Source organism: Saccharothrix mutabilis subsp. mutabilis, assembly GCF_039521145.1.
Classification (GTDB): domain Bacteria; phylum Actinomycetota; class Actinomycetes; order Mycobacteriales; family Pseudonocardiaceae; genus Actinosynnema; species Actinosynnema mutabilis.
This window is the reverse complement of record NZ_BAAABU010000006.1, coordinates 57,202-114,281: the sequence shown is the minus strand read 5'-3', so window position 1 is coordinate 114,281 and position 57,080 is coordinate 57,202. Positions and strand designations below refer to the sequence as shown.

At 73.0% G+C, this 57,080-nt stretch carries 51 protein-coding genes, 2 pseudogenes and 1 riboswitch (1 of these 54 running past the window's edge); of the genes and pseudogenes, 24 read left to right on the top strand and 29 right to left on the bottom strand.

Translation table 11 applies throughout. The features are described 5' to 3' along the window. Positions 1-220: 220 nt before the first annotated feature. A pseudogene (locus ABD126_RS38810) lies at positions 221-343 on the bottom strand (NADP oxidoreductase); the annotation flags it as partial. 384 nt (positions 344-727) lie between these two features. Beyond that, a complete protein-coding gene (locus ABD126_RS16630; RefSeq protein WP_343934752.1) occupies positions 728-1,000 on the bottom strand; it encodes an early set domain-containing protein in 273 nt (90 codons plus the stop codon). 112 nt (positions 1,001-1,112) lie between these two features. Between ABD126_RS16630 and ABD126_RS16625 the strand changes: the two genes are divergently transcribed. The 4 genes from ABD126_RS16625 (at position 1,113) to ABD126_RS16610 (ending at position 4,974) form a co-directional block, all read left to right on the top strand. Continuing rightward, positions 1,113-1,940, top strand: coding sequence for an ankyrin repeat domain-containing protein (locus ABD126_RS16625; protein WP_343934751.1), 828 nt, complete (start codon positions 1,113-1,115; stop codon positions 1,938-1,940). A gap of 97 nt (positions 1,941-2,037) precedes the next feature. Next, on the top strand, positions 2,038-2,640 hold the full coding sequence (locus ABD126_RS16620; protein ID WP_343934750.1) for a TetR/AcrR family transcriptional regulator: 603 nt from the start codon (positions 2,038-2,040) through the stop codon (positions 2,638-2,640). 21 nt (positions 2,641-2,661) lie between these two features. Then, on the top strand, positions 2,662-4,218 hold the full coding sequence (locus ABD126_RS16615; protein ID WP_343934749.1) for an MDR family MFS transporter: 1,557 nt from the start codon (positions 2,662-2,664) through the stop codon (positions 4,216-4,218). Between the two features lie 165 nt (positions 4,219-4,383). Further along, the gene (locus tag ABD126_RS16610) at positions 4,384-4,974 is read left to right on the top strand and encodes a TetR/AcrR family transcriptional regulator (RefSeq protein ID WP_343934748.1); all 591 of its coding nucleotides are present in this window, start codon (positions 4,384-4,386) and stop codon (positions 4,972-4,974) included. 9 nt (positions 4,975-4,983) lie between these two features. Here ABD126_RS16610 and ABD126_RS16605 read toward each other — a convergent pair whose 3' ends face one another. Further along, positions 4,984-6,240 (bottom strand): cytochrome P450, encoded by a 1,257-nt coding sequence (locus tag ABD126_RS16605; protein WP_343934747.1) that lies wholly within the window; start codon positions 6,238-6,240, stop codon positions 4,984-4,986. A 96-nt stretch (positions 6,241-6,336) separates the two neighbouring features. Beyond that, entirely contained in the window at positions 6,337-6,897 is a 561-nt protein-coding gene (locus ABD126_RS16600; RefSeq protein ID WP_343934746.1) for a TetR/AcrR family transcriptional regulator, read from the bottom strand. An 89-nt stretch (positions 6,898-6,986) separates the two neighbouring features. Between ABD126_RS16600 and ABD126_RS16595 the strand changes: the two genes are divergently transcribed. The 6 genes from ABD126_RS16595 to ABD126_RS16570 all read left to right on the top strand — a co-directional run bounded on the left by ABD126_RS16595 (position 6,987) and on the right by ABD126_RS16570 (position 13,893). Beyond that, positions 6,987-7,430 (top strand): MarR family winged helix-turn-helix transcriptional regulator, encoded by a 444-nt coding sequence (locus ABD126_RS16595; RefSeq protein ID WP_343934745.1) that lies wholly within the window; start codon positions 6,987-6,989, stop codon positions 7,428-7,430. Continuing rightward, the gene (locus ABD126_RS16590; protein WP_425542833.1) at positions 7,427-8,980 is read left to right on the top strand and encodes an MDR family MFS transporter; all 1,554 of its coding nucleotides are present in this window, start codon (positions 7,427-7,429) and stop codon (positions 8,978-8,980) included. Before ABD126_RS16595 ends, ABD126_RS16590 begins: the two co-directional genes overlap by 4 nt. 520 nt (positions 8,981-9,500) lie before the next feature. Then, entirely contained in the window at positions 9,501-10,154 is a 654-nt protein-coding gene (locus ABD126_RS16585) for an arsenate reductase/protein-tyrosine-phosphatase family protein (protein WP_343934744.1), read from the top strand. After that, positions 10,151-11,269, top strand: coding sequence for a chromate efflux transporter (chrA, locus tag ABD126_RS16580; protein WP_343934743.1), 1,119 nt, complete (start codon positions 10,151-10,153; stop codon positions 11,267-11,269). The genes ABD126_RS16585 and chrA overlap by 4 nt, the downstream gene beginning before the upstream one ends. A gap of 129 nt (positions 11,270-11,398) precedes the next feature. Beyond that, positions 11,399-12,958, top strand: a complete 1,560-nt coding sequence (locus ABD126_RS16575) for a translocation/assembly module TamB domain-containing protein (protein ID WP_343934742.1) — start codon at positions 11,399-11,401, stop codon at positions 12,956-12,958. A 104-nt stretch (positions 12,959-13,062) separates the two neighbouring features. After that, positions 13,063-13,893, top strand: a complete 831-nt coding sequence (locus ABD126_RS16570) for a S1 family peptidase (protein WP_343934741.1) — start codon at positions 13,063-13,065, stop codon at positions 13,891-13,893. A gap of 479 nt (positions 13,894-14,372) precedes the next feature. Here the strand turns inward: ABD126_RS16570 and ABD126_RS16565 are convergent, their stop codons facing one another. From ABD126_RS16565 to ABD126_RS16550, 4 genes are all read right to left on the bottom strand, one after another. Further along, positions 14,373-15,050, bottom strand: coding sequence for a response regulator (locus ABD126_RS16565; RefSeq protein WP_343934740.1), 678 nt, complete (start codon positions 15,048-15,050; stop codon positions 14,373-14,375). Then, a complete protein-coding gene (locus ABD126_RS16560; RefSeq protein ID WP_343934739.1) occupies positions 15,047-17,674 on the bottom strand; it encodes a DUF4118 domain-containing protein in 2,628 nt (875 codons plus the stop codon). The genes ABD126_RS16565 and ABD126_RS16560 overlap by 4 nt, the downstream gene beginning before the upstream one ends. Positions 17,675-17,968: 294 nt before the next feature. After that, positions 17,969-18,139 (bottom strand): hypothetical protein, encoded by a 171-nt coding sequence (locus ABD126_RS16555; RefSeq protein ID WP_343934738.1) that lies wholly within the window; start codon positions 18,137-18,139, stop codon positions 17,969-17,971. A gap of 4 nt (positions 18,140-18,143) precedes the next feature. Beyond that, positions 18,144-19,316, bottom strand: coding sequence for an NAD(P)/FAD-dependent oxidoreductase (locus ABD126_RS16550; protein ID WP_343934737.1), 1,173 nt, complete (start codon positions 19,314-19,316; stop codon positions 18,144-18,146). Between the two features lie 130 nt (positions 19,317-19,446). Here ABD126_RS16550 and sigJ point away from each other — a divergent pair, with 130 nt between their 5' ends. After that, on the top strand, positions 19,447-20,388 hold the full coding sequence (sigJ, locus tag ABD126_RS16545) for an RNA polymerase sigma factor SigJ (RefSeq protein ID WP_343934736.1): 942 nt from the start codon (positions 19,447-19,449) through the stop codon (positions 20,386-20,388). Here the strand turns inward: sigJ and ABD126_RS16540 are convergent. Together ABD126_RS16540 and ABD126_RS16535 are read right to left on the bottom strand one after the other, a co-directional pair. Then, positions 20,369-21,472, bottom strand: a complete 1,104-nt coding sequence (locus ABD126_RS16540) for a DUF6114 domain-containing protein (RefSeq protein WP_343934735.1) — start codon at positions 21,470-21,472, stop codon at positions 20,369-20,371. The genes sigJ and ABD126_RS16540 overlap by 20 nt on opposite strands. Before the next feature lie 59 nt (positions 21,473-21,531). Next, entirely contained in the window at positions 21,532-22,128 is a 597-nt protein-coding gene (locus tag ABD126_RS16535; RefSeq protein ID WP_343934734.1) for a DUF6230 family protein, read from the bottom strand. Positions 22,129-22,468: 340 nt separating this feature from the next. Here ABD126_RS16535 and lepB point away from each other — a divergent pair, with 340 nt between their 5' ends. Then, positions 22,469-23,014, top strand: a complete 546-nt coding sequence (gene lepB / locus ABD126_RS16530) for a signal peptidase I (protein WP_343934733.1) — start codon at positions 22,469-22,471, stop codon at positions 23,012-23,014. A 267-nt stretch (positions 23,015-23,281) separates the two neighbouring features. Next, positions 23,282-23,521 (top strand): hypothetical protein, encoded by a 240-nt coding sequence (locus ABD126_RS16525; RefSeq protein ID WP_343934732.1) that lies wholly within the window; start codon positions 23,282-23,284, stop codon positions 23,519-23,521. 560 nt (positions 23,522-24,081) lie between these two features. Here the strand turns inward: ABD126_RS16525 and ABD126_RS16520 are convergent. Then, positions 24,082-24,432, bottom strand: a pseudogene (locus tag ABD126_RS16520) (transglycosylase SLT domain-containing protein); the annotation flags it as partial. Positions 24,433-25,308: 876 nt separating this feature from the next. On the opposite strand from ABD126_RS16520, the gene ABD126_RS16515 reads away from it, so the two are divergent. Next, positions 25,309-26,898 (top strand): TlrC/CarA/OleB/SrmB family ABC-F type ribosomal protection protein, encoded by a 1,590-nt coding sequence (locus tag ABD126_RS16515; RefSeq protein WP_343934731.1) that lies wholly within the window; start codon positions 25,309-25,311, stop codon positions 26,896-26,898. Between the two features lie 131 nt (positions 26,899-27,029). Here the strand turns inward: ABD126_RS16515 and ABD126_RS16510 are convergent, their stop codons facing one another. Further along, on the bottom strand, positions 27,030-27,887 hold the full coding sequence (locus tag ABD126_RS16510; protein ID WP_343934730.1) for a bifunctional 5,10-methylenetetrahydrofolate dehydrogenase/5,10-methenyltetrahydrofolate cyclohydrolase: 858 nt from the start codon (positions 27,885-27,887) through the stop codon (positions 27,030-27,032). Between the two features lie 25 nt (positions 27,888-27,912). Further along, positions 27,913-27,993: riboswitch (ZMP/ZTP riboswitch) on the bottom strand. A gap of 162 nt (positions 27,994-28,155) precedes the next feature. On the opposite strand from ABD126_RS16510, the gene ABD126_RS16505 reads away from it, so the two are divergent. Next, the gene (locus ABD126_RS16505; RefSeq protein WP_343934729.1) at positions 28,156-28,428 is read left to right on the top strand and encodes a hypothetical protein; all 273 of its coding nucleotides are present in this window, start codon (positions 28,156-28,158) and stop codon (positions 28,426-28,428) included. A gap of 705 nt (positions 28,429-29,133) precedes the next feature. On the opposite strand, the gene ABD126_RS16500 is transcribed toward ABD126_RS16505, so the two are convergent. From ABD126_RS16500 to ABD126_RS16490, 3 genes are read right to left on the bottom strand one after another with little or no spacing between them, the layout of a single operon-like run. Next, positions 29,134-29,727: a DUF4232 domain-containing protein gene (locus ABD126_RS16500; protein ID WP_343934728.1), complete on the bottom strand. Its 594-nt coding sequence runs from the start codon at positions 29,725-29,727 to the stop codon at positions 29,134-29,136. Beyond that, a complete protein-coding gene (locus ABD126_RS16495) occupies positions 29,724-30,605 on the bottom strand; it encodes an alpha/beta fold hydrolase (RefSeq protein ID WP_343934727.1) in 882 nt (293 codons plus the stop codon). Before ABD126_RS16495 ends, ABD126_RS16500 begins: the two co-directional genes overlap by 4 nt. After that, the gene (locus tag ABD126_RS16490; RefSeq protein ID WP_343934726.1) at positions 30,602-32,068 is read right to left on the bottom strand and encodes a flavin-containing monooxygenase; all 1,467 of its coding nucleotides are present in this window, start codon (positions 32,066-32,068) and stop codon (positions 30,602-30,604) included. The genes ABD126_RS16495 and ABD126_RS16490 overlap by 4 nt, the downstream gene beginning before the upstream one ends. 71 nt (positions 32,069-32,139) lie before the next feature. Here ABD126_RS16490 and ABD126_RS16485 point away from each other — a divergent pair, with 71 nt between their 5' ends. After that, positions 32,140-33,153, top strand: a complete 1,014-nt coding sequence (locus ABD126_RS16485; protein ID WP_343934725.1) for an AraC family transcriptional regulator — start codon at positions 32,140-32,142, stop codon at positions 33,151-33,153. 59 nt (positions 33,154-33,212) lie between these two features. After that, a complete protein-coding gene (locus ABD126_RS16480) occupies positions 33,213-34,061 on the top strand; it encodes an SDR family NAD(P)-dependent oxidoreductase (RefSeq protein ID WP_343934724.1) in 849 nt (282 codons plus the stop codon). On the opposite strand, the gene ABD126_RS16475 is transcribed toward ABD126_RS16480, so the two are convergent. Then, positions 34,001-34,774, bottom strand: a complete 774-nt coding sequence (locus ABD126_RS16475) for an alpha/beta fold hydrolase (RefSeq protein ID WP_343934723.1) — start codon at positions 34,772-34,774, stop codon at positions 34,001-34,003. The two genes, ABD126_RS16480 and ABD126_RS16475, sit on opposite strands and share 61 nt — an antisense overlap. 336 nt (positions 34,775-35,110) lie before the next feature. Between ABD126_RS16475 and ABD126_RS16470 the strand changes: the two genes are divergently transcribed. Further along, complete coding sequence (locus tag ABD126_RS16470) at positions 35,111-35,236, top strand: hypothetical protein (protein ID WP_343934722.1); 126 nt, start codon at positions 35,111-35,113, stop codon at positions 35,234-35,236. A gap of 349 nt (positions 35,237-35,585) precedes the next feature. Here the strand turns inward: ABD126_RS16470 and ABD126_RS16465 are convergent, their stop codons facing one another. Beyond that, on the bottom strand, positions 35,586-36,524 hold the full coding sequence (locus ABD126_RS16465) for a lysyl oxidase family protein (protein ID WP_343934721.1): 939 nt from the start codon (positions 36,522-36,524) through the stop codon (positions 35,586-35,588). 130 nt (positions 36,525-36,654) lie between these two features. On the opposite strand from ABD126_RS16465, the gene wecB reads away from it, so the two are divergent. Then, entirely contained in the window at positions 36,655-37,764 is a 1,110-nt protein-coding gene (wecB, locus tag ABD126_RS16460) for a non-hydrolyzing UDP-N-acetylglucosamine 2-epimerase (RefSeq protein WP_343934720.1), read from the top strand. On the opposite strand, the gene ABD126_RS16455 is transcribed toward wecB, so the two are convergent. Continuing rightward, positions 37,690-39,039: an FAD-dependent oxidoreductase gene (locus tag ABD126_RS16455; protein WP_343934719.1), complete on the bottom strand. Its 1,350-nt coding sequence runs from the start codon at positions 39,037-39,039 to the stop codon at positions 37,690-37,692. The genes wecB and ABD126_RS16455 overlap by 75 nt on opposite strands. Next, positions 39,039-39,839 carry a glycosyltransferase gene (locus ABD126_RS16450; RefSeq protein WP_343934718.1) on the bottom strand — a complete coding sequence of 267 codons (801 nt, stop codon included), beginning with the start codon at positions 39,837-39,839 and terminating at the stop codon, positions 39,039-39,041. The genes ABD126_RS16455 and ABD126_RS16450 overlap by 1 nt, the downstream gene beginning before the upstream one ends. Positions 39,840-40,170: 331 nt before the next feature. Here ABD126_RS16450 and ABD126_RS16445 point away from each other — a divergent pair, with 331 nt between their 5' ends. Together ABD126_RS16445 and ABD126_RS16440 are read left to right on the top strand one after the other, a co-directional pair. After that, complete coding sequence (locus tag ABD126_RS16445; RefSeq protein ID WP_343934717.1) at positions 40,171-41,568, top strand: sugar transferase; 1,398 nt, start codon at positions 40,171-40,173, stop codon at positions 41,566-41,568. Then, entirely contained in the window at positions 41,550-43,025 is a 1,476-nt protein-coding gene (locus tag ABD126_RS16440; protein ID WP_343934716.1) for a putative glycoside hydrolase family 15 protein, read from the top strand. Before ABD126_RS16445 ends, ABD126_RS16440 begins: the two co-directional genes overlap by 19 nt. A 153-nt stretch (positions 43,026-43,178) precedes the next feature. On the opposite strand, the gene ABD126_RS16435 is transcribed toward ABD126_RS16440, so the two are convergent. The 9 genes from ABD126_RS16435 to ABD126_RS16395 all read right to left on the bottom strand — a co-directional run bounded on the left by ABD126_RS16435 (position 43,179) and on the right by ABD126_RS16395 (position 53,059). Next, complete coding sequence (locus ABD126_RS16435; RefSeq protein WP_343934715.1) at positions 43,179-44,258, bottom strand: glycosyltransferase family 4 protein; 1,080 nt, start codon at positions 44,256-44,258, stop codon at positions 43,179-43,181. Beyond that, the gene (locus tag ABD126_RS16430) at positions 44,255-45,343 is read right to left on the bottom strand and encodes a glycosyltransferase (RefSeq protein ID WP_343934714.1); all 1,089 of its coding nucleotides are present in this window, start codon (positions 45,341-45,343) and stop codon (positions 44,255-44,257) included. Before ABD126_RS16430 ends, ABD126_RS16435 begins: the two co-directional genes overlap by 4 nt. Next, on the bottom strand, positions 45,340-46,746 hold the full coding sequence (locus ABD126_RS16425) for an oligosaccharide flippase family protein (protein WP_343934713.1): 1,407 nt from the start codon (positions 46,744-46,746) through the stop codon (positions 45,340-45,342). The genes ABD126_RS16430 and ABD126_RS16425 overlap by 4 nt, the downstream gene beginning before the upstream one ends. Further along, on the bottom strand, positions 46,743-47,870 hold the full coding sequence (locus tag ABD126_RS16420; RefSeq protein ID WP_343934712.1) for a glycosyltransferase family 87 protein: 1,128 nt from the start codon (positions 47,868-47,870) through the stop codon (positions 46,743-46,745). Before ABD126_RS16420 ends, ABD126_RS16425 begins: the two co-directional genes overlap by 4 nt. Before the next feature lie 418 nt (positions 47,871-48,288). Further along, positions 48,289-49,113, bottom strand: coding sequence for a hypothetical protein (locus ABD126_RS16415; RefSeq protein WP_343934711.1), 825 nt, complete (start codon positions 49,111-49,113; stop codon positions 48,289-48,291). Further along, positions 49,110-50,159 (bottom strand): glycosyltransferase, encoded by a 1,050-nt coding sequence (locus tag ABD126_RS16410; RefSeq protein WP_343934710.1) that lies wholly within the window; start codon positions 50,157-50,159, stop codon positions 49,110-49,112. Before ABD126_RS16410 ends, ABD126_RS16415 begins: the two co-directional genes overlap by 4 nt. After that, positions 50,134-51,294: an O-antigen ligase family protein gene (locus ABD126_RS16405; protein ID WP_343934709.1), complete on the bottom strand. Its 1,161-nt coding sequence runs from the start codon at positions 51,292-51,294 to the stop codon at positions 50,134-50,136. Before ABD126_RS16405 ends, ABD126_RS16410 begins: the two co-directional genes overlap by 26 nt. Next, positions 51,291-52,235 carry a polysaccharide deacetylase family protein gene (locus ABD126_RS16400; RefSeq protein WP_343934708.1) on the bottom strand — a complete coding sequence of 315 codons (945 nt, stop codon included), beginning with the start codon at positions 52,233-52,235 and terminating at the stop codon, positions 51,291-51,293. The genes ABD126_RS16405 and ABD126_RS16400 overlap by 4 nt, the downstream gene beginning before the upstream one ends. Further along, positions 52,232-53,059 carry a hypothetical protein gene (locus ABD126_RS16395; RefSeq protein WP_343934707.1) on the bottom strand — a complete coding sequence of 276 codons (828 nt, stop codon included), beginning with the start codon at positions 53,057-53,059 and terminating at the stop codon, positions 52,232-52,234. The genes ABD126_RS16400 and ABD126_RS16395 overlap by 4 nt, the downstream gene beginning before the upstream one ends. A 217-nt stretch (positions 53,060-53,276) precedes the next feature. Here ABD126_RS16395 and ABD126_RS16390 point away from each other — a divergent pair, with 217 nt between their 5' ends. The 3 genes from ABD126_RS16390 (at position 53,277) to ABD126_RS16380 (ending at position 56,303) form a co-directional block, all read left to right on the top strand. Beyond that, the gene (locus tag ABD126_RS16390) at positions 53,277-54,707 is read left to right on the top strand and encodes a GMC family oxidoreductase (protein ID WP_343934706.1); all 1,431 of its coding nucleotides are present in this window, start codon (positions 53,277-53,279) and stop codon (positions 54,705-54,707) included. Between the two features lie 73 nt (positions 54,708-54,780). Then, positions 54,781-55,344 carry a PadR family transcriptional regulator gene (locus ABD126_RS16385; protein WP_343934705.1) on the top strand — a complete coding sequence of 188 codons (564 nt, stop codon included), beginning with the start codon at positions 54,781-54,783 and terminating at the stop codon, positions 55,342-55,344. Further along, complete coding sequence (locus ABD126_RS16380; RefSeq protein WP_343934704.1) at positions 55,341-56,303, top strand: hypothetical protein; 963 nt, start codon at positions 55,341-55,343, stop codon at positions 56,301-56,303. Before ABD126_RS16385 ends, ABD126_RS16380 begins: the two co-directional genes overlap by 4 nt. Here the strand turns inward: ABD126_RS16380 and ABD126_RS16375 are convergent. Further along, positions 56,281-57,080: the 3' portion of a sugar ABC transporter ATP-binding protein gene (locus ABD126_RS16375; protein ID WP_343934703.1), read on the bottom strand. Its footprint extends 676 nt past the window's final position; 800 of the gene's 1,476 nt are visible here — the last part of the coding sequence; its start codon lies off the right edge, out of view — the gene reads right to left on this strand; it ends in the stop codon at positions 56,281-56,283. The two genes, ABD126_RS16380 and ABD126_RS16375, sit on opposite strands and share 23 nt — an antisense overlap.

Here is a 57,080-nt window from a genome sequence, read left to right as displayed (position 1 = left end):
CCCTCGCCAGATACAACAGTGCTGTTACATTAGCCCACGCTCGCCTCCGCCGTGGGGAACATCCCCCGCACGTCCTGCCCGGCGCCGACCCAGACGCCGATGGCGAACGCGGCCGTGGCCTCCAGCAGCGCGGCGCGGTCCAGCCCGCTTCGGCGATGGAGTTCGTGCGATCGACCACCACCTTGCCGCGCGCGTCCCCGACCGCCTCGGCCGCCGCTCGCGCCGGCACGGCGACCAGCACGACGTCCCCGAACGCGACGGCCTCGCGCAGTTCCCCGGCCCGCGCCCCGATCCCCTCGGCCAACGCCGCCGCCTTCTGCCGCGACCGCCCGCCGACCGGCACGTCGTGCCCGCGAACCGCCCTGGGGGAGAGCCTGTTGGGCCCGATCGACGCGATGGGCCGCTGGGGCCTGGACCACGGCCACGAGGTCGCCCTGCCCGACGACTGACGAACCGGCCGGCCGCCGAGCGGGATCGTGAGGCCGCTCGCCCGCCGGGCCGGGGTGCGCCCGAACGGGCGCTCGCCGCCGGGCCGAAGCGCTCGCCGAAGGGTTCGGGTTGTCCGCCCAGGCGCTCGCCCGCCGGGCCGGGGTGCTCACCGCCGGGTCCGGTTGCCCGCTCGCCCGCCGACCCGCTCGCGCTACCCGTTCCCGCTCTTCGATTCCCGCTCTTCGGTTTCCGCTCGGCGGCGGCCCGCTCGTGTCGTGTCGGTTGGTCGGTCGGTCGGTCAGATGGTGATCGCGCTGTCGCCGTCGAGGCGCTGGGCGTGGTCGTCGTCGAACCAGTGGCCGTCGGGGCCCAGGTAGCGGAAGCGGTGCGTGCCCGGCGGCAGGATCACCGTCACCGTGCGCGTGCCGTCGCGGCGGGGGACCAGTTCGTGGATGCCGGGTGTCCAATTGTTGAACGATCCCACGACGCTGACCGGGCCGTCGGGGTCGTCCACCGGGAGCGAGAAGGTCACCCGGCGTTTCGGTCCGAACAAGCGCGTGCTGCGGAGCATCGTCCTCCCTCGCGGGTCGATCTTGCCGAGCCTGGCGGCACTCTAGCGTTCCGGCGTGACGCCGGTGTTTCAAGTGGACGGTCACACGGACGAGTGGCCTACGATCGGGCGAATGGGGACGACGGACGAAGACGCCTTCTACCACGCCTGCGAGACTGCGGGCACCGCGCTGCTGGAGGCGCACTACCGGCCCGGCTTCGAGCGCGTGGTCAACCACAAGCTCGACTTCGAGGACGCCGTGGGCCTGCGGTGGTTCCTCGACCGGGGCGTGGACGTCGACGAGTGCCGCTGCCTGCACCACGCGATCGTGCGCGGCCGGGGCACGCGCGTCCTGACCATGCTGCTCGACGCCGGCGCGGATGTGAACCTGGCGTGGGACCGCTGGGACGTCGGCCGTCGCCCGCTGGCCCTGGCCGCCCGCGCGGGTCACCTGGAGGCGTACGAACTCCTGCTCTCCCTGGGTGCCACCGCCGACCTGGACGACGTGGACCGGGCGGTGCTGGCCGTGGCGCGCGGCGAGTCGGTGTCGCTGCCGCGCGCCCAGCCCCCGGCCCTGGGTCTGCCGGAGGGCGACGACTACGGCTGGATCCTCGGCCAGTTCGCGGGCCTGGGTCGCACGGCGGTCGTGGAAGCGTTGCTGGACAACGGAATGGACGTGGACACCCGCGGCTGGAGCAACTTCACCCCGCTCGACCAGGCAGCCATGAACGGCCGCGTCGACACGGTCCGACTCCTCGTCGCGCGGGGCGCGGACCTGACGGACAAGGCGTTCGACGAGGACGGCCCGACGCCGTTGGATTGTGCGATCTGGGGATCGTTGAACAATCGAACGGACGACGGCGACTACCCGGCCACGGTGGCGCTGCTCCGGCAAGCCGGCGCGCCGACCCGACACGCCATCCCGACCGGTGACCCGGAGGTCGACGCCCTGTTGGCCTGACCCGAGCCGCGCGCGACGAGGTCCGCGAGAGCGGCATCACAAAGCTGCACGTGCTGCAAACTTGCAGTGCGTGCAGCTTCCTTCGTACTCTGTTCGAGTGAAGAGCGAGCCGGGCCTGCGGGACCGCAAGAAGCGGCAGACCCGGGACGCGCTCTGCCGGGTCGCCGTCACCCTCGCCGCCGAGCGCGGGATCGAGCACGTGACCGTCGAGGACATCAGCGCCGGGGCCGGCGTCTCGCCGCGCACGTTCTTCAACTACTTCGCCGGCAAGGAGGAAGCCGTCGTCGGGCCCGACCCCGAGGCGGCGGCGCGGATCCGGGACCGGGTCGTCGCGCACCCGCCGCACGACAGCGCCGTCGAGGCGGTCAAGGCCGCCCTGCTCGCCGAGGTCGCCGAGAACCTCGCCGACGACCGCGACCTGTGGCTGTTGCGCATGCGGGTGGTGCAGCAGAACCCCGTCCTGCTCGTGCGGGCCTTCGCCGGCGGTGAGGACGTCGAGCGGCGGTTGGCCGACGGGATCGCCGAGCGGGTCGGGGTGGCGTCGGACGCGCTCTACCCGGCGTTGCTGGCCGCCGCCGCGGGGGCCGCGTTCCGGGTCGCGGTCGCCCGCTGGTCCACAGTGGACGAACCGTTGGAACACGTGCTGGTCGAAGCCCTGGACCTGCTCGCCGCCGGGCTGGCCGACCCGCCACGAACCTAGAGAATCCGAAGAGGGGGAAAGATGTCCGCTGAGACGACCGAAGCAGTCGGGAGTGCGGGGGACACGAAGCGCAAGGACGTCGTGCAGGCCATGTCGGGCCTCATGCTCGGCATGTTCATGGCCATCCTGGCGTCCACCATCGTGTCCAACGCGCTGCCGCGCATCATCGCCGACCTGCACGGGTCGCAGTCCGTCTACACCTGGGTCGTCACCACCGAACTCCTGGCGATGACCGCGACCGTCCCGCTGTGGGGCAAGCTCGCCGACCTCTACAGCCGCAAGCTGCTCATCCAGTTGTCCCTGGGCATGTTCGTGGTCGGCTCGCTGATCGCGGGCTTCTCGCCCAACGTCGAGGTGCTCATCGCGAGCCGCGTCGTGCAGGGCCTGGGCGCGGGTGGCATGACGGCGCTGGCGACCATCGTGATGGCGGCCATGATCCCGCCGCGCGACATGGGCAAGTACGCGGGCCTGTTCGGCGCGGTGTTCGGCGTCGGCACGGTCGCCGGGCCGCTGATCGGCGGCGTCATGGTGGACACGTCGTGGCTGGGCTGGCGCTGGTGCTTCTTCATCGGCGTGCCGTTCACCCTGGCGTCGATCTTCCTGCTCCAGCGAACCCTGCACCTGCCGGTGGTCCGCCAGGAGGTCAAGATCGACTGGGCGGGTGCGGCGCTGATCGTGTCCGGCGTCTCGACGCTGCTGGTGTGGACGACGCTGGCGGGCAACCAGTTCGAGTGGCTGTCCGGCTGGTCCGCGCTGATGGTGGTCGGCGGCCTGGTGCTGCTGGCGCTGGCGGTGTGGGTGGAGTCGCGGGCGGCGGACCCGATCGTGCCGATGTCGATCTTCGCCAACCGCACGGTCGCGCTGACCACCCTGGCCAGCGCGCTGGTCGGCGTGGCGATGTTCGGCGGCACGGTGTTCCTGTCCCAGTACTTCCAGATCGGCCTGGGCAAGACGCCCACGCAGGCCGGCCTGATGAGCCTGCCGCTGATCTTCGGCCTGCTGGTGTCCTCGACCGTCGCCGGCGGCCTGATCACCAAGTGGGGCCGCTGGAAGGCGTTCCTGGTGGCGGGCGGTGTCGTCATGGTCGGCGGCATGCTGCTGTTGGCCACCATCGACGCGCGGACCAGCGTGTTCATGGTGTCGGTGCACATGGCCGTGCTCGGTGTCGGCGTCGGCATGCTGATGCAGAACCTGGTGCTGGTCGCCCAGAACGACGTGCCCGCCAAGGACCTGGGCGCGACCACGTCCACCCTGACGTTCTTCCGCTCGCTGGGCGGCGCGATCGGCGTCAGCGTGCTGGGCGCGGTGCTGGCCAACCGGGTGACCACCCTGTCGGCGGAGAAGTTCGGGCCGATCCCGGGCGGCGCGTCCAACGAGGTGCCCGACCTGTCCAAGCTGCCCGCCGAGGCCCTGGCGATCGTCCAGGACATCTACGCCACCGCGACGGCCGAGCTGTTCCTCATCGGTGCGCCCATCGCGGTGCTGGCCCTGCTGGCGGTGCTGTTCATCAAGGAGAAGCCGCTGAAGACCCAGAGCGGCGACGAGCGGCTCGCGGCGGAGCTGGCCGCCGGCCACTGAGCCGGGCACCGGGCAGGTCGCCGGGGCACAGAGCGGGCCGCCGGCCAGCGAACCGGTCGCCGGCCACCGAACCCGGTCGCCGGGCACCGGACTGGTCGCCGGCCACCGAACCGGTCGCCGGCCGCTGAGCCGCACGGCGTTGACCAGCGGTCTAAGTTGTTCGCCATGACCCGACCTGCTGGACTGCGGGAACGCAAGAAGCTCGCGACCCGTACCGCGCTGGCCGACGCCGCGCTCCGGCTCTGCCTGGAGCGCGGCGTCGACGGCGTGACGGTCGAGCAGGTCGCCCACGAGGCCGGGGTGTCCCTGCGGACCTTCTTCAACTACTTCTCCTCGAAGGAGGAGGCGGTCGTCGCGGGTGACGTGGCGACGGCCGAGGCCTTCGTGCGGGCGTTCGCCGAACGGCCGGCCGACGAACCGGTGCTGGAGGCCCTGCGCCGGGCGCTGGTGGCCATCCTGCCCGAGCACGTGGACCGGGCGAAGCTGGAGCAGCTGCGCCTCCTGCGCCGCACGCCCACCCTCCTGCCCGCCCAGCTCGCGGCCTTCCACGCCCAGGAACGGGCGCTCGCGGGCGTGGTCGGCGAACGGGTCGGCCTGGACCCGGCCACCGACCTCTACCCGATGGTGTTCGCCGCCACGGTCATGGCCTCGGTCCGGGTGGTCGTCACGCAGTGGCTCGACACCGGCGACCGGCGCCCGCTGGCCGACCTGGTCAACACCATGATCGACCAGCTGGACGCCGGGTTCCGCCGCTGACCAGGCCGGTCAGTCCCAGGCGACCGGCAGGCTGTGCACCCCGTACACCAGCATGTCCGAGCGCAACGGCACCTCCGCCGCCGGCAGGTCCAGGCGCAGGCCCGGCAGGCGGCGCAGCAGCTCGGTGAACCCGACCGCCATCTCCACGCGCGCCAGTTGCTGGCCCAGGCACTGGTGGATGCCGTGCCCGAACGCCAGGTGCGACACCCGGCCCCGCGCCACGTCCAGCTCGCCCCGCTCGCCGTACACCCGCGGGTCGCGGTTGGCCACCGGCACGTTGACGATCACCGTCTCGTCGGCCGGGATGCGCACGCCCGCGACCTCGACCTCCTCCAGCGTGGTGCGCACCGGACCGAGGTGGACGATCGACAGGTAGCGCAGCAGCTCCTCCACCGCGCCGTCGACCAGCGACGGGTCCGAGCGCAGCTTCTCCAGCTCCTCCGGGTGCTCCAGCAGCGCGAACGTGCCCAGCGCGAGCATGTTCGCGGTGGTCTCGTGGCCGGCGATGAGCAGCAGCAGCGAGATGCCCACCAACTCGTCGTCGGTCAGCTCGGGGGCGGCGGTGATCAGGCCGGACAGCAGGTCGTCGGTCGGCTCGGCCCGCTTGGACCGCACCAGTCCCCGCATGAACGCCCGCAGCTCGTCGGAGGCCTTCACGACCTCCTCGGCCGGGGCGTTCAACCGCAGCAGGGTGCTCGAACGCTCCTGGAACTGGGCGCGGTCGGCGTAGGCGACGCCCAGGAGTTCGCAGATCACCAACGACGGCACCGGCAGGGCGAACGCCGGCACCAGGTCCGCCCGGTTGCCGGCGGCGACCATGGCGTCCAGGTGCTCGGTGACGATCTCCTGCACGCGCGGGGTCAGCTGGCGCATCCGCCGCACGGTGAACTGGCCGGTGAGCAGCCGCCGGTAGCGGGTGTGCTCCGGGGCGTCCATGGTGATGAAGTTGCCCGCCCGCACCGCCGGGTCGGTCATCCGCGCGCGCAGCGCCTCGGGCAGTTTGCGCAGCACGCGCTCGCTGCGGAAGCGGTCGGAGCTGAACCGGGCGTCGGCCAGCACGGCTCGCGCCTCTTCGTGGCCGGTGATCAACCACGCGGTGTCGCCGTCGCCCATGGTCACCTGGTGCACCGGGCCCCGCGTGCCCAAGTCGGTGAGCCGGGTGGACGGGTCGAACGGGCAGCCGGGTGTGCGTTCGGTGTACTCGGTCGGCAGTCGCAGCGCCAGGCGGTCCTGGCTCGGTCCCCGGGAAACGGTGGGGCTGGTCATCCGCGAGTCCTGTTCCCGACCCGGTCCGTGATCGGGTCGTTGCTCAGGGTGTTGGTAAGCCACGGTACCGACGAACCTGCACGGCGTGCACGTTTTTTACCGCGACGCTCTTGGTGACAGGGCTTCGTCGACCCACTCGGCCAGCGTCCGGCCGGGGTGCTCCAGCCAGTGCGCGATCGCCGCGCGGATGGTGGCCAGGAAGGTCGCGGCCAGGACCCGGGACCGCAGCGGGTCCGCGCCCCGGCGGGTCGCCTCGGCGGCCAGTTCGCCCTCGACCGCCGCGAACGCCGCCACCTGGTGGGGCAGCAGGCTCGGGTGCAGGCGCAGGAGTCGGCGCTGGGCCACCCACGCCGGGTCCAGGCGGTCGCTGTCGGCCAGCAGGGTCGCCGCGCCGGCGCGGAAGGCGGTCGCGGGTGGTTCACCCTCGGGGCGGTCGCGGATCGCGTCGACCAGCGCGCGCAGGCGCAGGCGGTCGGCGTGGAAGATCGCGTCCTCCTTGCCCGCGAAGTAGTTCGAGAACGTGCGGCGGGAGACGTCGGCGGCGTCCGCGATGGCCTCGACGGTCACCCGGTCGGGGCCGTGCTCCAGTGCCAGCCGGAGGGCGGCCTCGTGCAGGGCCAGGCGGGTCGCCGCCTTCTTGCGTTCGCGGAGGTCCATCGAGATCCAGGTTACTTCCCACTGGGCAAACTTGCACAACGGGCAAGATTGATAGATGCTTGTAGTAAGCAAGCATTCGGGAGGTCGACGTGGACCCCAACGGTGAGCTGGTCGAACGGCTGCGCGCGCTGGTGCGGCTCGTGCGGCGGATCAAGCAGGAGGGCGCGGGTCACCACCCGGTCCTGCCCGCCGGCCTGGTCACGACGCTGACGCTGATCGACCGGTCGACCGGGTGCCACGCCAAGGAGCTGGCGGCGCACGCGGGCCTGGACCCGTCCACCGTCAGCCGCGCGGTCGGCACGCTCGTCGCCCACGGACTGGTGCGGCGGCGGGCGGACCCGGCCGACGGGCGGGCCAGCGTCCTGGTCGTCACCGCCGCCGGGCACGCCGTGCTGGCCCAGGCCCGCGGCTGGTACGGCGACCTGCTCTCCCGGGCGCTCGCCCACTGGGACCCGGCCGAGGTCGACGCGCTCACCGCCGCACTCGGCCGGCTCACCGCCGACGTCGAAGCAACGCTGGAGGCAAGCCGATGACGAGCACCCCGGAGCCGGTCGCGACCGCGCACCGCGCTCCCGTGCCGATGAACCACCGCCAGATCATGGAGGCGCTCAGCGGGCTGCTGCTCGTGCTGTTCGTGGCCATGCTCAGCGGCACGGTGGTGTCCACCGCGCTGCCGCAGATCATCGGCGCGCTGGACGGGTCGCAGACCCAGTACACGTGGGTCGTCACCGCGACCCTGCTCACCGCCACCGCGAGCACCCCGATCTGGGGCAAGCTCGCCGACCTGTTCGACAAGAAGACGATGGTGCAGGCCGCCATCGTCGTGTTCGCCGTCGGGTCGGTCGTCAGCGGGTTCGCCCAGTCGGCCGGGCAGCTCATCGCCGCGCGGGCGTTCCAGGGCATCGGCGTGGGCGGCCTCCAGGCGCTGGTGCAGGTGGTGATCGCGGCGATGATCCCGCCCCGCGAGCGCGGCCGGTACAACGGCTACCTCGGCGCGGTGATGGCCGTGGCGACGGTCGGCGGCCCGCTGCTGGGCGGGCTGATCGTGGACACCTCCTGGCTGGGCTGGCGGTGGTGCTTCTTCATCGGCGTGCCGGTGGCGTTGATCGCGCTGGTGGTGTTGCAGGCGACGTTGAAGGTGCCCAGCGTGCGGCGGACCGACGTGAAGATCGACTACCTGGGCGCGGGCCTGATCGCCGCCGGTGTGTCGCTGCTGCTGGTGTGGATCTCGTTCGTGGACGACTCGTTCGCCTGGATCTCGTGGCAGAGCGGAGCGATGGTCGGCGGGTCGGTGGCGCTGCTGGCGCTGGCGGTGTTCGTGGAGTCGCGGGCCGCGGAACCGGTGGTGCCGCTGGGGATCGTGCGGCAGCGGACGACCGCGCTGGCGATCCTGGCCAGCGTCGCGGTGGGCATGGCGATGTTCGGCGGCGCGGTGTTCCTGGGGCAGTACTTCCAGATCGGGCGCGGGTACACGCCCACCGAGGCCGGGTTGCTGACCATCCCGATGATGGCCGGCGTGCTGGGCACGTCCGTCGTCAGCGGGCGGCTGATCACCCGCAGCGGCCGGGTCAAGCCGTACATCGTGACCGGCGCGGTGGTGCTGGTGGCCGGGTTCGCGCTGCTGGGCGTGGTGGACCACGAGACGTCGCTGGTGTTCGTGGGCGGCGCGATGCTGCTGGTGGGCGCCGGGGTCGGCATGAGCATGCAGAACCTGGTGCTGGCGGTGCAGAACACCGTTCCGCTGCGCGACATCGGGGCGGCCAGCGCGACCGTCGCGTTCTTCCGGTCGCTGGGCGGCACGATCGGGGTGTCCGTGCTGGGCGCGGTGCTCGCGCGGGACGTGGCCGACCGGATCACCGACGGGTTGCGGCAGGCCGGCATCCCGGCGAGCGGCACGAGCGGCGGCAGCCTGAACCTCAACGCGCTGCCGGAGTCGGTGCGGCACATCGTCCGCGCGGCCTACGGCGACTCCACCGGGCACATCTTCACCATCTCGGCGTGCATCGCCGTGGTGGGCGTGGTGGCGGCGTTGCTGCTCAAGCCCATCGTGCTGCGGTCGAGCCTGGACCTGGACAAGGGGTGAGGCGGGCGGCGGGGTCCCTCCGGCCCCGCCGCCCCCGGTTCAGCGGTCGATCGATCGAGACACTGGCCGACCCCGTGTTGTTCACCAGCGCGAACCGCTTGCCCGGCCCGGACGCCGTCCAGCGCGGGTCGGTGCCCACCGGGACCTGGGCCCATTTCTCCCACCAGGTCCGCCGATGTCCCTCCGTATCGATTGGTCGGTCACGGTTCCCCCGTTCCGCGGCGGGTTGGGGCTGACCACTTCGAAAGTGCGGAACGCGGCGCGCGGGGCAATCGACGAAATGAACCAATGTGCGGCGTGCTGTCGATCGCATCAAAACAGAGCTGATCATTTATTTGGCGCAGGGGATCCCGCCCATTTCGCGGAGAGCGTCCGGGGACGTGTTCTCCCGCCGCGCCGGTGCGGACCGGTGGGCGCGTGTGGGGCGAGTCCTTGATCCGGTCTGGTGTCGTGGCCTCCGTGTCGGCGGGGTGGTGGCCACCGTTGACGTCATCGAAGCACCTCAGCGAGGATTGCCTCAATGGAAGTTGACACCAACCTTCGGGTGAGGGCGGCGCTGCACCACGCGCTGTCCGACCCGGTCCGCCTGGGCATCGTGGACCTGCTCGCCGTCGGCGACCGCTCGCCCGGCGAGCTGGCGCACGCCTTCGACCTGACGTCCAACCTGCTGGCCCACCACCTCAAGGTGCTGCGCGACGTCGGCCTGGTGCACCGCGCCCGCTCGCACGCCGACGGGCGGCGCGCCTACGTCCGCCTGCTGCCCGCCCCGCTGGAGCGGCTGCGCGTGACGCCGTCGGTCACCGCGCCGCGCGTGGTGTTCGTCTGCACCCGCAACGGGGCCCGCTCGCCGCTGGCCGCCGCCGTGTGGCGCACCCGCAGCGCCATCCCGGCCACCAGCGCGGGCACCCACCCCGGACCGCGGGTCAACCCGCGCGCCCTCGCCGTCGCCCACCGGCACGGGCTGCGGTTCGACCGCGAGACCACCAGGAGCGTGGCCGAGGTCGTGCGAGAAGACGACCTGGTGGTCGCGGTGTGCGACAAGGCCTACGAAGAACTCGGCAGCGCGGTGCACTGGTCGGTCCCCGACCCGCGCACCGACGAAGACCTGGAGGACGTCTTGGCGCAGCTCACCGAGCGCGTCGACCGGCTCGCGGCGATCGCGGGAGCACCGTGACCGGGGTCGGGTTGGGCACGATCGCCCGCGAGTGGGGCCGGATCGGGTGCATCGGGTTCGGCGGGCCGCCCGCGCACATCTCGCTGCTGCGCGACCTGTGCGTGACGCGGCGGAAGTGGCTGGACGAGGAGGAGTTCGAGCACGGCATCGCCGCCACCAACCTGCTGCCCGGACCCGCGTCCACGCAGCTGGCGATCCTGTGCGCGTGGAAGCTGCGCGGCACGGCCGGCGCGCTGGTGGGCGGGTTCTGCTTCATCGTGCCCGGGTTGGTCGTGATCCTGGCGCTGGCCGCGTTGTTCCTGGCCGCCGACCCGCCCGCCTGGGTGACCGGCGCGGCGGCGGGCGCGGGCGCGGCGGTGCCCGCGGTGGCCCTGCACGCCGCGTGGGGGTTGGTGCCCGGCAGCTGGAAGCGGGTGGTCGACCGGGCCGCGCGCGTGCGGTGGGTCGCCTACCTGGTGGCCGGGGCCGTGGCGGCGGCGGTGACCGGGCCGTGGCTGGTGCTGGTGCTGCTGGTCGCCGGGCTGGTCGAGGTGTCCGTGCACGCGCCGTCCTCGCGGCGGGCGTGGCCGGTGGTGGTCGCGCTGCCCGCGACCGGCGGCGGGCTGCTCGGCGTGGCGTGGGTCGCGGCCAAGGTCGGCGCGCTGTCCTACGGCGGCGGGTTCGTCATCATCCCGCTGATGCAGCGCGACGCCGTGCACACCTACGGCTGGATGACCGACGCGCAGTTCCTCAACGCCGTGGCACTCGGCCAGATCACGCCCGGACCCGTGGTGCAGACCGTCGCCGTGGTCGGGTTCGCCGCCGCCGGGCTGGTCGGGGGAGTGCTGGCCAGCGTGGTCGCGTTCGCGCCGTCGTTCGCGTTCGTGATCTTCGGCGGGCCGCGGCTGGAACGCCTGCGGGACAACAGGAAGGCCCAGGCGTTCCTGACCGGCGCGGGCGCGGCGGCGGTCGGCGCGATCGGCGGTTCCACGCTGCCGCTGGCGCTGTCGCTGCACGAGCCGTGGCAGTTCGCCGTGCTGGCGGGCGCGGTGGCGTGGTTGCTGGTGCTCCGGCGCGGGGTCGTGTCGGCGCTGCTCACGGCCGGTGCGGTGGGTGCGCTGATCAGCTTGCTGTGAACACCGGTCCCCGGAGGTCGCGCGGATGTGTCGGGCGTGTTCCGCAAGGGAACGGAGCGGAAGGTGCATGTGCACCGTTAGCATCGCCCCACCCCCGGCGACGCCGGGGCCGAAGGGGGACGGGTGGGGATGACGACCGGGGAGGTCCCGGCCGCACAGCTCGTGGGCGAGGACGTGGAGGTCGTCGGCGCCCGGGTCACCGGCGTGCTCGACCTGACCGACGCGCCGCCGAGCACGCTGCGGTTCGTGCGGTGCCGGTTCGACGAACCTCCGGTGCTGCGCGAGGCGTCGATGCGCGCGCTGGAGTTCCACGGCTGCGAGCTGCCGGGCCTGGACGCGCGGCGGCTGCGGTGCCGGGGTGACGTGGTGCTGGCGGGCACCGTGGTGCACGGCGCGGTCGAGCTGGGTGACGCCGAGGTCGGCGGCGAACTGTCGTTCGAGGACAGTCGGGTCGGCGCGGTGTTCGCGCGGCGGGCGTGCGTGGGCGGGGACGTGCAGTTGGCCGGGGCCGCGTTCGGCGAGGTCGGTGGCGTGTCGCTGGACCTGCGCGGCGCCCGCGTGGGCGGCGGTGTGCTGGGCGAGAACGAGGTCCGCATCGGCGTCACGGCCGAGGGCTCGCTGTTGCTGGCGGACGCGCGGGTCGGCGGGGCGCTGTGCCTGCGCCAGGCGCGGGTCGGTGCCGTGAACGCGGACCGCGTGCGCCTGGTCGGCGACCTGGACGCCACCGAGGCCCGGCTGGCGCTGTCGCTGGTCGGCGCGTCGGTGGGCGGCTCGCTGGTGCTCGGCGCGGCCGAGGCGGACGCGTTGGTGCTGGACCGGGCACGCGTGGCCGGGCACGTGCACCTGGCGTTCGCGCTGGTGCGGACGGGCGTGAGCCTGGTGGACGCCCGGGTCGGTGGTGACCTGAGGGCGTCGTGCGCGGAACTGCGGGACTTCATCGGCACGCGGGCGAGGGTGACCGGTGACGTGGACCTGGGACAGCTGCGCGTCGAGGACGTCGTGTGCCTGTCCGCCGCGGACGTCGGCGGCGTGCTGGACCTGTCGGGCGCGGACCTGGCCGGCGCGCTGGACCTCAGTGCCGCGCGCATCGCCGGTGAGCTGAAGATGGGCGACTTGGCGGCGCAGGGCACCGTGAACCTCTCCGGCGCGGCCGTCCGCTGCCGGGTGGACCTGCGCGGCGCGCACCTGGGGGCGCGGCTGGACGCGTGCGGCCTGGTGACGTGGGAGCTGCGCCTGGCGGTCGAGGACCCGCCGCGCGGGCGGGTCGACCTGCGGGACGCCCGGTGCGCGACGTTGCGGGACAACGGGTTCCTGTGGGGTGCGCGGGGCGGGGTGGAGCTGACCGGGTTCGGGTACCGGCGGCTGGAGCCGAGGCTGGAGGACCGGGTCGCGGTGCGGCGGCGGTTGTCGCAGCTGCGGTCGGCGACGGACCGGTTCACGCCCGACGCCTACGACCGGTTGGCGAACGTGCTGCGGCTGGACGGGCGGGAGTCCGAGGCGGCGGCGGTGCTGGTGGAGAAGCAGCGGTTGCGGTACGCCGAACGCGCCCGCTCCGCCGGGTGGGCCGGCCCGGTCGTCACCGCTTGGAGTTCCCTGCTGCTCAGCCTGACCGGGTACGGCTACCGGTTGGGCCGCGGTGTCGCCTACCTCCTCGCGGTCGCCTCGCTCGTCGCCCTCCTCCTCTTCTGAGTAGCGCAGGCGCTACCACCAACGGGCGGGCTGTCCGCATGGTCCTGTCCACCGGGAACGGAAAAGATCGGTCTCGTTGATCGTTCCCAGTGCGAAGGAAGAGCATGTCGAGACTGAAGTCCGTGCGCCGTGGAACGGCCCGGGTGGCCGGCGCCCTGCTGTTGGGCGCGCTCGCCGCCACGACCACGACCAGCACCGCCGGCGCCATCGTCAACGGGGAGGACTCCACCGAGCGCTACCCGTTCATGGCCTCGATCCCGGAGACCGTGCCCGCGGCGGGCGGCGCCAAGGGCGTCTGCGGGGCGTCGCTGATCCACCCGAGGTGGGTGGTGACGGCGGCGCACTGCGTCGACCCGGAGCGGACGGGTGCGGTGCCGGACGGGACCGTGCGCATCGGCAGCGACCGGCGAACGTCCGGCGGCACCGTCCGCACCATCGACCGCGTGGTGCGCCACCCGGACTACCAGGTGGCACCGGGCACCCAGCCGAACCGCAACGACATCGCCCTGGTCCGCCTGGACCGCCCGGTCACCCGACGACCGATCCGCATCGCCGACCGAGCCGGCGCACCCGGCACCCCGACCCGCCTGCTCGGCTTCGGCACCACGGTCGAGGGAGCCGGCCCCGACGAGTGGAAGTTCCCCGAACGCCTCCAACAACTGGACACCCGCCGCGGCGCGGAATCCGAGTGCGCCCCGGGCTTCGCGGACCGAACCCGCCTGTGCACGGTCAGCCGCAAACCCGGCGCGATGGCATGCTCCGGCGACTCCGGCGGCCCTCAACTCCAACGCGACAAGCAGGGCCGATGGGAACTGATCGGCGTCACCTCCGGCCCAGGCGACGAGGACGTACCGTGCGCAAACGGCCCAGGCCTCTACACCAACGCAACCGCATACACCGGCTGGATCCAAAGAACCATCAACACCACCCACTAACCCCACCCCACCGACCGCGCCGCAGGCGCCACGGGCTGCCAAGCACAGGAAGGGCCTCGGTTCGTTCCCCGTACGGCCTGGGCGCAGCCCAACCGCGCTTTGGTCTTCCCCGCAACCAGCTTTTCCGGTTGCGGGGAAGACCAAAGGGTGGTTGCCTCCGGCAGGCCGTGCGGGGAACGAACCGACGCCCTTCCACCCCCCGGGGGCCTGCCGCGCGGCGAGCGCCGCTTTTCGCTTTTGATCTTGAAAAAACGCAGCGCCCAAGTGACCTGAACCACAGCGCGGAACCGGAGCGGCAGAAGAAGCGACCACCTGGGCAGTCAGGCACTTCCCCTTCCCGCCTGACCGCACGCAAGCGTGCTCACACCGGGCCGGTCCGCCCACTCCGACGGGCCCACCGACCCGGTGTCACACGCCGGCCCAAGCCCAAATCACCGCGCTGGTCAGTCCCGCATCACCGCGCTGGTCACCGCCGCGCATCACCGCTCAAACCGGTAACCACGCCCAGGCTCGGTGATCAGGTGCCGCGGCCGAGACGGCTCCGGCTCCAACTTCCGCCGCAACTGCGTCAAGTACACCCGCAAGTAGTGCCCGGCATCCTCATGCCCCGCCCCCCAAACCCTCCGCAGCAGCTCACGACCGGCCACCGGCTCACCCCCGGCCCGCACGAGCACCTCCAGCAGCGCCCACTCCGTCGGGGTCAGGTGAACCTCCCCATCCCCCCGCCGGATGCGCTTCGCGCCAAAATCCACCGTGAAAGACGCCGCACGCACAGGCGGTTCCCCGACCAGTCGCGGCCCGGCCCGGCGCACGGCCGCCCTGATGCGCGCCAGGAACTCGCCCACCTCGAACGGCTTGGTCACGTAGTCGTCGGCACCGGCATCCAGAGCCGCCACCTTGTCCGCCGAGTCCACCCGCGCGGACAACACCACGATCGGCACCGTCGAGCGCTCTCGCAACGCCCGGATCACCGCGATCCCGTCCAAGTCCGGTAACCCCAGGTCCAGCACCACCACATCCGGCGCGCCGGCCCCGAAGACCTCCACCGCCGACGTCCCGTCCGAAGCCGTCAACACCGAAAACCCGTGCGCCGCCAACGTGATCCGCAACGACCGCAGAACGAGCGGATCGTCATCCACAACCAACACACTGCTCACAAAACCTCCGCCGACCCCGCCACACCCGCCACACCCACCGAACCAGCCACCGAACCCGCCACACCCACCGAACCAGCCGAAGCCACCGGCAACGAGATCACGATCGTCAACCCGCCCCCAGGCGTGTCCTCAGCCGCGATCGACCCACCCATCGCGTCCACAAAACCCTTCGCCACGCTCAACCCCAACCCCACCCCGGGCGTGCTGTCCCGATCCCCCAACCGCTGGAACGGGGCGAACACGGCGTCGGCGGTGTTCTTCGGCAACCCGCGCCCGTGGTCGACCACCCGCAGTTCGACGCGGTCGCCGTGGGCGCTGGCCCGGACGGCGATCTCCGGCTCGTCGGCGCTGATGGCACCGTCGCCGTCCACGTCCACCACCCGGCGCGGGCTCAGCCTGCCGTGGCGCAGGGCGTTGTCGATGACGTTCGCGACGACCCGTTCCAGCAACCCCGAGTCGGCCAGCACGGCGGGCAGGCCCTCGGACACGTCCACCGACACCGAGCGCCGGTCGTCGATGCCGGCCAACGCCCGGGCCACCACCTCGTCGAAGGTCACCGCCCGCAGCAGCGGCGCGACGGCCCCGGTGGCCAGGCGGGACGAGTCCAGCAGGTTGTCCACCAGGCCGGTGAGCCGGTCGGCGGAGACCTCGATGGCCTCCAACAGCTCCCGGGTGTCCTCTTCGGACAGTGCCAGGTCCACCGCCCGCAGGCTGCCGATCGACGCCTTGATCGAGGTCAACGGGGTGCGCAGGTCGTGCCCGACCGCCGACAGCAGGGCGGTGCGCAGTTCGGTCGTCTCGGCCCGGCGCTGGGCGTCGGCGGTCTCGGCGGCCATCCGCTGTTGCCGCAACGCCATCAGCGCCTGCCCGGCGGCGGCCTCCAACGCGCGCTGGTCGCTCGCCGGCAGGGTCCGGCCGCGCAGCGCCAGGTGCACGTCACCGGTCACCGGCACGTCCACGTCGGCGTCCTCGGGTTCGCCGCACGGGCGCGGGCCGACGCACGCCACCCGTTCCCACCCGCCGTCGCGGCGCTCCAGCAGCGCCACCGACTCCAGGCCGAAGTTCTCCCGCACCTTCTCCAACAGCCGCGCCAGCGGGAACGGGCTGGTCAGCACGGTCCGCGCGTAGGAGGCGAGCAGCGCGGCCTCGGTGCGGGCGCGTGCGCCCTGCTCGCCCAGGCGGGCCGCCCGGTCCACCACCAGCGCCACCAGCACCGCCACCACCAGCATCGCCAGCAGCGTCACCACGTTCTCCGGCGTGGCCACGGCCAGGCTGTAGTACGGCGGGGTGAAGAAGAAGTTGAGCAGCCCCGCGCCGAGCAGGGCCGCGCCGACCGCCGGGCCCAGGCCGCCGACCAGCGCGACCACCACCGTGGCCAGGAAGAACCCGACCAGGTCGGTGGAGAACGTCAGCCCGTCCCGCGCGAGCACCCCCACCCCGGTCACCGCGAACGGCAGCGCGACCGCCAGCGCCCAGCCCAGCAGCACCCGACCCCGGGTCAACGGGTTGCGCCCGACCCGCCAGCGGGGACCGCGCCGCGCCTCGTCGTGGGTGACCATGTGCACGTCGATCGGCCCGGACGCCTGGATCACCGCCGCGCCGATGCCCTCGTCGAACACCCGCGCCAGCCGCGACCGCCGGGACGTCCCCAGCACCAGCTGCGTCGCGTTGACCCCGCGCGCGAACTCCAGCAGCGCGGTCGGCACGTCGTCGCCCACCACGGTGTGGAAGGTCGCGCCCACGTCGTCGGTGACCTTGCGGGCCCGTGCCAGCGACTCCGGCGAGACCCCGGCCAGCCCGTCGCCGCGCAGCACGTGCACGACCAGCAGCTCCGCGCCCGCCCGGGCCGCGATGCGCCGCGCCCGCCGGATCAGGGTCTCGCTCTCCGGGCCGCCGCTGACCGAGACGACGACCCGTTCGCGGGTCTCCCACGTGTCGGTGATGCGCTGCTCGGACCGGTAGCGCAGCAGGGCGACGTCGACCTGGTCGGCCACCCACAGCAGGGCCAGCTCGCGCAGCGCGGTCAGGTTGCCGACGCGGAAGTAGTTGCCCAGCGCGGCGTCGATCTTGTGGGCGGCGTAGACGTTGCCGTGCGCGAGCCGCCGGCGCAGGGCCTCGGGCGTGATGTCGACCAGCTCGACCTGCCCGGCGCGCCGGACCACCTCGTCGGGCACGGTCTCGCGCTGCCGGACGCCGGTGATCCGCTCCACGACGTCGTTGAGGGACTCCAGGTGCTGGATGTTGACCGTCGAGAGCACGTCGATGCCCGCGTCCAGCAGTTCCTCGACGTCCTGCCACCGCTTGGCGTTGCGCGAGCCGGGGACGTTGGTGTGGGCCAACTCGTCCACGACGGCGACCTCGGGCGCGCGGGCCAGCACGGCGTCCACGTCCATCTCGGTGAACTGCGCCCCCCGGTGGTGCAGGGTGCGGCGCGGCACGGCCTCCAGCCCGGCGAGCCGGTCGGCGGTCCGGTCCCGGCCGTGCGTCTCGACCAGGCCGACGACGACGTCCGTGCCGCGCTCGCGCCGCCGGTGCGCCTCGCCGAGCATGGCGAACGTCTTGCCCACGCCGGGCGCGGCCCCGAGGTAGATCCGCAGCTCACCGCGCTTGCGTTTGCCTTCCACGTCCTCAGTGTGCGCGCCCGGCGGGCACGGCTCAGCGCGACGATCCACACACGCAAGGAACGCGTAAAGACGCTGCGCGCTTCGGGAATCCACAGCGCCGGGCTGAACCACCCGGCCGCCCGCCGGCGTAGAGCAGGGTCGGAGCCCGGGCGGCTCCCGTCCACGGCGGCGCCGACATTCCGGTCAGGCCTGGCAGGGCCTCGCCGCCGACGGACGCGGGGGCCGAGGGTCCGCATCACCCTCGGCCCCCGGCCGCCACCGACGGCGAACCACCGACGCTCCCATGGTCCCCGATCAACCCCAGTCCGACTCCAACCCCAGCTCCAACCTCAGCCCCAGCCCCGACCCCAACCCCAGCCCCGACCCCAACCCCAGCCCCGACCCCAACCCCAGCCCCGACCCCAACCCCAGCCCCGACGCCAACCTCAACCCCGACGCCAACCCCAGCCCGGGTCTGCCGCCCACCCGCTCACGGCGTCGTGACCGGCGGCACCGCCCCCCGCCGGCCGCCCTTCAGCCAGATCACCGAGCCCGGCTTGCGGGCCTCCTTGCGGATCTTGCCCACGCCCAGCCCGCAGGTCAGCTCCTTGTAGGCCGCGCCGAGCCGGCCGCCGAAGTAGAGGGTGAGCGCGGTGTCGTCCTTGCGGGCGAACTGGCGCAGACCCGCCGCGCGGCCCAGGCTCACGCACGAACCCACGAAGGCCTGGTCGATCGCCGCCGGCTCGACGCCCGCGATCCGGCTCAGCACGGTGTCGGCCGCCTGCGCGCCCAGCGGACCGGCGGCCTGGCAGCTCATCCGCAACGGCTGCCCGGACGGGGCGGCGGCGTCGCCGGCGGCGACCACGCGCGGGTCGTCGAGGCTGGTCAGGGTCTCGTCGGTGAGCAGCCGGCCCAGGTCGTCGGTGCGCAGCCCGCTCGCGGCGGCCAACCCGGGCACGGCGAACCCGGCCGTCCACACGGTCAGCGCGCTCGCGCGGACCGTGCCGCCGGCGAGCACGACCGCGTCGGGGCGCACCTCGGTGACCGGGTCGGCCTCCACCACCTCCACCTCGTGCCGGGCCAACCACTTGGCGGTGTACCGGCGGCCGGGGACGCCCAGCGACGGCGCGAGCGTGCCGCCGCACACCAGCGCGATCCCGCGACGACCCCGTTCGGCCAGTTCGGCGGCGATCTCGACGCCGGTCAGGCCGCCGCCCACCACGGTGACCGGGGCGTCGAGCGGCAGCCCGTCCAGCGCGGCGCGCAGTTCCCGCGCCGACTCCAGTTCCCCGAGGGAGACGGTGTGCTCGGCCGCGCCGGGCACGGCGGACGGCACGGCGGACGTGCTGCCGACCGCGTAGATCACGTAGTCGTAGTCCAGCGCCCCGCCCGACGCCAGCTCCACGCGCCGGGCGGCGGTGTCGACGCGGGTGGCGCTGTCCACGACCAGCCGGACCTCCTCGTCCAGCAGCGTGCCGTAGTCCACCGTGGCCTCGCCGGTGCCGGCGGCGTACTGGTGCAGCCGGATCCGGTCGACGAACGCCGGGCGCGGGTTGACCAGCGTGACGCGGACGTCGTCGCGCTGCCGCAGGCGGTTGGCCGCGAGGGCGCCGGCGTAACCGCCGCCGATGACGACGACCTGGTGTGCTGCTCGGGTGTTCATGGCGGGTTCCTCCCTGATCGGTGTCCCACCACCTCGACCGGCCGCCCCCGGGAAACGTCAGGCTGACACTTCGCGGCCCTGTCCGGTCGGACTGGTGGGCACGACACGACACAGGGGAGCCGACGAGAACATGACCACGCAGTCCGGAGCCGACCCGCTGGACCCAGAGCTGAGCGCGATCACGGGCGAGCGCCGGCGGCTGATCAACCTGGCCTACCGGCTGCTCGGCTCGCTCGCCGACGCCGAGGACGTCGTCCAGGAGACCTACGCCCGCTGGTACGCGATGTCGCGCGAGCAGCAGCGGGCCATCGAGTCGCCGGGCGCGTGGCTGAACAAGGTCGCCGGCCGGCTGTGCCTGAACGTGCTGTCCTCGGCTCGGGTGCGGCGCGAGACGTACGTGGGGGAGTGGATCCCCGAGCCGCTGCCCGACCCCGCCGAGTGGATCACCGGCCGGCCCGCCGCCGACCCCGCCGACCGCGTCACCCTGGACGAGTCGGTCACCATGGCGTTCCTGGTGGTGCTGGACGCGATGACCCCGGCCGAACGCGTCGCGCTCGTGCTGCACGACGTGTTCCGCTACCCCTTCGCCGACATCGCCGAGATCACCGGCCGCACCCCGGCCGCGTGCCGGCAGCTCGCGTCCTCGGCCCGCCGCCGCATCCGCGCCGCGCAGCCGCCCGCGACCCCGGCGGCCCGGCGGTCCCGGATCGTCAAACGCTTCAAGGAAGCCTTGGAGGTCGGCGACGTCGAGGCGCTGCTCGGCCTGCTCGACCCGGGCGTCACGGCGATCGCCGACGGCGGCGGCCTGGTCAGCACCACGCTGCACCCGATCGAGGGCGCGGAGCGGATCGCGCGTTCCCTGGTGCTGCTGTGGGACCGGGTGCGGCGCCAGACGCTGTTGGAGCGCACGGTCAACGGCCAGCCCGGCTTGATCGCCCAGCTCGACGGCGTGACGGTGTCGGTGTACTCGTTCGAGGTCGTGGACGACCGGATCACGCGCATCTGGGCCGTGCGCAACCCCGAGAAGCTCCGGCTGTGGGCCGGTCCGGAGGTCAGTGGGTCGGCTGGGTGAGCCACATGCGACCGGGGTTGGCGCGACCGCCCGGGACGTAGGCCGGGATGTCCAGGTGGTGGCCGGTCATGTCGATCAGCAGGTACTCCAGGTGGGGCGGCGGGACGATCACCGGCAGCGGCCCGCACTGGAACGGCTTCCACGCGCCCGGGTGGCAGGTCGGGGTGAAGGTGATCAGGTCGGCCGAGAGGCGGGTCAGGTAGAGGTCCACCTTGTCCTCGCCGACGGCGCGGAAGCTGGCGTTGTCGGTGAACGGGGCCGCTTCCTGGCGGAGGGTGAAGGTGACGCCGTTGCTCGCGGTGGCCTTGAGGTCGAGGTCGGAGTGGACGGTGAACTCGTCGAGCACCCAGTGCATCACCTCGACCTGCCGCGTCCGGCCCGCGCCGTCCGCCACGGTGAGGGTCTCGTTGCCCCGGTAGTACAGGCCGCCCACCCAGCCCGCGCCCGCGGTGACCCTGATGTCGGTCGCCGGGACCAGGTCGGGGGCGGCCTCGGCGCGCGGGGTGGCCAGCAGGGTCAGCGGCAGGGCGACGGACAGCCCGAGCGCGACCAACGCGACCGGCCCGCGCGACGTTCCACGCGCCGGCTCGGCGATGGTCGCGGGCGCAGCGGGTTCGGCGGCGGCGGGCGGCTCGGTGGGTTCGGCGGCGGGTGGGTCGGCGGGCTCGGCGGGTTCGGCGGCGGGTGGCTCGGTGGCGGTGGTTGAGGACTTCGCGGGCGGCGAGGGTTTCGGGCGGGTCTTGCCCCAGGAGGCCGCCATCGCGCCGCCGACCACAGCGCACAGCGTCCCCACGAAGAACCCGCCGAGGTTGGACAGCGGGAACGCCGCCAGGCCCACCAGGACCGCGATCAGCCCGGCGATCACCCTGGTCACCGGGCTGAACCACACGCTCAACCCGAGCACCACCAGGATCGACCCGAGCAGCACCCCGGACACCCCGCCGGTCCCGCCGCCCAGCACGACCTGGATCGCCATCAGCGGCACGACCAGGATCGGCGCCGCGCCGACCAGGATCACCAGCCCGCCCCAGAACGGCCGGGTGCGGCGCCAGCCGGTGAAAGCACGCCACCACGTGAAGCGCATGTCGCAGAAGCCCCTTCCGAAGAGGTGGCGGGGACCGGGGTCGGCCCCCGCCACGCCGGTCAGCAGCGGGTGGCGCCCGGACTGACGCTGAGCTGGAGGTTGTCGAGCTTGAACGTGCCGCCGATGGCCGCGGACAGGGCGTCGGCGTCCAGCGAGCCGATCCGGGCCCGTTCCGCCTGGAGGCCGAAGTTGCTGGTGCCGGTCTCGCCGCGCACCTCGGCCGGGCCCTGGTCCAGCGAGCCCTTGGCCACGCCGAGCTTGAGCTGGTCGAACTCGGCGTTGCCGCTGAGCTGCTTGGCGTCGAGCAACAGCCCGCTGGCGCTGATCTCCCGCGTCTTCGGGTCCGCGTCCCCGGCGGTGATCTTCAGCGTGAACGGCACGCCCAGGACCTCCGGCGTGGTGGCCGCGCACAGGCCGCTCAGCTCGGCGGTGGTGAAACCGGCGTAGGTGACACCCTGCCCGGCCCGCGCCGACACGACCCCGGCGAACCCGCTGCCGCTGACGTCGTCGGACTTGAGCTGGATCGGCACCCCCGCCACCGCGAACGACGCGGCCAGCAGGCTGTTGGCCATCGCCGCCGTCATCGCGGCGACGAGCCCGAGGCCCGGCAGCGCGACCAGGGCGGTGCGGCCCCACCGTGTTCTGCCTTCGTCCATCTGCGCACTCCTTCCCGCACGCTACGGTGCGTGCTTTCGAACCGCCCGAGGGTGCGCGCCACCGCCGGAGGAGGGCGTTCGCGAGTGGTCGGCACCGGGACGGGTCGGCAGATCGTGCAACGGAGACGCCGGTCACACAAGAGTCCATCCGGCCTGGTAGTGACTGTGACTTTCGGTCGCATGTAACCCCGGGTAACGGTGTGCTCTACGCCCGGTACTGGTTGGTGTCGAAAAACGTTGTCACTGTGCGCTGAATCCGCGTTCTGTTACTGTGCGTGAAGACGAAACTTCGAGTAACAGTTACGCAACATCACAGGTACTCAGGGCCGAACGGGGGCACGTGGTGCGCTGGTGGGTGGTGGCCGCGGCGGTGCCCGTGGTGCTCGCGTTCGTCGTCGCTGCGGTCGGGTTCGCGTTGTCCGCGCCGGTGCGGGGCGACAGCATGGACCCGGCCCTGCGCGCCGGGGACCGGGTGCTCGCGAACCCGTTCGGCGGGACCGCGCCGCAGCGGCTCGACGTGGTGACCGTCCGGCCGCCGGGGCGCGACGCCGTGGCCGTCAAGCGGGTCGTGGGCGTCGGCGGCGACCAGGTGCGCGTCAGCGGCGGACGCGTCCTGGTCCGGCCCGGCGGGGACGAGCGGTGGCACGTGCTGGAGCGGCCCGCCGAGGGGACCTGTTGCGCGCCGGACGGGAAGGGCGGCGTGGACGCGGCGGTGGTCGTGCCCGAAGGCAGTTTCTTCGTGCTCGGGGACAACACGGCTGTGTCGACCGACTCGCGGGAGTACGGTTTCGTGGCGCGGGCCGACGTGATCTCCGTCGTGTGGCGGCGCGTGTGGCCGCCGGCCGACGTCGGCGAGGTGCCCCGGCCGCGCCTGGACCCGATGTAAGCCGGTTGTAAGGCAAGCGGCGCATGCTGGAGTCGTTCGCAGGCGACGGTATCCGTGGAGCCGGGCCTCGACCGGACGCGAAGGGGGAGCCGTCTGGCCGTGGCGTCACCGGAAAACCCGCCCGGTCGCGTCGGTACCCCGGCCCGCACCGCCCGCGAACCCGGAGGCGGTCGCCGTGGCTGTGCCGGCGCTGGCCACGGCCGACCCTCCGGTCCCACCCCGCGGATCGAGCATCGGGACTCCCCGGACGAGACTTCGGGAGGAGTCGTGACGACCGGTCGCCTGTTACCCGGTGTCTTCGCCGAAGAACGACACCTGGTCCCCGCCAACGCGCCCACCCACCACTCCGCACACCTGGGCGAGCGCTACCGCGCCGTGTGCCGGGCGCTGTGCATCCCGGCGAACTCGGGCGGCCGCGACACGTGGCGGCGTTGGCCGATCTGCCCGAACTGCGCGCGCCACCTCCTGGGCGGCGCGCTGATCCCACTGGACACCTCGCTGAACTGACAACGCCCCCGGAACGATCGGGGACGGGACCCGGCGGCGAGGGACGCGGCAGCCCACGGGCACGGCGGCAGGGGCCGTGCCGGGTGGCCGTGAGGGGCGCTGGGAGCCCCCGTGCGCGACGGCAGGGGTCGCGCCGGGCTCACGGCGTGGAGCGCGGCGGCTCGCGCTGGTGCGGCGGCAGGGGCCGTGCCGGGCGCGGGTTCGCGGCGAACCGGCGAGTGCGGCCGGCGATGTGCGGCCCGGGACGTGGACCGGGCCGGGGTCGGCGTGCCGCGCTCGCCGCCGGAGCGGGGAAGGCAGGACGCGCCGCGCGAGCGGTGCCCGCGAGACCGCCGTCGCCCGTCGGACGGTGACCACCGACCGCCGTCCGGTGGCCGCCGTCCGACGGACCCCGGCCCGGCACGTGCCGTGTCGGGTTTGGGCGCGTGCCGGGCCGGGAAATCTGACGCCGGGGAGTCTGACGCCGGGAAGCCGGGATCTGGTGGCCACGGGGGCCGTGGCGGGCCACGGCGGGCTGTGCCGGGCCATGCCGGGCCGCTCAGCGGCCGTGGCGGGCCGGCTCAGTAGCCGCGGTAGCCGCCGCCCGCGAGCATGGAGGCCAGTCCGGGGTGGCGGTCGAAGCCGCCGTAACGGGCGTAGGTGTAGCGGACGCCCGCGATGATGTTGTCGACCGGGTTGTAGATGTCGTCGTGCCCGGGCAGCTTGTAGGCCTGGAAGGTCGGGTCGATGCACTGCATCAGGCCCTTGGACGGCGTGCCGCGCGCGGCGTTGGAGTCCCAGGTGTTGATGGCGCGCGGGTTGCCGCCGGACTCCTTGTAGACGATCGTCCAGATCTCGTCGACGCTGTCCTCGGTGATCGGGGTGCCGTTGGCGGCGAGGATCGCGATGGCCTCGCGCGCCCACGCCTCGACCTGGCGCTGCGTCGGCGACTTGCGGGCCTCGGCGGCCTCGTGGGCGGCCTTCGCGGCGGCCTCGGCGGCGGCCTGCTGGCGGGCCGCGTAACCGCTCTGGGCGACGCCGCTGGCCTGGTTGAAGGCGTGCAGCGCGGTGAGCTGCTCCTGGCGGATGATGCGCGCGGTCTCCGAGCCGAGGTCCACCGAGTGGACGGTCTCGACCTTGCCGGTGCGGACGTTCTCGTCCGGCAGTCCGCCGAACTCGGCGCCGCCGGCCATCGGGTTGAGGGTGCCGCTGGTCACGGCGTGTGCCGCCGCGCCCGCTCCGGTCACGATGCCGACCGCGACGGCAACGCCGGCCAGTCTCTTCGGGAGCCTGCGGTCGGGTTCGGCGCGGTGCGCGCCGACGTATCCCGGTGCGGCTGCGCTGACCGTGTAGACGGTCGGCTCGTCCGCCCGGGACTTCCTATGGCGGGCCAAGGGAAGTGCCTCCTGCGTCGGGGAGCCCCACCACCGGCCACCTGGCGGGGGATCCAGGCCGGGAGGCAGTCCGGGGGATGACTGCCCGCCCGTGTCCGGCCGGTGATAGAACCGTTATCTGGCGGCCAGGAACGTAACCGTTGGTTACGCGAGAGGGCAAGACAAGCACCAATGGTGGTGACGCAGGTCACGTTTCTTGACCGTAGTGTCACTCACAGTCAACAGAATTCCCTTGATGATCGAATCAGCGTCCCGTACGGTGGCGGTCGATGGGAATCTTGTACTTCTTCCTGTGATCGGTCGCCGATCCGCGTAGAGCACGGCTCCGCGGCGGCGGTCAGGCGCACTTCCTCCTCACTCCACCGATCGACTCGGCTGCCGCGCCGTCGCGCGCGCCGGGAACAGGAGCCTGCCTTGCGCACCGCGCAACTGTCCCTCCACGACGTCACCAAGCGTTTCGACACCCGGGTCGTGCTCGACCGCGTCTCCCTCACCGTCAAACCGGGGGAGAAGGTCGGGGTCATCGGCGACAACGGGTCGGGCAAGTCCACCCTGCTGGCGCTGCTCGCGGGCCGCCTCGCGCCCGACCACGGCGAGGTCACCGTGGTCGCGCCGGGCGGGGTCGGCCACCTGCCGCAGACCCTGGACCTGCCGCCGCACGCGACCGTCGCCGACGCCGTCGACCTCGCCCTGGCCGACCTGCGCGCGCTGGAGGCCGAGATCCGGCGGATGGAACTCGACCTGACCGACCTGGCCCGCTACGCCGAGCTGGTGGAGCGGTTCGAGGCGCGCGGCGGGTACGAGGCCGACACCAGGGTGGACATCGCCCTGCACGGCCTGGGCCTGCCCGCGCTGGACCGCACCCGCCCGCTGGGCACGCTGTCCGGCGGCGAGCGGTCGCGGCTGGCGCTGGCCGCCACCCTGGCCGCCGCGCCGGAGCTGCTGCTGCTCGACGAGCCGACCAACGACCTGGACGACAAGGCGGTGGCGTGGCTCGAACAGCACCTGCGCGCCCACCGGGGCACCGTCGTGGCCATCACCCACGACCGCGTGTTCCTGGAGAACGTCACCGCCACGGTCCTGGAGGTGGAGGAGGGCCGCGTCCGGCGCTACGGCGACGGCTACGACGGCTACCTCGCCGCCAAGGCCGCCGACCGCGCGCGGCGGCTGAGCGAGTACGAGCGGTGGCGGGCCGAGCTGGCCCGGCACGAGCGGCTCGCGGCCTCGAACGCCGCCCGGATGGGCGAGATCCCGCGCAAGCTGCCGCTGGCGGTGTTCGCCGCCGGTCCGTTCCGGGCGCGGGGGCGTGCGCACGGGGTGATGAGCCGCATCCGCAACGCCAAGGAGAGGGTGCACCGGCTGACCGAGTCCCCGGTCGCCCCGCCACCGGACCCGTTGCGCTTCACCGCGCGGCCGGTCGTCGGCGAGGCGTCCGTGGTGCAGCTGTCGGACGTGCGGGTGGGTGATCGCCTGGTCGTGCCGGAGCTGACCCTGGAACCGGGGGAGCGGTTGCTGGTGACCGGCCCGAACGGCGCGGGCAAGACCACGTTGGTGCGGGTGCTGGCGGGCGAGCTGGTGCCCGACAGCGGTGCCGTGGTCGTGCCGGCCCGGGTCGGCCACCTGCGCCAGGACGACGTCCCGCTGCCGCGCGGGATGACCGTGGCGCAGGCCTTCGCGGCCGGCCGCGGTGATCCGGAGGAGTGGGCGGACCGGCTGCTCGCGCTGGGCCTGTTCACGCCGGCGGACCTCCGGTTGCGGCTGGGGGAGCTGTCCTACGGGCAGCGGCGGCGGGTCGAGCTGGCGCGGTTGGTGACCGAGCCGGTGGACCTGCTGCTGCTGGACGAGCCGACCAACCACCTGTCACCGGGCCTGGTCGAGGACCTGGAGGCGGCGTTGGCCGACTACCCGGGCGCGCTGGTGGTGGTCACCCACGACCGCCGCACCCGCTCCCGCTTCACCGGCCGCCGCCTGCACCTGGACCACGGCGCGGTGGTCCCGACCTGACCCTCCAGCCGATCCATGTCGCACCCCGCGCTGCCCGCGCCGTCCTGCTCGCCGCGCCGTCCTGCTCGCCGCGTCGTCCCGCTCGCCCGCGCCGTCCCGGTCCTCGGGCGGCGCGGGCGCGGGTCCGTCGCTCAGGCCGGCTGGAGGGCCTTCTCGGCCGTCTCGGCCGCGTCCACGGTCTGGGCGAGGAGCAGCGCGATGGTCATCGGCCCCACCCCGCCCGGCACCGGCGTGATGAAGCCCGCCCGTTCGCTCGCCGCCACGTACTCCACGTCGCCGACGTTGCCGGGGTTGTAGCCGGCGTCGACCACCACGGCGCCGGGCTTGAGCCACGCCCCGCGCACCAGCTCCGGCTTGCCCACCGCGGCCACCACGATGTCCGCCGTCGCGACCACCGAGGCCAGGTCCGCGGTGCGCGAGTGGCAGTAGGTGACGGTCGCGTTGCGGGCGAGCAGGAGCATGCCGACCGGCTTGCCCAGGATGGGGCTGCGCCCCACCACGACCGCGTGCCGGCCCTCCAACTCGATGCCGTAGGCGTCGAGCAGCCGCAGGATGCCGCCCGGCGTGCACGAGTGGAACCCGGGCTCGCCGAACGCCATCGCCGCGAAGCTGTGCATGGTCACGCCGTCGACGTCCTTGCCCGGGGCGATCGCCTCGAACGCCGCGCGCTCGTCGATGTGCCCCGGCACCGGGTGCTGCAACAGGATGCCGTCCACCAACGGGTCGGCCGACAGTTCCGAGATCCGCGCGACCAACTCCCCGGTCGTGGTGGCCGCGGGAAGCTCGACCGCCCGCGACCCGATGCCGACCTTGGCGCACCGGGACCGCTTCATGCGCACGTAGGTCTGGGACGCGGGGTCGTCGCCCACCAGGACCGTGGCCAGCAGGGGCGCACGGCCGGTGCGCTCGGTGAAGGCGGAGGCACGGGCGGCGGTCTGCTCCAGCAGGGTCCGGGCCACAGCGGTGCCGTCGAGGATGCGTGCGGTCATCGAGGTACTCCTCACCCGAAGGTATGAGGGGCACCCAGGCGGGCGATGCCGGCTCGCTTGCACTCCCCGGTGGTGAATCCACCCGACGCCAGTCGTGCACCGTGGATTCTAGCGGGAGATCAAGGTCACACACGGGTGCGCACCGGCACCGACCAGGAGAGGGTGATCACCGGGTTGACCGAGCCGGCAGCGCCCGCTCCGTAACCCCCCGTACATCTCAGCGGCGGCGAATTATGCTGTTCGGGGCTGCCCACCGGGTGGACCGGACATGACGGACGAACTGACAGGCGGGCTGATGGCGGGGCAGTACGGTCGATCTTCGGGGCAGCGCCGGCCGGCTTTCGGGCGGGTCGACCCGTTCTGCCTGTTCGCCGTGCTGCCGATGCTGCTGTTGGCGGGCCTGACGTTCTGGGGCGGCATCGCCATCGTGGGCGTGATCGTCATCGTGGCGGCGATCCTGCTCGTCCTGTTCGACTCGTGGTCCAACCGCCCGGCCAAGGTCGCCCACGACGCCGAGTACTACGACGACGAGGACTACTGAGCCGGGCCACCCCCAGGCACCTCCCGCCGCGCGCCGGCGCGCTTTTCGCCGCGCAGCGGCGGTTTTGGGTTGGGCTCCCAGCCACAAGGGGCCTTCGTGTTCCCCACCGTATGACCTGCCCGAAGGGCTACCACAGATTTCCCGGGTGCAGCCGAATTTTTGTGAGGAACGAGCAAGAATTTAGCGGCACCCGGGAAATCTGTGGTTGGCTCCGCCAGGTCATGCGGTGGGGAACACGCAGGCCCTTCCCCCCACTGGAGGCCTCCCGGCCGCTTTTGAGCTTGAGAGCGCTTCGCGCAACGCGCGAAGCGCTCTCAAGCGCGAAGCGCGTTCATCCCTAGTTAGCGCGGAGCGCGTCCCGTTAGAACCCGCGAAGCGTGGGCTTGAGCAGCGAAGCGCCGGTTTAAAGCGTAAAAGAGCCTCGCCGGCGGGCGAGCCACCGAAGATGGACACAACTACCAAAGCGGGGGCTTCTTGCTTGTGTCATCTCCGCATGACCCGGCAAAGCCAACCACATTTTCCCGGGGTTGGTCGAAAAACTTTTGCTCGTTCCTCGCAAAACTTTTTGGCCCAACCCCGGGAAAATGTGGTAGCCCTTCGGGCGGGCCATACGGAGATGACACAAGCAAGAAGCCCGGCTTGGGTTGTGTCCCCTCCGGTGGACTGCCCGGTGGACTGCCCGGTGGACTGCCCGGTGGGCTGCCGCTAAGCGGTTCGCCAAGGGGCTACGCCGATGCGGCCCGTGCTGCCCAGGTCGATGGTCACCGCCGGGGCGTCCACGCGGTTCGGGTCGCCGTTGGGTGGTAGGCGTGGGATGAAGGTCTGGCGGGGTGTGCCTGCGGTGGGGGCGATGTCGAGTCGCGCGCCGACCTGGGGTGGTTCGGTGGTGTTGTCGTAGGTGTTGCGCCACAGGAGGGCCGACGTGGCGTGCTCTCCCGGCTGGAGGACGACCTCGGCGGGCTCGGCGGCGAACGAGTCGAGCGCTGAGATCTCCGCCGACGCCGGGCCGTTGAGCACCCGCACGTTCAGCGGCTGACCGTCGGCGTCCAGCAGGCGCACGTCCGGGTAGCCGGTGACGCTGTGGGGCTCGGTCCCGCAGTTGAGCAGCTTCAGGGTCAGCACCCGCAGGCCCGACGCGGCCTCGGACTCCAGGGCCGACACCGCCACGCCCGACGTCGGGCACGGCGGCGCCGAGGCCGTGGGCGTCAGGGACAGGTCGCCCGACCGGGCGGCGACGGGGGGTGTGCCGCACGCGCCGACCAGCAGCAGGAGCGGCAGGAGGACCCGAGGGCTGATCACGATTCGATCATGGCACAGGTGGTCACGAAGTCCTTGGCCAGCGCGGTGAACTCCTCGACGCGTTCGATCTGCGGCATGTGGCCGGTGTTCGGGAACAGGTGGCTGCGCGCGTGGGGCAGGGCCGCCACGGCGGCGTGGTAGTGGCGGACCGGCAGGACGGTGTCGCGGTCGCCCCACACCACCATGACCGGTTTGCCCGCTTTCCCCACCGCCGCCAGCAGCGCTCGCCGCCAGCCCGGGAAGCTGCCCGCCACCGGCGCTCCGAGGGTCAGCAGGGTGCCCACGAAGGTGGCGCGGAAGTCCGGCTGCCTCCCGACCTTCGCCGCGTGCCGCACCAGCTCGGCCGTCGCGAACGCCGGGTCGGCGAACAGGGCCTGGTTGAGCGCCAGACCGGCGTCACGGGCCAGGGGGCGGAAGCGTGCGCCGAGCACCGGGAGCGCCGAAAGGACCCCGTAGAGCATGGGGAGCAGGGGCAGGTTGGCCTCGCGGCCGAAGCCGGCGCTGTTGACCAGCACCAGCGACGCCACCCGGTCGGGGTGCGTGGTGGCGGCGGTCATCGAGACCGCGCCGCCGAGCGAGTTGCCCATGAGGTGCACGGGTCGGCGCTCGCCCAGGCCGTCCAGGACGCCGATGACGGCCCGCGCGAACGTCGGCAGGCCGGGCTTGGCGCGCAGCTTCGGGGTCAGGCCGAAGCCCGGCAGGTCCATGCTGATCACGCGGAAGTCGGCCGCCAGCCGGTCCTGCGCGTCCCGCCAGTCCTCCAGGCTGCGGCCGATGCCGTGCACCAGCAGGACGGGTGTGCCGTCCTGCGGCCCGCGGACGCGGACCCGGACCGCGACGCCGTCCACGGGGACGGTCGTGGTGTCGGTGGCGGTCACCGGACGCCCGCCGGCCTGGTCGCACGGGTGCCGGCGAGCTGGTCGCCGATCTCGCCGCGCAGCGTCTGCACGGCGTCGATGACGTAGTTCTGCCGCACCCGCCACGGGCTGCGGTCGCCCTGCCCCGGGAAGTCCCCGATGGACCGCTGGACGTACCCGGACGCGAGGTCCAGCAGCGGTCGCCGGGCCAGCACGCGGTCCGGTCGCGGCACCACCGAGCTGAACCCGTTGCGGTCCAAGTGGTCCAGCACCCGGCACACCAGCCGCGACGACAGGTCGGCGCGCAGCGTCCACGACGCGTTGGTGTACCCGATGCACACCGCGAAGTTCGGCAGCCCGGTGATCATCGCGCCGCGCCACACGAACTGCTCGGACAGGTCCACCGGCGTGCCGTCGACGCTGGGCGCGATCCCGCCGAACGCCTGCAACCGCAACCCGGTCGCGGTGACGATGATGTCGGCGGGCAGCACCTTCCCGGACTTGAGCCGGACGCCCTCGGGCACGAACCGGTCGATGTGGTCGGTCACCACGGCCGCCTTGCCCCGGTTGACCGCCTTGAACAGGTCACCGTCGGGGACCGCGCACAGCCGCTGGTCCCACGGGTTGTACGTGGGCGTGAAGTGCTCCCGCACGGCCGCCGGGTCCTTGAGCGACTTGGTCGACAGCTTGGTCAGCAGGTTCCGCGCGGCGCCCGGGAAGCGGCGGCAGAACTGGTAGAAGCCGGTGCCGAACGCGATGTTCTTGGCCCGCGCGAGCCGGTGGGCCAGGCCCGCGGGCAGGGCCGAGCGCAGCGCGTCGGCGATCTTGTCGCGGCCCGGGACGGGGCTGATCCACGTGGGCGAGCGCTGGAGCATCGTGACGTGCGCGGCGGTGTCGGCCATGGCGGGCACGAGCGTCACGGCGGTGGCGCCGCTGCCGATGATGACCACCCGCTTGTCCGTGTAGTCGAGGTCCTCGGGCCAGAACTGCGGGTGGACGACCCGGCCCGCGAAGGACTCCCGGCCTTCGAACTCCGGGTCGTGGCCGCGGTCGTAGTCGTAGTAACCGGCGCACGCGTAGAGGAAGCCGCAGGTCAGCGTGCCGCCGTCGGACAGGGTGAGCGTCCACCGCTGCTCGGCGGTGGACCAGTCGGCGGCGACGACCTTGGTCCGGAACCGGATGTGCCGCTCGATGTCGTGCTCGGCGGCGGTGCGGCGGATGTAGTCGCGGATCGACGGCCCGTCGGCGATGGCCTTGGCGTCCCGCCACGGCGCGAACGGGTAGCCGAGGGTGAACATGTCCGAGTCGGAGCGGATGCCGGGGTAGCGGAACAGGTCCCACGTGCCGCCGATCGCGTCCCGCGCCTCCAGGATCGCGTAGGTGCGGCCGGGGTGCTCGGTGCTCAACCGGTACGCCGCGCCGATGCCGGACAGGCCCGCGCCCACGATCACGACGTCGAGGTGGGTGGGTTCCGTGGTCGCCATGCGTCACAGTGTGCTGAACCCTCCGGTTCCGCTTCTTGACTTCGCACGACAACTATTTGACCCTGGACGACATGTCGGTGGTCCGGTCGGCCGGGTTGCGCGGGTTCCGCGCCACGGTGGCCGAGCTGGGCGGGCACGCCGACGACTACGCCGCCGCCGCGGGCCTGCCGACCGCCGCGCTGGACGTGGACGACCTGCTGGTGTCCGACCGGTCGGTGGTGGCCGTGCTGGAGATCGCGGCCGAGGCGTTGCGGTGCCCGGACCTGGGGTTGCGGGTGGCGTCCCGGCAGGACTTCGGCATGCTGGGGCCGCTCGCGCTGGCCATCCGCAACTCGCCGACCGTGGCCGACGCGTTGGAGTGCACGTCGCGGTACCTGTTCGTGCACGCGCGTTCGCTGAGCCTGACGATGGAGGACGACCCCTACGGGGCGCGGGGTGTCGCGGCGCTGCGGTACGGGCAGCCGCCGTGGTTGCCGGTGTCGGTGCAGGCGACGGACCTGGGGTTGGGGTTCCTGCACCGGGCGATCCGGTTCCTGGTGGGCGGGTCCTACGGGCTGCGGTCGGTGGAGCTGCCTTACACGCCGGTGTCGCTCGGGGTGTACGAGGAGTTCTTCGGGACCACCGTCCACACGGGACGGTCCGCGCCGATGTTGCGGGTGCCGCGCAGCCTGGCCGCGCAGCCGCTGGCGGGCGGGGACGAGCGGGTGTGGCGGCTGGCGCTGGCGTTCCTGGCCGAGCAGACCGCGGGGGAGGGCGCGTCGCTGGCGTTGCGGGTGCGCGGGGTGGTCGTGCAGTCCCTGGGGACCGTGCCGCCGGAGGTCGGGGCGGTGGCGCGACTGGTGAACGTGCACCCGCGGACGTTGCAGCGGCGGTTGGCGGCGGAGGGGACGACGTTCGCCGAGATCCTGGACGACGTCCGGCGGCAGGCCGCGCTGCGGTACCTGACCACGACGGACATGCCGATGAGCCAGGTGGCGGGCATGTTGGGGCTGTCGGAGCAGTCGGCCCTGAGCCGGTGCTGCCGCCGGTGGTGGGACTCGACGCCCAGCGCCGTCCGCCGCGACGGCGTCCCGTTGTCGTCTTGAGTCAAATCTCTGTCGCGCGGGGTCAAGTCTTGCTCGGCGCGGCCGGGCACGCTGGTCGCATGGACAACTACCGGTTCAGCGGCGGCACTGCGGTGGTCACCGGGGCGGCGAGCGGTATCGGCGAGCACCTCGCGCACGGGCTCGCGGCGCGGGGCAGCGACCTCGTACTGGTGGACCGCGACGCCGACCGGCTGAAGTCGGTGGTGGAGGCGATCGGGCGGCGTCGGCCCGGCGTGGCCGTGGCCGGCGTGGTCGCCGATCTGTCCGATGTGTCCGGTCTGGCGGACGTGGTGTCCGGCATCCTGGCCGACCACCCCCGGATCACGTTGCTGGTCAACAACGCCGGGGTGGCGCTCGGTGGCGAGTTCGACCAGGTCAGCGCCGAGGAGTTCGACTGGGTGATGGACGTGAACTTCCGCGCGCCGGTCGCGTTGACCCGGCTGTTCCTGCCGCGGCTGCTGGCGTCGCCGGGCAGTCACGTGGTGAACGTGTCGAGCCTGTTCGGGCTCATCGCGCCGCCCGGGCAGGCGGCGTACTCGTCGAGCAAGTTCGCGCTGCGCGGGTTCTCCGAGGCGCTGCGGCACGAACTCGCGCCGCGCGGGGTCGGCGTGACCACCGTGCACCCCGGTGGCATCCGGACGCGCATCGCGGAGTCGGCGCGGGTCGGTTCCGGCGTGCCCGCGGACCAGGCGGCGCAGGGGAAGGACGGGTTCGCGAAGCTGTTGAGCTACCCGGCGGACAAGGCGGCGGAGCAGATCCTCGCCGGGGTCGAGAAGCGCAAGGGGCGGGTGCTGATCGCGTTCTCCGCGGTGGCGCCGGACGTCCTGGCCCGCCTGTTCCCGACCCGCTACATGGCGGTGCTCAACTTCCTGCGCCCGGCCGCGGCCCGCAACGCTTCCTCCGGCTGAGGTTCGTCCGGCTGGTGTCCGTTCGGCTGGGGTTGGTTCGGTCGGGGTTGGCTTGGCTGGTGTCCGTTCGGCTGGGGTTGGCTCGGCTGGGATTCTTCGCGTGCCCACCGGGCCAGGCGGGGTTCGACGGCCGCGTAGACGTCGGGGTCCAGGCCCATCCCGGTGTGGGTGCTGCGGACTTCGACGCACTCGGCGGACGGGTCGCGGCACAGGTCCGGCGGCGCGACGACGTCCCGTGCGGAGAACAGCGCCAGGGCGTGGACTTCGGGCGGTAGCGGGGCGGCGAGCGCGGCGAAGTTCGTGTCGTAGCAGTCGCCGGCGAAGCACTGTTCGTTGAGCAGCCCCGGGATGCCCAAGGCGGACGCCCGCGCGAGGAACCGCGCGACCCTGACGACGGCGGGGTGCGCGCCGAGCGGGTCGAGCACCGGGCTGCCCAGCATCACCAGCCCACGCACCAGCTCCGGCCGTCGAGCGGCCACCAGCCGAGCCAACCACCCACCCCGGCTCTGCCCGAACAGGACGACCCGGCCACCGGTCGCCGCGACGTGCTCGGCGACCCGCTTCTCCAGCCGCTCCACCAGTTCGGTGGTGCACCCGACGTTCAACCCGATCCGAGCCCCGACCGGCGCGTACCCCCGAGCCCGCAACCACCGGGAGGTGACGGCGAGACTCCGATCCCCGAACCCGAACCCGGGCACCAACACCACACCCACCCCGCGCCCCTGCCGCGGATCAACCCGCCGCCAAGCGGGGTGCCGCAGGAGCCGTGGCAGCTCCAACACCGCCACCAGGATGACCTGCTCACCCGCGAAAGCGCGAAAAGCCCGAGTCGCGCGCCCCGCATGACCGCTGAACGTCCACACGTCGCACCCCTCCCACCGGCGGCAAGTGTGGTCGGGGTACCCACGCGACCCGTCATGTCACGCGCCAGGGGGAACAATTCGCCAAGTGGCCCGCCGACCCGGTCAACCGGCACCACCGGGGGTGGGGAGGGGGGAGGGGTTCGGTGAGAGCGCGACCACAGGCCAGGCTGCGGTGGGGTGGGCGAGGTGGGTGGGCGAGATCGGGTCGGGTCGGGCGCGGCGGTCGCGGGCCTCGGGTTGGCGGGCGTCGGCGGGCGGATGGGGCAGGGCGCGGCGGGCTGGGGCAGCTGTGCGGCGGTGGCCGGCGGGTAGGCGGGCAGGCGGGTAGGCGGGCAGGCGGGCAGGGTGCGGCCGGGGAGTTGGCGCGGGGCGGCGGTGCGCGCGGCCGGTTGGGCGAAGCGGTGCGCGCGGCGTGCGGGGTGGGCGTGGGGCGTGCGGGGTGCGGCGTGGGGTGGGCGGCGTGCGGCGTGCGGGACGGGATCGGGAGTGGGTGCGTGGCTGGTGGGGTGGGGCGGGGCCAGGGACTGGGGGCCGTTGACCGCGCTCCTTGTTTACGGGACGCGCGAGAGCGGGTTTGGTCGCAGATCCTGCATGTCACCCGATCGGGGGTTTCTCTCAAGCCCGCCCGCCGCCGACCCCTTCCCACCCCCGTCAGCGCAGCTCAACGTTGCGCACACCGCTCCTCACCCGGACAACTCCGAACAAGCTTCACCTTGGGCGCGGCCGTGATGACTGCCGGTGGGGTCACCGCGCCGCCGGGCCACTGCAGTGAGATGGCCATCGACGACACGTTGTTGCCGTAGTCCTTCTCCACCAGGCTCCGGTCCGCGTTCACCACGTTCACCACGTCGTACATCCCCGACGGCACGTGCGTCAGGTCCAGCCACTGGAAGTCCACCTCGTAGTCGTAGTCATCCCCCGACCCGACCGAGATGCCCTGCTTCACGTCCACCGCCAGCGGGTCCCCGCGCTTGCACATGTTCTCCCGCAGGAACACCGCCAGCTCACCCTCCGGGCTGGACAGGTCCTGGGGCCGCGCCGGCAGTTCGCGCGCGTCGCGGGTCGCGTAGCGGTCGCCCAGGCAGAAGCCGTTCTTGCGGTCGTTCGTCAGCGTCACGCCGTCCGGCGTGCGCAGCATGAAGTGCTCGAAGTCCAGCAGGTGCCAGTGCTCGTGCGTCGCCGCCGGCTCGTAGTACACCGTCGCGGGCAGGTCGTGCTGCGCCTCCTCGAACGACGCCGGGATCGAACGGTCCACACCGGACTGGAACGCCTGCCGCGCGCGCATGGTGGGCTCCTCCGACGACGACCGCCGCGCGTAGATCACCAGCGGACCGTCGCCCACGTTGTCCGCCGACGTCGTGAACCGCAGCCGCACCGCGCCGGCCGGACCGTTCGCGAGACAATTGCCGTTGGCCGACAACGGGTCCTCCACCAGGCACACGTCCCAGTCCCGGCACTGGCCCGGATCGCGCGCCGTGCCGCCGGGGCACCCCACGGGCGCCTGTCTCAGGTCCGGCAGCAGGGGACCGGACTCGGCCGGCGCGCCGAGCGCGGCCACGGTCATCGCGGCCGTCGCGGCGGCCTGGAATTTCCTGATCACCGGAACAATCTAGTGCCACCAAACAAAAACGACACCTACGTTCACTCGATCGACTGAGGTGCAAGGGAAAGCTCCGCAGCAAGCCTTACCTTCGCCCGCATTCCAGCCACCTACTAAGGAGAACGTCACGGTGGACACCGTCACGCTGGTGTGCGGCACCCGCCCCGAGCTGATCAAGCTCGCACCGCTGATCCGCCTGTTCGGCCCGCGCGCCACGCTCGTCTACACCGGACAGCACTACGACCGCGCCATGTACGACCTGATCCGCCGGGACGTCGCCGAACCCGGCAGCTTCCACGAGTTCGCCCTCGGCGGCGCCCGGCGCGGCGCTCAGCTGGGCCTGGCCACCAAAGCGGTGGACGACGTGCTCAAGGCCCACCCCACCACGTGCGTCGTCGTGCAGGGCGACACGACCTCCGCGCTCGCGGGCGCGTTGGCCGCCAACGCCAACAACACCCCGCTGGTCCACGTCGAAGCGGGCCTGCGCAGCTTCGACCGGGCCATGCCCGAGGAGCACAACCGGGTGCTCATCGACCACCTCGCCGACCTGTGCTGCGCCCCCACCCCGCTCAACGAGCAGAACCTGCGCGCCGAACGCATCCCCGCCGAGCGGATCGCCGTCACCGGCAACACCGTCGTCGAAGCCCTGGGGACCGCCCTGCCCGGCCCCGACGCCGAACGCGCGATCCTGCGCACCCACGGCCTGCGCCAGGACACCTACGCCCTCGCGACCATCCACCGCCCGGAGAACGTGGACGACCCGGCCAACCTCGAAACGATCCTGCGCCACCTGGCCGACCTGCCGCTCCCGGTCGTCCTCCCGCTGCACCCCCGCACGGCCAAGCGCGCCGAGGAGCACGGCCTCACCGCGCTGCTCCGCGCGCTCGTCGTCATCGAACCGCAGGCCTACCCGGACTTCCTGGCCCTGGCCCGCGCCGCGGCCGTCCTGGTGTCGGACTCCGGTGGCATCCAGGAAGAGGTCAGCGTGCTCAAGCGACCCGTCGTGGTGGTGCGGCGCAGCACCGAACGCCCCGAGATCGAGGGGACGTTCGGCACGCTCGTCCCGCCGGGGCCCCGCATCGGCCGCGAGGTGCGCCGCTGGCTGGACGACGTGCCCGGCCACCGCGCCCGGCTGGCCGGGATCCCGTCGCCCTACGGCACCGGCTCACCCTCGGTGCGGATCGCCGCCGCCCTGGAGGACCTGGTCGGTCGCTCCCTCGACCTGCCCGCCCTCGTGTGACCCCGGGCCGCGAACCGCGTCGTCCAGCAGCGCGACGACGCGGTTCGCCAGGCCCACGCTGGAGTTCCAGCTCGTCACCGACGGGTAGACGTGCGCCGTGGTGGCCAGCAGCAGCGGGGTGCCCGCGACCTCAAGCGGCGGCCGGTGCTCCAGGTACCCCAACGGGTACACCGGTTCCACGAACGGCGCCTTGAACAGCCGCACCTCCTCGACGTCGGCCGAGGTCAGGTCCGGGTACAGCCCGACGAGCTGCTTGGTCCACCGCGCCGTCACCCGCGCGTCGTCCTCCCGGTACAGCGCGGACTCCCGGTCGGTGTACTTCATGACGTACACCAGGTGCCGCCCGTGGAACGGCCCCGCCAGCGCGGACATCTCGATCACGCCGTCGAAGTCCGTGCCCGACCGCACGACCGGCGCCCAGTAGTGCCCGGACAACGGCCGCCGCAGGAAGAACAGCGCGTTCACCACGCCCTGGTACGCCAGCCGCACGTCCGGCAGCAGCGGCGCCAGCGCGGGGTCCGCGATCGACCGCAGCGCCGGCAGCGGCAGCGTCGAGACCACCCGGTCGGCCTCGAACACCTCGTCCGAGACGAGCACCGACCCGTCGCCGCGCACGCGGGTGACCGGCGACGACGTCCGCACCACGCCGCCGGCGTCCTCGATGGACCGGCGCAGCGCGTCGATGATCGTCCGGTACCCGCCGGCGGGGTAGCCGCGCACCGAGACGTTGGACTCCCGGCCCAGCCGCTGCCACAGGTACAGCGCCGGCACGTCCCCGAAGGCCGCGCCGAACTTCGACCCGAACATCGGCGCGAGCAGCGAGTCCCACACCCGGTCGCCGTACAGGCCGCGCAACCAGTCCTCGGTGCGCAGCCGGTCCAGGTCCCGCCCGCGCCCCAACCGCCGCAGCAGCAACGACACCGCGCCGAACCGGACCCGGTCGCGCAGCCGCAGCGGGGTGAACCGCAGCAGGTCCAGCGCGGAGTTGAACGGGTGGTGCCGCCCGCCCACGACCATGCCCATGCTGGTGCGCCGCCACGCCACCGACTCGCGCAGCCCCACCTCGCCCAGCAGCGCCAGCAGGTCGTCGTCGGTGGGCATCACGCAGTGGTAGAACCGCTCGACCCAGCCGTCCCGCCACGGGGTGAACGTCCCGAGGCCGCCGAGCTGGTCGCCGCCCTCCAACAGGGTGACCTCCGCCCCCGACCGGGCGAGCCGGTGCGCGGCGGCCAGTCCGCAGATACCGCCACCCAGGACGGTGACCCGGGTGCCCATCAGAGCGGCCGGTACGGGGCCGGCGCCAGGCGGTCGCGCACGAGCAGCTTGAGGTACTGCGCGATGGTCCGCCGCAGCTTGAGCTTGCTCGGCCCCTGCTTGCGGTCGTAGCGCAGGGTCAGCGGGACCTCGGCGATCACCGGCCGGCAGTGCCGCAGCTTGAGCAGCAGTTCGACCATGCACGCGAACCCGCGCTCCTCGACCAGCCGCTCGCCCCAGTGCTCGGCGGCGCGGGCCAGCAGCGACACCCGGTAGGCGCGGAACCCGCTGGTGAAGTCGCGCACCCCGGCCACGTCCAGCACGCGCCGGAACAGCACCGCCGCGCCGCGCGAGAGCAGCCGGCGGAACGCGGGCGCGGTGGCGTCGTCGCCGCCGTCGACGAACCGGGAGCAGATCACCACGTCCGCGCCGGCCTCGACCTCCCGGCGCAGCGCGGTGATCAGGGCCGGGTCGTGGGTGTCGTCGGCGTCCATCACGACCACCAGGTCGTCGGCGTCGGCGACCTCCAGCACGGCGCGCAGGCCGGACTGCACGGCCTGCCCCAGGCCCAGGTTGACCGGGTGCCGGACGACCTTCACGTCCAGGCCCGCCACGTCGTGGGCGCACTCGGCGGTGCCGTCGGAGGAGCCGTCGTCCACCACCCAGGCGGTGATCTCCTCGGTGCGCGCCACGTCGGCGAGCCGGCGCAGCAGGGGCGGCAGCGACTCCGCCTCGTTGTAGGCGGGCAACACGACGTGCGCACGTCCCCGGGTGCGAATCGTGGCGGGCGCGCTGGGCGCCTCCCGTTCGTCGACTGCCACTCTGCCGACCCCATTTCCCTTGTTCCGGATGACCGGGCCAGAATTATTCGCCTGGGAACTCGAACCGGGTTCCACCCACCCCCGTCTTCCCGGTGGCTCGGTCGGTGACGGGAACCCGCACGACACGACTGCTTTTGTCGCTGAACAGGAGGACGTGATCTCACCAAAGAGTGAACGGGAGGTCTGCAAATCGTTCTTCCCAGCGGTAGGTAGTCGAAATTCTCTTTCGAGTGAACTCGGTCGGATTACGAAAGGACGTCGTCGGAATGTGCTGTGGCGTGGTGTTGGCGCTGTGGGGGCGGGCACTCGTCACCCGGGAGGGTGGCCAGTGGTGAACCAGGTGGGCACGACGGCCCCCGCGCCGCCGCGATCGGGCCGGGTCCAGGCGGAGGTGCCGCGCGACCTGCTCGGCCGGGTGAACGCGGTCGCGGTGCTGCTGGTCGTGGTGGACGTGGCGGCGCTGGCGGTGGTCGCACGGGGCCTGCCCTGGGCGTGGGCGGCGGTCGCGGCGGGCGCCCTGCTCGGCGTGCGGGCGTCCTGCCGGCTCTACCGGCGGCGGCTGTGGCTGTCCTGGCTGCACGACGTGCCGCGCTCGACCGTCGCGACCGCCACGGCGTTCGCGCTGGTCACCGGCGTGACCCTGGTCGCCGGGACGCAGCCGGGCACGACCGCCGAGGTCCAGTGGGCGATCGTGAACTTCACCTTGTGGAGTGAACCTGCTCGCCTGTTCGTGTTTGCCTTCGGCCGGTGGGCCCGCCGGCGCTTCCACCGCTGCGACCGCACGATCGTCGTCGGCGCGGGCAAGGTCGGCGCGACGCTGACCGCCGCCATGCTCCAGCACCCCGAGTACGGCCTGCGCCCGGTCGGGTTCGTCGACCCGTCGCCCGCGCTGGACGGCGACGAGCTGCCGCTGCCGCTGCTGGAGGACAACCTCGCCGACGCCATCACCCGCCACCGCGCGGGCTCGGTCGTGCTCGCCTTCTCCCGCGCGACCGACTCGCCGCTGGTCAACGCGGCCATCACCGCCCACCGGCTGGGCTGCTCGATCTTCGTCGTCCCCCGGATGTACGAGCTGCACCAGGACGGGCCCGACGTCGAGCGGCTGCGCAGCTTCCCGCTGGTCCGGCTGAGCACCGCGCCGACCACCCGGCCCAGCTGGTGGGTCAAGCGCGGCGTGGACGTGCTGCTCGCGGGCCTGTCGCTGGTCGTGCTCGCCCCGGTCATCGCGGTGTGCGCGCTGGCCGTGCTGGTGGAGAGCGGGCGGCCGGTGATCTTCCGCCAGGTCCGGGTCGGCATGGACGACCGGACCTTCGTCCTCTACAAGCTGCGCAGCGTCCGGATGACCGGCGAGGACGATTCCCAGATCCGCTGGTCGGTGGTCGGCGACCGCCGCGTCGGCCCGGTCGGGCGATTCCTGCGGCGGACCTCGCTGGACGAGTTGCCGCAGTTGTGGAACATCCTGCGCGGCGACATGTCGATTGTCGGGCCGCGCCCCGAACGACCGGGTTTCGTGCGCGAATTCTCGGCCGTCCACGACCTATACTGGGCGCGGCACCGGGTGCCGACCGGATTGACCGGACTCGCGCAGGTGCACGGGTTGAGAGGGGACACCTCCATTGTCGACCGGTCGCGCTACGACAACTACTACATCGCGAATTGGTCGTTGTGGCTGGACGTTCGAATCCTGTTGCTGACGGTGGGTGAGCTGTTGTGCCGAAGGAACCGCTGATCTCTCGTCGTCGGTGGCGCGTGGCCGTGCGGGCGGGGCTCGCCGCGGTCGTGCTCGCGGGCTCGGTGTGGCTGCCCGGTTACGCCGGGCAGTGGCTCGCCGAGCCCGAGGGGGAACCCACGCCGCTGCCCGCCGACCCGCAGCCGCTGGCGCCGCCGCCGAAGCCGCTGGCGCCGTGCGCCTGGTGGTACGGCATCGGCGAGCCGCCCACCTACGCGGACCTCAAGTTCGCGGCGCAGCACTACGACCTCGTGGTGCTCAACGCGACCGAGACCGCGGCCATGCGGCGGCTGCGCAAGCTCAACCCGAAGATCAAGATCCTGGTCTACAAGGACTTCTCCAGCACCCGCAACTACCCGGGCGCGGTGGACGGCGGCAAGGACGCCGCCTACCTGCCCAGCGGCGTGGGCTACATCGCCGCGCAGAAGAACCACCCGGAGTGGTTCGCCGTGGACACCGCCGACCGCCACATCGAGTGGAAGGGCTACCCGCTGCACTGGCAGATGACGGTGTGGACGGAGTCCTACCAGAAGGCGTGGGCGGAGGCGGTCACCGCCGAGGTGGTGCGCGAGGGCTGGGACGGCGTGCTGGCCGACAACGACTTCAGCTCGCTGAGGTACTACTCGTCGGCGGTGCTCAAGGGCACCGCCGACGCCGCCGCCACCGACCGGCAGATCCGCGAGGGCCTCGACCGGTTCCTGCAGATCGCGGGCGACTCGCTGGCCCAGGCCGGGAAGATGCTGATCCCGAACGTGTCCGAGTCGCACCTGACGCCGGGGCGGTGGTCGGCGCACTCCCGCTACAGCGGGGCGATGGAGGAGAACTTCGGGCTGCGCGAGAGCACCGGCGGCGGCGAGCTGCTGACCTTCCGCGGCAACGAGTTCAAGGAGTTGCGGGCGCAGGCGGCGCTGGGCGAGTCGTGGCTGCTGCTGGTGACGCGCACGCACAGCCTGCGCGAGGAGCGGGTCGGCTACGCGACGGCGGCGCTGCTGGCCGGTCCGTACACCTGCTGGCACGGGGCGTCCACCCAGACCTACGAGGACCCGGACTGGTCGGCCTACCAGGACTCGGGGCTCGGGGAGGCGGTCGAGACGGCGAACCAGCTGGCCAACGGGGTGTGGACGCGGACGTTCACCAACGGGTGGGTGGCGGTCAACCCGACCGCCAAGACCGTGAAGGTCACCCCGCCGCCCGGGATGACGACGATCGAGGGGACGCCGGTGTCCGGCGCGGTGGAGCTGCCCGGCGCGGACGCGGCGGTCCTGGTGAAGGCCCCCGCCCCCGCCACCACCCCGGAGCCGACCACCACGACCACGACGGCCCAGCCGACCACGTCCACCACGACGCCCACCACCGCGCCGAGCCCGACCACCCCGACGACGACCACGACGACCGGGACCACCACGACGACGCCCACCGCGACCCCGCCACCACCGCCACCCGCGCCGACCGGGTGACGTCGAGGTCCGGCGGGGGGGGGTGACACTGGGCGGAGTGGCGAGGCGGCGAACGACCGGCGGGGTGGCGGGGAAGTCCGGCCCGAGGAGTTCGCCCGCCACCAGGACGACCTCGAAGCGCCTGCTCGCGCCGGAGGACGCCCGGCTGCCGGGTCAGGACAGCAGTTCCCGGTAGAGCGCGAGGTGGCGGGCGGCGCACACGTCCGGCGCGAACCGGGTCCGGGCGCGGTCGGCCAGGACCGCGCCGCGCGCACCGGGGTCGGGGTCGGCGAACAGCGCCCGCAGCCTGGCCGCCAGCCCGGCCACGTCACCCGGCTCGGCGAGGCTGCCGTGGTCGGACAGCATGTCGGCCACGCCGCCGGTGTCCGTGGCCACGACGGGTTTCCCGGCCGCCATCGCCTCGGCGACCACCAGCGGCTGCTGTTCCATCCGCGACGGCAGCACCAGGGCGTCGTGGCAGGTCAGCTGCGCCGCCACGTCCGACCGGAAGCCCAGGAACCGGACCCGGCCGGGCAGGTCGCGCCGCGCCCGCCGCTCGGCCTCCATGCGCACCGGCCCGTCCCCGACGACGGTCAGCGACGCGTCCGCCGGCATGGTCCCGGGCCGCGCCAACGCCTCCAGGAGGGTGAGCAGCCCTTTGCGCTCCACCAGGAGCCCGACGAACACCAGCCGCCGCACCGGTCCGGTCGGCGGGCACGACGGCGGCAGGTCCACGCAGTTGTCGATGTGCGTGACCCGCTGGGCCGGCACCCGCAGCCGCCGCACCAGGAACTCGCCCATCGCGGGCGCGGGCACGATCGTCCGGTGCACGAACCGCGCCACCCCGGCGTCCGCCGCGAGCACCGTCCGGGTGTACCTCGACGGCCCGGACGCCCCGGCCCGGCCCCGGAACCACGGTTCGGCCACGTCGTCGGGCACCCCGTGGTAGGTCTGGACGACCTTGTGCCGCAACCGGAGCCCGGCGCTGACCAGCCCGGCCCGCCGGTCCTGGGCGTGCACGACGTCCGGCCGCCACGCCCGCAGCGCGTCCCGCGCCTGCCGACCGGCCTTCAGGTCGCCCTTGGTGGCCACCGACAGCTCGGTGTGATGGCCCTTGATCAGCTCCGCGCCGCGCGCCGGCACCGGACCGAACACCCGCACGTCGTGGCCGAACTCCAGCAGCGTCGCGGCCAGCCGCACGGTCACGTCCACCGGCCCGCCGCGGTCCTGCGTCAACAGGTAGGCGACCTTCACCGCGCCCCTCCCACGAGCTTGTCCACCAGGGTCGCGACCTGGTCGCACACCCTGGTCGAGTCGAACAGGACCTCGGCGCGCCGCCGCCCGGCGAGCCCCTCGCCCGCCGCCAGCACGGGATCGGCGAGCCGGGTGGCCAGCGCCGCCGCCAGCGCGGGCACGTCCCCGGCGGGCACGACGGCCCCGGCCTCGCCGACGCTCTGCCGCACCCCGCCGACGTCGAACGCCACCACGGACCGGCCGCTGGCCATCGCCTCCAGCGGCACCAACGCCATCCCCTCCGCCCGCGACGGCAGCACCACCACGTCGGCGGCGGTGTAGAAGTCGGCGACCGCGGTGTCATGGCCCCACCAGCGCACCGACCGGTGGTCGCCCTCGGCCCGCCACCGCTCGCGCATCGGCCCGTCGCCGACCAGCACCAGGTGCGCGTCCGGCACCCGCGCCAGCACCGAAGGCCACGCCCGCAGCAGCTGGTCCTGGCCCTTCAGCGGGGCCATCCGCCCCACGCACACCGCCGTCGGCACGTCCGGCAGCCCGAGCCGCTTGCGCGCGGCGACCCGGCTGCGCGGCTTGAGCAGCCGGGTGTCCACCCCGTTGCACACCACCTCGGCCGGCGTCGTGACGCCCACCGCGCGGCCGGCGGCCAGTTCGTCGTCGCTGACGCACACGAGCTGGTCGGTCCACCGCGCGGCGAACCGCTCCCACGCCGCCGTCGCCTGCTTGAGGGCCCCGCCGGCGCTCTGGAAGGACCACATGTGCGGCTGGAAGATCGTCGGCCGCCTCCCGCGCACGGCCAGCCGTCCCGCCAGGCCCGCCTTGGAGCTGTGCAGGTGGACCACGTCGGGGTCCAGCCGGTCGAGGATGCCCTTCAGGCTCCGGGTTTCCGCGACCGTGGCGGGCCCGGGGCTCCGGGTGGCCGCCCACGGGTGCACCGGCACGCCCGCGTCGCGCACGCGGTCCGCGAGCCACCCCGGCGGGCACACCACGTCCACCCGCCAGCCCAGCTCACGCTGTGCCGCGGCCAGTTCCCGCACCACCGCCGCCACCCCGGCCTCGACCGGCTGGGACACGTGCACGACCCTCATCGACGCACCTCACGCAGTTCACGCACGGTGCGGCGGTCCACCAGCAGGACCACCGCCGTGTAGCCGAGCACCAGGACCAGACCCCCGGCGACCACTCCGGTCGGCGACGGCCCGAACAGCGCGCCCACCGGCCCTCCGATCGCGAGACAACACGCGGCGCCCAGCGCCGTCGTCAACACCGCCCGACCGAGCCGCGGCGGCGCGAGACCGTTGCGCCGCAACACCATCCACGTGACCGGGACGAGCACGCACACCACCGCCGCCTGCGTCACCGCGACGGCCACCACGCCGTGCCGGGTCACCACGGCGAGCGCCACCACCAGGGACACCAGGTGGGTCAGCTCCAGCGCGAGGTAGCGGCGGGCGTGCCCGGTGGCGCGCAGCACCTGGTACCACAGGTGCAGCAGGCCGAGCCCGAGCCCGTAGAGGGACAACGCCACCAGCGGGACGGCCGCCGGCGACCAGCGCGCGCCGAACACGTCCACCCGCTCCGCCATGGTCGCCGTCACCGCGTACAACCCGCCGGTGACCACCAACACGGCCTGGGTGAACCGCCCCACCGCGACCGGCACCTCTTGCGCTTCCCCGGCGCGGATCAGCCGCGTGCACAACGGGAACACCACGCCACCCAGCACGACGGCGACCACGATGTAGGGCACCCAGGCGATCCGGTAGGCCAACGAGTACACGCCCACCGCCTCCGGCCCGAGGACGTGCCCGATCGCCAGGTAGTCGACGTTGACCAGCAACACCGCCACCAGCGCCCCCGGCCCGACCACGGCGATCCACCGCAACGCCTCGCCGGCGGCCCGCTCGTCCCAGCACGGCCGAACCCGCACCCCGACCGCCATGCCCAGCACCGGCAACGCCACCGCCGTCACCAGCAGCCCCACCACCAACGAGACCGGCCCGCTGCCCTGAGCCGCGAGGACTGTCGTCACGGCCGCACCGAGCAACGCGCTGCCCGCGTCGGGCACGAGCCGACGGCGGAAGTCCAGGTCCCGGTGCATCAGCCCGAGCTGCACACCCCCGGCGGCGGTGAACGGAAGGCTCAGCGCGGCCAGCCGGATCAGCGGTGCCACCTGAGGTGCGTCCAGCGCATGTGCGAGGGCGTCCGCGCAGGCGGCGACCGTCACCGCGAGCACGACGCCCGTGCCGACGCTGAGGACGAGCAAGGTGCCCGCCACCCGGCGCGGGTCGAGGGTGGTGCGGCTGATCACGTCGTAGACGCCCATGGACTGGACGACGTGGCCGATGTTGACCAGCGAGACGGTGAGCGCGACCAGTCCCAGCCCTTCTTCGGTGAGGAACGCGGCCAGCGCCAGCGTGACCGCGACCTGGCCGGCTTTGCCGACCAGGTTCACCAGGAAGAGCCACAACGAGCCGCGCACAGCTCCCGTCATGCGCGAAGTCGGCTACGCGCGAAGACCACCAACGCCACCCAGGCGAGCACGACCGCCACCCCGTCCACCGTCACGCTGGCCCTGACCCCGCCCAGTTCCCGGATGACCGTGTCCACGAAGTGCAGATGCGCGAAGGGAACCACCAACGCGACGACGGCAACCCCGAGCCACCGCAGCTCACGACGCCGTCGCCACCACACCACCGCGGCAGCCGCCATCGCCGGCACCGCGATCAACACGTCCCCGGGCTGGTGGACCACGGCGACGACGACAGCCACGCAGGTCAACAGGTCGGCCGCCCCGGTGTCGTCCTGAACCCGGTCAAGCCGCCGAACCAGGACCGCGCTGATAGCCAACACCGCCACCAACGCCAACACCTCGGCGGCAGGCGGCAACCACCCGGTGACCCGGAAAACCACCGCCGCGACGTCCACCCGTTGAGCCGTCATCGAGTCAACGGCCCCGTAGGCGGTCTGCGACGCATGCTCAAGGTTCCGCGAGATCACCTCAAGAAACCCGCCGATGCCGTCCCGAGCCACCAACGGCACCAACGCCACCAGACTGGCCCCGGCAGCGATTCCCGTGCCGCCCAACGCAACCCGCCAGGACCCGCGAGCGCACAACAGGACCGCCAACGGCAACCCGAACTGCGGCTTGAGCCAGGCCAACGCCAGGGCGAGAGCGGCCCACCGGGGATGACTGGTCCGAGCCGACAACGCCCCCGCCGCCCCGATCGCCAACAGCGGGTTGACCTGCCCCACGTACAACTGGGCCTTGCCGACCTGACTGGTGACCAACAACGCGGCCACCACGACCGTGCCGAGCACCCAGGGAGCCCGAACACGTCCCGCGGCCATCACAGCGAGGACGACGAGCAACACCAGCGAGGCCAACGCGAACGCCACAGCGCCCACCCGGTAGCCGGGCAGCGCGAAGGGCATGTGCAGCAACAGGTGGTAGGGCTGGTAGAGGTTGAAGTTCTGCCGAACCGGCCAGTGGGCGAACATCACCGCCGGGTCGTAGGGGTTGCCGCCGGCCAGGAACTCGCGGATCGGGAAGTACAGCGCATCCCGGAAGTCCTGCATCCGCTCTTCGGCGAGGTTCCCGGGCCCCGGCAGGGGCACCTCGACAGCCGGCCGCAAAGCCCGCCAAGCCCCCACCACGCCGAGAACCCCGGCAACAACCCCCCCAACAACCCGAACCCGCGCCGCCACCCCACCCCGCCCAGCGGCCTCAGCTGGATCAGCGGTCAGGACCGCCCCCGCCGAGCCGGCCGCTCCCGCTCCCGTCGCCTCAGCTGGATCGGCCGGGATTGTCGGTACCTCGTGGGACAATGGAACCGGGGGCCGGAGGCCGCGCCCATCACCGCTCATACCGCCGCCACCTCCACGCTCACCAAGCCCGCACCCGCCGCGCCCGAACTCAAACCCGCACTCACCGCGCTGACGCCCGCACCCGCCGCGCTCACGCCCGCACCCGCCGCGCTCGCACCGGCACCCGCCGCGCTCACACCCGAACTCACCGCACCCGCACCCGCCGCGCTCATGCCAGCACCACCGCCACCACCGTCGTGTCCGCCGGCCGCGCCCCCACGACGCTCGCCAGCTCCTCCCGCCCGCCGTCCCGCGGCACCACCGCGACCAGCGCCACCCCGTCCGCGGGCTCGGCGACCTTGTCCGGCAGCGCCTCCGCCAACTCGTCCGCCCGCCCGGCCAACTCCGGCACCACCGGCACCACCCGCACCGGACGCCGAGCCGTCGCGCACAGCACCGTCAACCGCTCGACCAGCGCCGGGTCGTCGTCGGGCACGACCGCCACCGGGTGCCGCACCCCCGCCGACGCCAGCGCCGCCCGCACCCCGTCGACCGCCCGCGTCCCGCGCAGGTGCCGCACCACGGCCACCGCCGCCCCGGCGAGCACCGCCGCCACCAGCGCCAACCCGATCGCCAACGGCCAGTCCGGCGCGACCCGCGCCACCGCCGGCGCGTCCAGCACCCGCAACCTCCCGGCCGGCGCCAACAGGTCCGCCTCGACCACCGCCGCCGCCACGGCCGCCGCCTCGTCGCTCGCCTGCCCCGCAGCCGGCGCCCGCACCGACAACCGCGCCAACCCCGACGCCGGCACCAGCTCCACCGACACCCGCTCGGCCGACGTGCCCGCCTTGCCCACCACCGCCGGACTCCGCGCCACCTCCACCAACGCGGGCAACGACAACGCCACCACCTCGCCGTACTGCGGCCCCTGCGGCCCGGCGAGCAGGCTCACCCGCGCCTGGTACTCCTCCCCGGAGAACGCGGTCGCCACCACGACCACCGCGCCCACCAGCACTCCGACGGAAGCGCTTTCCACCAGCTCCCGCAGCTTCACCGCCGACCTCCCCAGCTCCGCAACAACTCGTCGTAGGACCGCATCAGCTCGCGCGGGTCGTGGGCCGCCAGCACCGCCGCGCGCCCGGCCGCGCCCATCGCCGCCCGCCGGTCGGCGTCGAACAGCAACGACCCCAAGGCCTCCGCCGTCGCCACCGGATCACGCGGCGGCACCACCAACCCGCCGCCGCCGGCCAGCGCCTCGCCGACCCCGTCCACGTCCGTGGCCACCACCGGCCGCCCGGCCGCCAGCGACTCCAGGACCGCGACCGGCATGCCCTCCCAGTCGCTGGTCAGCACGGTCACGTCGCACGCCGCCAGCAGGTCCGCCGCGTCCGGCCGGTTGCCCAGGAACCGCACCCCGCGCACCCCCCGCCGCTCCAACGCAGGCCGCAACGACCCGTCCCCGGCCAGCCACAGCTCCGCGCCCTCGATCCGCTCCCACGCGTCGAGCAGCACGTCGTGCCGCTTCTGCGGCTCCATCCGCGCCAGGCACAGCGCCACCGGCACGTCCGGGCCGACGCCCAGCGCCGCCCGCACGGTCGCCCGGTCCACTCGCGGCTCCTGCGGGAACACCGCGTTCGGGATCACCACGGACTCCACCCCGGCGGCCCGCAACCGCGCCGCCGTCGCCGCGGCCACCGTGACCACCGCGCCGGAGGTCCGCCGCAGGATGCGCGCCGCACCGGCGTAGTCCCGCTCGGCGACCCCGTGGAACACCGTCACCAGCGGAACCTTCTTCGGCACCAACGCCAGCCGCGCGACCATGCTCGCGGACACGTTGTGCGCCAACACGACCTCGGGGTCGAACCCGCGCACCGCCGCCCGCGCCGCCGCAGTGGCCCGCAGGACGCCCACCGGGCGACGCCGCGCCACCGGCACCGTGAAGGTCGGCACGCCCTGCCCGCGCAGCACCTCCGCGCGGTGCCCGCCGCCGCTGGCCACGGCGCTGTGCCAGCCGAACTCGCGTCCGGACCGGGCCATGCCGGCGACCAGCGCCTCGGCCCCGCCGGTGCCCATCTCAGCGATCACGTGCAGCACACGCATCGGCTCTCCTCACACGCAGATCGGCCGCGGCGACCACCGCGACCAGCGACCACAGCGGCAGGTAGTACTGCTGGGACAGGAACGTCGACGCGACGACGACGGCGATCAGCGACGCCTGAACGGCCGCCATCTCCCGCCGCCCGCCCGCGCGCAGCACGCGTTCCGACGACACCGCCGCCACCGCCAGCAGCCCGGCGAACAGCGCGAACCCCGCCACCCCCAGCTCGGCCGCGACCTCCAGGTACATGTTGTGCGCCACCGGGGTCTGCTCGTCGACCTCGGCGTTGCGCGAGAACGCGGGGTAGTGGTCGCGGAACCCGCCCGGCCCCACCCCGAGCGCCGGGTGCGCGGACACCATGCGCGCCGCGGCCTGCCACCGCAGCCCGCGGGTGTCCACATTGGTCCCGGCGATGTAGCTCTTCTCTTGCAGCGCGCGGTCGAGCGCCGGTCCGGCGAACGCCAACGCCCCGCCCGCCACGACCACCAGCGCCACGACCCCGCCGAGCACCACTTTGACCGGTACCACGCGCCGCGCCACCAGCCACGCGCCCGCCGCCGTCAACGCCAGCGCGCCACCACGCGAGAACGTCGCCGCCGCCCCCGCCGCCAACACCAGCGCCAGCACCGCGCTCACCCAGTGCGGCGACTTGAGCGCCACCAGCAGCGGCAGCGCCGCGACCAGGAAGTACGCGAGGTCGTTGGGGTCCTCCAGCGGCCCGCTGGCCCGCGCCTCACCCTGCGCCAACAGGCTGTAGAGCGCTCCCACCGCCGCGACGGTCGCTCCGGCCACTGCCGCCCCCAGCAGCGCCCGCGCCGGGACCTCGCGCGACACGACGTCCACCAGGATGACGGTCAGCAGCAGGAACGGCAGCCACCGTTGCAGATAATCGACGGCGTACGGTCCGCCCGCGTGCAAGGCCGTGGAAGCCAGCAACACGACCGCGAAAGCCGCCAGCACGCCGTGCAAGGGGTGGGGCGTGACGAACCGCCGCTCGCGCACCCGCGTGACCGCCCAGGTCAGGGCCAGCAACGCGGGCGCGGCCTTGGCCAGGTGGCCGTGCGCCTCCAGCAGGTAGCCCTCCAGCGGGGCCAGCGCCACCGTCGCGCACGCCAGGACCCGCAGCAGCACCGTCATCCCGACCGTTCCAGCCGTCCGACGTCGCGCACCGGCAGCCCGGTGTCGAGGGAGGCCACGTGCGCACCGGTCCCGACCACCTCGAAGTGCCGCCGCAGCACGCCGAGCACCCACCCGAGCAGTTCGACCTTGCGGGCCGACGGCACCGCCATGCCGGGGAAGAACTCCATCCCGGGGGCCTCGGCCGCGCCCAGCACGTCGGTCGGGTGCAACAGCAGTGACGGCGCGACGCCGGTCAGCCTGCACAAACGCAACGCCGTCTTGAAATACCCACGCGCCAACGACGGTGAGATTTCGTGCAGTTGCAGCAAGTACGAACCGTGGATCGGCACGCGCAGCAACGGCATCGTCGTGACCGGCAGCTCCACGACCCCGTTGTGCCACCGGTACGGCCGGTTGGGGGCCCGAACCTTGCCGAACCCGCCGAACAGCTCGGCACTGTCCTCTGTGGACGGTGCGGTCCTGTTGTGGTAGAAGCGGGCCAGCGGGCCGATCCACGTGGGCAGCGTGCTGGCGTCGTACGCGTAACCGCGCGTGGCCAGCACGTCCAGCAGTTCCGGCGTCACGCTGTACCCGGGTCCGCGGAACCCGACCGGGCGCGGCGCGCCGGCGGCCACGATGGCGTCCTCGGTCCGCGCGACCTCGGCCTCCAGTTCGGCGCGGGAGTAGCGGTGCAGCCAGGGTTCGTGGCCGAACGAGTGGTTGGCGACCTCGTGCCCGGCGGCGGCGATGGCCGCGACCGCCGCCGCGCCGTCGTCGCGCACCGCGTCCGCGCCGACGACGAACACCGTCGTGGTCAGGCCGTGCTCGCCGAAGATCTCCAGCAGGCGGGGCGTCGCGACCGGCAGGAAGCTCGGCCTGCGCTCCCACGCCGGGTCGCCGTGGGTCTTCAGGTAGGCCCAGAGGTTGTCGAGGTCGAGGGAGACGCTGGCGACGGTCACGCCGGTTCCTCCGCCGGGACGGGCCGGCGCGCCGGCCGGGACGCGTAGCCCAGCGCCAGCACGCCGGCGACGACCAGGGCGACGCCCGCCGCCACCCACCACTCGCGACCGGCGGCGATCCGGTCGCCCATCGCGGCGATGCCGACGACGGAGGTGAGCACGACCGTCACCGAGTCCATCGTCGCGACCGTGGACGTGGCCGAGCCCCGTTGCAGCGCGGCGGCCATGCACGCCTGGCCGACCAGCGCCGCCGCGATCATCAGCCACGCCAACGGGTAGTAGGGCAGTGAGAGCGGCGGTTCGTCGGCCAGCGACCGGCTCGCGATGGCGACGATGGCGTACCCGACGCCGGCGGCGACCGCGATCGGCAGCACGCCCGTCGCGCGCCGGGACACGACGAAGATCGCCACGAGCGGCAAGCCCAGCAGCAGGAACCCGGTGTCCACGGGGATGTCGTCGGCGACCGAGGGGGCGGACGCCCCGGCCAGCAGCACCAGCCCGACGGCCATCACGACCAGCACGACGACCTCGACCGGCCGCACCCGCCAGCCCAGGGCCAGCACGCCGAACACGGTGGCCACGCCGACCGCGCACGACGACCCGGCCTGCACCAGGTACAGCGGCAGTTCGGCGCGCGCGAAGAAGGCGAGCACGAACCCGGCGACCTGGCCCGCGAAGCCGAGCAGGTAGAGGCGGTCGCCGGCGAGGCGGGCGAGCAGGCCGAAGCCGTGGCCCGGGCGGGCGCGCCGGGCGGCGACGGTCTGCGCCACGATGCCCAGCGCGTACATCGCCGTGGCCGCCGCGAGGGCGAGATAACCGGGCACGCAACAACTCCCTGCGACTGTCCCTGCGACATTTCAACCGGCGGCAGCGTACGGCGTCGTATTCCGTTGCCTGATCGGGCGATATGGCAATTACTCGATCAGGTGAAAGGGTGTTCCCTTTGTTCGGCGGCCTGTGATCATCGGGATGCGCTTCTGGTCAACGATCGTGCGCTGCGGTGCAATCCGGGTGACAGGACGGTCCGCTGGACTGGGTCGCATGGCGGACTTCGTGGTGGTGGGCGGCGGCACGGCGGGGTGCGTGGTGGCGCGGGGGCTGCTGGACCGGACCGACGGCACCGTGCTCCTGCTGGAGGCGGGCGACCACGACACGAACCCGGCCATCCACGACCCGTTGCGCATGCACGAACTGTGGGACAGCCCTCAGGACTGGGGCCTGCGCACCGTTCCCCAGCGCGACGCCGGCGACCGCGTCCTGCACCTGCCGCGCGGTCGGGTGCTGGGCGGTTCGCACGCTTTGAACGCGATGATCCACGTGCGCGGCAACCCCGCCGACTACGACGGCTGGGGCCAACCCGGCTGGTCGTGGGCCGACGTGGAACCCCTGTTCCGCCGCATCGAGTCCGGCCCGCTGCGAATCCTCCGCGAATACACCGCCGACCCCGTCCAAGACGCCATCGTGGAGTCGGCCCAGCGGGCGGGAATCCCGTACAACCCGGACTACAACGATGGTGACCAAACCGGCGTCTCGCACATGCAGTTCACCATCGCCGACAACAAACGCCTGACCACGTCCCGCGCCTACCTGGGCCCCGTGCTCAGCCACCCGCGCCTGACCGTCGTGACTGGCGCTCACGTGCGACGCCTGCTCTTCTCCGGCACCCGCTGCACAGGCGTCGAATGGACCACCGGCACCACCTCGCACCGCGCCGAGGCCACGGAGGTCATCCTCAGCGCCGGCGCGATCGGCTCACCACACCTCCTGCTCCGCTCCGGCATCGGCCCCGCGCCGGACCTGGCAGGCCCGGTGGTCGCGGACCTCCCGGAGGTGGGCAACAACCTCCAGGACCACTGGCTGGTGCCCACGATCTTCACCACCGACCGCGAAGTCACCCACACCCCCGGCCTGCCGCACGCGCAAACCCACCTGTTCTGGCACAGCCGCCCGGGCCTGCCTGGCCCCGACCTCCAGCCGCTGCACTTCAGCGTGCCGCTGTACGAGCCGTGGATGAGCGGTCCGGCCAACGGGTTCTCCCTGATGGCAGGCCTGATCCGGCCACGCAGCACAGGTCGCGTGTCCCTGGCTCCCGACGGCGGGCTCCTGATCGACCCGCGGGTGCTGTCCGAGCCGTCCGACGTCGATGCGTTGGTCGAGGCGGTCGCACTGTGCCGCGAGGTCGGTCACGGGTTGGTCGGGGGAGGTGCGGGGGAGTGGGGCGCGGTCGAGCGGTACCCCGGGCGGGTCGAGTTGCGCGACTACGTGCGGCGATCGGTGGTGACGTACCACCACCAGGCCGGGACGTGCGCGATGGGCACGGTCGTCGGCCCGGACCTGCGGGTGCACGGCGTGACGGGGCTGCGGGTGGCGGACGCTTCGATCATGCCCGAGGTGGTCTCCGGCAACACCAACACGCCGACGGTGATGATCGCCGAAAAGGCAGTAGACCTGATGACCACCCAACCAACCTGACCGCCCCCGAGACAGCCACCCGGCTACCGGCACCAGGTTGCGTATAGACGTATTCGTCTATAAGGTCCGGAGCGTGCCCCTGGACGCCTCCCGCAACCCCCTCGTCCTCCCGATCCTCGGCCTCCTCCTCGAACAACCCGCTCACGCCTACGACGTCACCTCCCGCCTCCGCGACCGCTACGGCCCCGACCTCGGAGCCACTCGCAGCACCGTCACCTCCCTCCTGAAAACCCTGGAGCGCAACGGACTGGTCACCTCCGAAGCGCCCGAGCGCGTCGGCAACCGTCCGCCGCGGACGGTGTACGAGGTGACCGAGACCGGGCTCGACGACTTCCGGGCCAAGGTGACCGAGGGCCTGCGCAACGCCCGGACCGCCTCGACCGACTTCACCCTGGCCATCGCCTACGCCGGGATCGTGCCCCTGCGGCAAGCGCTGTCCATCGTGGACGAGCGGATCGCCAAGCTCCACGCCGACCTGGCCGCGCTCGACGCGCACCCGGACGGCGTCGCCGAAGTGCACATGCTGGAGGCCGCCTACTGGCGGGCCATCGTCACCGCCGAACGCGACTGGCTCACGACCCTGGCCCTGCGCATGCGCTCCGGCGACCTCGACTGGACCGGAGGGACTACCCCGTGAAGTTCGGCATCTACCCCGGCGGCCGGGCGGGTGTGGTGTGCTCGCGCCCGCCGGATCGTGACGCCATCGACCGCCTGGTCGCGGAACTCGCCCAGGGCCGGCCGTTCGTGGTCCGCGAGTACGTGCACTTCTTCGGCGACCGGGGACGGCCGGAAGTCGCCGCCCTGGGCGCCCAGGACGAACTCGACCACCTCACCATGCCCGACGACTGGTACCGCGAGCACGAACTCGACCTGGTCGTCAGCTACCTCCCGGCCGAGGCTGACCCGCGCGGCTGGCTGGACTTCCTGACCACCGTGATCGACCGCTACGGCCACCTGACCCGCTACCTCCAGGTCACCCTCGAACCGAACTTCCCCATCCCGCTGATCGACGGCAGCTCACCGGGCGTCCTCGACGCCCTCACCCGCGGCGTCCCCCACGCCCGCGAAGCCCTGGACGAGCGCGGCCTCACCCACACCCGGGTCGGTTTCTCCGTGGCCGAACCAGCCGAGTGGCTCGGCGGCGACGACGCGTTCTGGGAGCACCTGTCCCGACAACGGGACTTCGCCGACCACGTCGACTACGTCGGCCTCGGCCTCTACCCCGACGCGTTCTCCCCGGTGCCGCTCGACGCCGTCGCCCCGCTCACCGAACACGCCCTGCGCCACCTGCGCCACCAGTCCCTGCCCCGCGCCGGTCTCCAGCACCTACCCATCCACATCGCCGAGAACGGCACCCCGAGCACCCCGAGCACCTCGTCGCCGCAACGACAAGCGGACTCGTTGACCACAATGCTGCACACGATCCTGGACAACGCCGAAGACCTGAACATCACCCACTACGAGCAGTTCAGCCTGCGCGACGCGGACAGCGCGTCCCCGGAACCCGTCGGCACGCTCGGGCTCGTCACCGACACCTACGAGCCCAAGCCCGCCTTCGCCGCCTACAAGAACGTCATAGCGACCCGGTGTTCATAGTCCGCAGGATCGTGTGCTGGTCGAAATCGGTCAACTCGGCGCACACCCTCCCCTTGTGGAACACGACGACCCGGTCACACGCCGCCACCAGCTCGTCCAAGTCCGTCGAACACAGCACGACGACCTTGCCCTCGTCCGCCACCGCCCGCAGCAACGCGTGGATCTCCGCCCTGGCTCCCAGGTCGACCCCGCGCGTCGGGTCGTCCAGCAACAGCACCGACGGGTCCGCGGCCAGCCACTTCGCCAGCACCACCTTCTGCTGGTTCCCACCCGACAGCAGACCGGCCCGCAGCTCGACGTTCGCCGGCCGCACCCGCACCCGCTCGGCCAACTCCGCCGCCGAGGCCCGCAACGCCCGCGTGCTCAACACCCCGCGACCCGCCAGCGCCACCGGCCGCACCTGGGCGACGTTCTCCCACACCGGCTTGTCCAGCATGAGCCCGACCCGCCGCCGGTCGCCGGACACCAGCGCCACACCGGCGGCGATGGCCGACCGGAACGACGACGCCGCCCCACCCCCGGGCAGCTCGACCGTCCCCGCCGAAGGACGCCGCAGCCCCGCGACCACCTCCAGCACGGCCGTGTGCCCCGACCCCGCCAACCCGGCCAAGCCGACGATCTCGCCACCGGAACACGTCAACGAGACATCCGCCAACCGGTCGGGCACGCTCACCCCGCGCAGCTCCAACCGCGGCCCCACGCGCCTGCTCGCGCCGCGCGACACGACCGGCAGGTCCTGGCCCAGCATGGCGTGCACGATGTCACCGATGTCCAAAG

Excerpts from the sequence above, each read along its gene's own strand:
- ABD126_RS16630 (WP_343934752.1), bottom strand. The coding sequence starts at position 1,000 with ATGCTCCGCAGCACGCGCTTGTTCGGACCGAAACGCCGGGTGACCTTC.
- ABD126_RS16625 (WP_343934751.1), top strand. The coding sequence starts at position 1,113 with ATGGGGACGACGGACGAAGACGCCTTCTACCACGCCTGCGAGACTGCG.
- ABD126_RS16615 (WP_343934749.1), top strand. The coding sequence starts at position 2,662 with ATGTCCGCTGAGACGACCGAAGCAGTCGGGAGTGCGGGGGACACGAAG.
- ABD126_RS16610 (WP_343934748.1), top strand. The coding sequence starts at position 4,384 with ATGACCCGACCTGCTGGACTGCGGGAACGCAAGAAGCTCGCGACCCGT.
- ABD126_RS16605 (WP_343934747.1), bottom strand. The coding sequence starts at position 6,240 with ATGACCAGCCCCACCGTTTCCCGGGGACCGAGCCAGGACCGCCTGGCG.
- ABD126_RS16600 (WP_343934746.1), bottom strand. The coding sequence starts at position 6,897 with ATGGACCTCCGCGAACGCAAGAAGGCGGCGACCCGCCTGGCCCTGCAC.
- ABD126_RS16590 (WP_425542833.1), top strand. The coding sequence starts at position 7,427 with ATGACGAGCACCCCGGAGCCGGTCGCGACCGCGCACCGCGCTCCCGTG.
- ABD126_RS16585 (WP_343934744.1), top strand. The coding sequence starts at position 9,501 with ATGGAAGTTGACACCAACCTTCGGGTGAGGGCGGCGCTGCACCACGCG.
- ABD126_RS16575 (WP_343934742.1), top strand. The coding sequence starts at position 11,399 with ATGACGACCGGGGAGGTCCCGGCCGCACAGCTCGTGGGCGAGGACGTG.
- ABD126_RS16570 (WP_343934741.1), top strand. The coding sequence starts at position 13,063 with ATGTCGAGACTGAAGTCCGTGCGCCGTGGAACGGCCCGGGTGGCCGGC.
- ABD126_RS16550 (WP_343934737.1), bottom strand. The coding sequence starts at position 19,316 with ATGAACACCCGAGCAGCACACCAGGTCGTCGTCATCGGCGGCGGTTAC.
- sigJ (WP_343934736.1), top strand. The coding sequence starts at position 19,447 with ATGACCACGCAGTCCGGAGCCGACCCGCTGGACCCAGAGCTGAGCGCG.
- ABD126_RS16540 (WP_343934735.1), bottom strand. The coding sequence starts at position 21,472 with ATGCGCTTCACGTGGTGGCGTGCTTTCACCGGCTGGCGCCGCACCCGG.
- ABD126_RS16535 (WP_343934734.1), bottom strand. The coding sequence starts at position 22,128 with ATGGACGAAGGCAGAACACGGTGGGGCCGCACCGCCCTGGTCGCGCTG.
- ABD126_RS16510 (WP_343934730.1), bottom strand. The coding sequence starts at position 27,887 with ATGACCGCACGCATCCTCGACGGCACCGCTGTGGCCCGGACCCTGCTG.
- ABD126_RS16505 (WP_343934729.1), top strand. The coding sequence starts at position 28,156 with ATGACGGACGAACTGACAGGCGGGCTGATGGCGGGGCAGTACGGTCGA.
- ABD126_RS16490 (WP_343934726.1), bottom strand. The coding sequence starts at position 32,068 with ATGGCGACCACGGAACCCACCCACCTCGACGTCGTGATCGTGGGCGCG.
- ABD126_RS16485 (WP_343934725.1), top strand. The coding sequence starts at position 32,140 with ATGTCGGTGGTCCGGTCGGCCGGGTTGCGCGGGTTCCGCGCCACGGTG.
- ABD126_RS16480 (WP_343934724.1), top strand. The coding sequence starts at position 33,213 with ATGGACAACTACCGGTTCAGCGGCGGCACTGCGGTGGTCACCGGGGCG.
- ABD126_RS16455 (WP_343934719.1), bottom strand. The coding sequence starts at position 39,039 with ATGGGCACCCGGGTCACCGTCCTGGGTGGCGGTATCTGCGGACTGGCC.
- ABD126_RS16430 (WP_343934714.1), bottom strand. The coding sequence starts at position 45,343 with ATGAGGGTCGTGCACGTGTCCCAGCCGGTCGAGGCCGGGGTGGCGGCG.
- ABD126_RS16425 (WP_343934713.1), bottom strand. The coding sequence starts at position 46,746 with ATGACGGGAGCTGTGCGCGGCTCGTTGTGGCTCTTCCTGGTGAACCTG.
- ABD126_RS16410 (WP_343934710.1), bottom strand. The coding sequence starts at position 50,159 with ATGCGTGTGCTGCACGTGATCGCTGAGATGGGCACCGGCGGGGCCGAG.
- ABD126_RS16405 (WP_343934709.1), bottom strand. The coding sequence starts at position 51,294 with ATGACGGTGCTGCTGCGGGTCCTGGCGTGCGCGACGGTGGCGCTGGCC.
- ABD126_RS16390 (WP_343934706.1), top strand. The coding sequence starts at position 53,277 with ATGGCGGACTTCGTGGTGGTGGGCGGCGGCACGGCGGGGTGCGTGGTG.